At 73.9% G+C, this 54,007-nt stretch carries 44 protein-coding genes (1 of these 44 only partly in view); 23 read left to right on the top strand and 21 right to left on the bottom strand.

All coding sequences use genetic code 11. From position 1 onward, the window contains the following. From opcA to tkt, 5 genes are all read right to left on the bottom strand, one after another. Positions 1-233: the 5' portion of a glucose-6-phosphate dehydrogenase assembly protein OpcA gene (opcA, locus tag LWC35_RS08655; protein ID WP_232869509.1), read on the bottom strand. The gene continues 712 nt to the left of window position 1, outside the view; 233 of the gene's 945 nt are visible here — the first part of the coding sequence; its start codon is at positions 231-233; its stop codon lies off the left edge, out of view. 51 nt (positions 234-284) lie between these two features. Beyond that, positions 285-1,847 (bottom strand): glucose-6-phosphate dehydrogenase, encoded by a 1,563-nt coding sequence (zwf, locus tag LWC35_RS08660; protein ID WP_232869510.1) that lies wholly within the window; start codon positions 1,845-1,847, stop codon positions 285-287. Positions 1,848-1,910: 63 nt separating this feature from the next. Continuing rightward, positions 1,911-3,683, bottom strand: coding sequence for a hypothetical protein (locus LWC35_RS08665; RefSeq protein ID WP_232869511.1), 1,773 nt, complete (start codon positions 3,681-3,683; stop codon positions 1,911-1,913). A gap of 31 nt (positions 3,684-3,714) precedes the next feature. After that, on the bottom strand, positions 3,715-4,827 hold the full coding sequence (gene tal, locus LWC35_RS08670; protein ID WP_232869512.1) for a transaldolase: 1,113 nt from the start codon (positions 4,825-4,827) through the stop codon (positions 3,715-3,717). 29 nt (positions 4,828-4,856) lie between these two features. Beyond that, entirely contained in the window at positions 4,857-6,950 is a 2,094-nt protein-coding gene (tkt, locus tag LWC35_RS08675; protein ID WP_372463018.1) for a transketolase, read from the bottom strand. Between the two features lie 446 nt (positions 6,951-7,396). Between tkt and LWC35_RS08680 the strand changes: the two genes are divergently transcribed. Next, positions 7,397-8,266: a heme o synthase gene (locus LWC35_RS08680; RefSeq protein ID WP_232869557.1), complete on the top strand. Its 870-nt coding sequence runs from the start codon at positions 7,397-7,399 to the stop codon at positions 8,264-8,266. 91 nt (positions 8,267-8,357) lie between these two features. Here the strand turns inward: LWC35_RS08680 and LWC35_RS40185 are convergent, their stop codons facing one another. Further along, positions 8,358-10,373, bottom strand: a complete 2,016-nt coding sequence (locus LWC35_RS40185) for a S9 family peptidase (protein ID WP_232869513.1) — start codon at positions 10,371-10,373, stop codon at positions 8,358-8,360. Between the two features lie 186 nt (positions 10,374-10,559). Between LWC35_RS40185 and LWC35_RS08690 the strand changes: the two genes are divergently transcribed. Then, complete coding sequence (locus LWC35_RS08690; RefSeq protein WP_232869514.1) at positions 10,560-11,699, top strand: MFS transporter; 1,140 nt, start codon at positions 10,560-10,562, stop codon at positions 11,697-11,699. 114 nt (positions 11,700-11,813) lie between these two features. On the opposite strand, the gene LWC35_RS08695 is transcribed toward LWC35_RS08690, so the two are convergent. The 4 genes from LWC35_RS08695 to mptB form a co-directional block, all read right to left on the bottom strand. Next, complete coding sequence (locus tag LWC35_RS08695) at positions 11,814-12,770, bottom strand: COX15/CtaA family protein (RefSeq protein ID WP_308194493.1); 957 nt, start codon at positions 12,768-12,770, stop codon at positions 11,814-11,816. A 25-nt stretch (positions 12,771-12,795) separates the two neighbouring features. Next, entirely contained in the window at positions 12,796-13,512 is a 717-nt protein-coding gene (locus tag LWC35_RS08700; RefSeq protein WP_232869559.1) for an ABC transporter permease, read from the bottom strand. Between the two features lie 130 nt (positions 13,513-13,642). Beyond that, on the bottom strand, positions 13,643-14,551 hold the full coding sequence (locus LWC35_RS08705) for an ABC transporter ATP-binding protein (protein WP_232869560.1): 909 nt from the start codon (positions 14,549-14,551) through the stop codon (positions 13,643-13,645). Positions 14,552-14,646: 95 nt separating this feature from the next. Beyond that, on the bottom strand, positions 14,647-16,215 hold the full coding sequence (gene mptB, locus LWC35_RS08710) for a polyprenol phosphomannose-dependent alpha 1,6 mannosyltransferase MptB (RefSeq protein ID WP_232869515.1): 1,569 nt from the start codon (positions 16,213-16,215) through the stop codon (positions 14,647-14,649). Positions 16,216-16,445: 230 nt separating this feature from the next. Here mptB and LWC35_RS08715 point away from each other — a divergent pair, with 230 nt between their 5' ends. The 8 genes from LWC35_RS08715 (at position 16,446) to LWC35_RS08750 (ending at position 24,545) form a co-directional block, all read left to right on the top strand. Further along, positions 16,446-17,234, top strand: a complete 789-nt coding sequence (locus LWC35_RS08715; RefSeq protein WP_372463022.1) for a helix-turn-helix transcriptional regulator — start codon at positions 16,446-16,448, stop codon at positions 17,232-17,234. Next, the gene (gene sufB, locus LWC35_RS08720; protein WP_232869517.1) at positions 17,231-18,667 is read left to right on the top strand and encodes a Fe-S cluster assembly protein SufB; all 1,437 of its coding nucleotides are present in this window, start codon (positions 17,231-17,233) and stop codon (positions 18,665-18,667) included. The genes LWC35_RS08715 and sufB overlap by 4 nt, the downstream gene beginning before the upstream one ends. Next, positions 18,664-19,872 carry a SufB/SufD family protein gene (locus LWC35_RS08725; protein WP_232869518.1) on the top strand — a complete coding sequence of 403 codons (1,209 nt, stop codon included), beginning with the start codon at positions 18,664-18,666 and terminating at the stop codon, positions 19,870-19,872. The genes sufB and LWC35_RS08725 overlap by 4 nt, the downstream gene beginning before the upstream one ends. A gap of 30 nt (positions 19,873-19,902) precedes the next feature. Then, positions 19,903-20,667: a Fe-S cluster assembly ATPase SufC gene (sufC, locus tag LWC35_RS08730; protein ID WP_232869519.1), complete on the top strand. Its 765-nt coding sequence runs from the start codon at positions 19,903-19,905 to the stop codon at positions 20,665-20,667. Next, positions 20,664-21,953, top strand: a complete 1,290-nt coding sequence (locus tag LWC35_RS08735; protein ID WP_232869520.1) for a cysteine desulfurase — start codon at positions 20,664-20,666, stop codon at positions 21,951-21,953. The genes sufC and LWC35_RS08735 overlap by 4 nt, the downstream gene beginning before the upstream one ends. After that, the gene (gene sufU, locus LWC35_RS08740; RefSeq protein ID WP_232869521.1) at positions 21,953-22,393 is read left to right on the top strand and encodes a Fe-S cluster assembly sulfur transfer protein SufU; all 441 of its coding nucleotides are present in this window, start codon (positions 21,953-21,955) and stop codon (positions 22,391-22,393) included. The genes LWC35_RS08735 and sufU overlap by 1 nt, the downstream gene beginning before the upstream one ends. After that, entirely contained in the window at positions 22,390-22,803 is a 414-nt protein-coding gene (locus tag LWC35_RS08745) for a metal-sulfur cluster assembly factor (RefSeq protein ID WP_232869522.1), read from the top strand. The genes sufU and LWC35_RS08745 overlap by 4 nt, the downstream gene beginning before the upstream one ends. A 296-nt stretch (positions 22,804-23,099) precedes the next feature. Next, positions 23,100-24,545, top strand: coding sequence for an NF041680 family putative transposase (locus LWC35_RS08750; RefSeq protein WP_232869523.1), 1,446 nt, complete (start codon positions 23,100-23,102; stop codon positions 24,543-24,545). Between the two features lie 9 nt (positions 24,546-24,554). Here the strand turns inward: LWC35_RS08750 and LWC35_RS08755 are convergent, their stop codons facing one another. The 4 genes from LWC35_RS08755 to LWC35_RS08770 all read right to left on the bottom strand — a co-directional run bounded on the left by LWC35_RS08755 (position 24,555) and on the right by LWC35_RS08770 (position 28,161). Next, entirely contained in the window at positions 24,555-25,634 is a 1,080-nt protein-coding gene (locus tag LWC35_RS08755) for an adenylate/guanylate cyclase domain-containing protein (RefSeq protein WP_232869524.1), read from the bottom strand. Between the two features lie 7 nt (positions 25,635-25,641). Beyond that, positions 25,642-26,091, bottom strand: a complete 450-nt coding sequence (locus LWC35_RS08760; RefSeq protein WP_232869525.1) for a universal stress protein — start codon at positions 26,089-26,091, stop codon at positions 25,642-25,644. 82 nt (positions 26,092-26,173) lie between these two features. Further along, a complete protein-coding gene (locus tag LWC35_RS08765) occupies positions 26,174-27,382 on the bottom strand; it encodes a lycopene cyclase family protein (RefSeq protein WP_232869526.1) in 1,209 nt (402 codons plus the stop codon). Positions 27,383-27,384: 2 nt separating this feature from the next. Further along, complete coding sequence (locus tag LWC35_RS08770) at positions 27,385-28,161, bottom strand: SDR family oxidoreductase (protein WP_232869527.1); 777 nt, start codon at positions 28,159-28,161, stop codon at positions 27,385-27,387. 139 nt (positions 28,162-28,300) lie between these two features. On the opposite strand from LWC35_RS08770, the gene LWC35_RS08775 reads away from it, so the two are divergent. The 5 genes from LWC35_RS08775 to LWC35_RS08795 all read left to right on the top strand — a co-directional run bounded on the left by LWC35_RS08775 (position 28,301) and on the right by LWC35_RS08795 (position 34,468). Next, entirely contained in the window at positions 28,301-29,923 is a 1,623-nt protein-coding gene (locus LWC35_RS08775; RefSeq protein WP_232869528.1) for an ABC-F family ATP-binding cassette domain-containing protein, read from the top strand. A 221-nt stretch (positions 29,924-30,144) separates the two neighbouring features. Continuing rightward, positions 30,145-30,354 carry a helix-turn-helix domain-containing protein gene (locus LWC35_RS08780; RefSeq protein ID WP_028932228.1) on the top strand — a complete coding sequence of 70 codons (210 nt, stop codon included), beginning with the start codon at positions 30,145-30,147 and terminating at the stop codon, positions 30,352-30,354. 236 nt (positions 30,355-30,590) lie between these two features. Continuing rightward, entirely contained in the window at positions 30,591-32,525 is a 1,935-nt protein-coding gene (locus LWC35_RS08785) for an ABC transporter ATP-binding protein (protein ID WP_372463019.1), read from the top strand. A 66-nt stretch (positions 32,526-32,591) separates the two neighbouring features. Further along, the gene (locus LWC35_RS08790) at positions 32,592-34,037 is read left to right on the top strand and encodes an MFS transporter (RefSeq protein WP_232869529.1); all 1,446 of its coding nucleotides are present in this window, start codon (positions 32,592-32,594) and stop codon (positions 34,035-34,037) included. Next, positions 34,034-34,468, top strand: a complete 435-nt coding sequence (locus tag LWC35_RS08795; protein WP_232869530.1) for a MarR family winged helix-turn-helix transcriptional regulator — start codon at positions 34,034-34,036, stop codon at positions 34,466-34,468. The genes LWC35_RS08790 and LWC35_RS08795 overlap by 4 nt, the downstream gene beginning before the upstream one ends. A gap of 104 nt (positions 34,469-34,572) precedes the next feature. Here the strand turns inward: LWC35_RS08795 and LWC35_RS08800 are convergent, their stop codons facing one another. Then, positions 34,573-35,541: an AraC-like ligand-binding domain-containing protein gene (locus LWC35_RS08800; protein WP_232869531.1), complete on the bottom strand. Its 969-nt coding sequence runs from the start codon at positions 35,539-35,541 to the stop codon at positions 34,573-34,575. A 259-nt stretch (positions 35,542-35,800) separates the two neighbouring features. Between LWC35_RS08800 and LWC35_RS08805 the strand changes: the two genes are divergently transcribed. After that, positions 35,801-37,930: a molybdopterin-containing oxidoreductase family protein gene (locus tag LWC35_RS08805; RefSeq protein ID WP_232869532.1), complete on the top strand. Its 2,130-nt coding sequence runs from the start codon at positions 35,801-35,803 to the stop codon at positions 37,928-37,930. A 111-nt stretch (positions 37,931-38,041) separates the two neighbouring features. On the opposite strand, the gene LWC35_RS08810 is transcribed toward LWC35_RS08805, so the two are convergent. Further along, a complete protein-coding gene (locus tag LWC35_RS08810; protein ID WP_232869533.1) occupies positions 38,042-38,647 on the bottom strand; it encodes a TetR/AcrR family transcriptional regulator in 606 nt (201 codons plus the stop codon). A 110-nt stretch (positions 38,648-38,757) separates the two neighbouring features. Here LWC35_RS08810 and egtA point away from each other — a divergent pair, with 110 nt between their 5' ends. The 5 genes from egtA (at position 38,758) to ggh (ending at position 45,314) form a co-directional block, all read left to right on the top strand. Further along, complete coding sequence (gene egtA / locus LWC35_RS08815; protein ID WP_232869534.1) at positions 38,758-40,134, top strand: ergothioneine biosynthesis glutamate--cysteine ligase EgtA; 1,377 nt, start codon at positions 38,758-38,760, stop codon at positions 40,132-40,134. Next, a complete protein-coding gene (gene egtB, locus LWC35_RS08820) occupies positions 40,131-41,495 on the top strand; it encodes an ergothioneine biosynthesis protein EgtB (protein ID WP_232869535.1) in 1,365 nt (454 codons plus the stop codon). Before egtA ends, egtB begins: the two co-directional genes overlap by 4 nt. A 1-nt stretch (position 41,496) precedes the next feature. After that, the gene (gene egtC, locus LWC35_RS08825) at positions 41,497-42,459 is read left to right on the top strand and encodes an ergothioneine biosynthesis protein EgtC (protein ID WP_372463020.1); all 963 of its coding nucleotides are present in this window, start codon (positions 41,497-41,499) and stop codon (positions 42,457-42,459) included. A gap of 56 nt (positions 42,460-42,515) precedes the next feature. Then, entirely contained in the window at positions 42,516-43,499 is a 984-nt protein-coding gene (gene egtD / locus LWC35_RS08830; protein ID WP_232869536.1) for an L-histidine N(alpha)-methyltransferase, read from the top strand. Between the two features lie 396 nt (positions 43,500-43,895). Next, positions 43,896-45,314 (top strand): glucosylglycerate hydrolase, encoded by a 1,419-nt coding sequence (gene ggh / locus LWC35_RS08835; protein WP_232869537.1) that lies wholly within the window; start codon positions 43,896-43,898, stop codon positions 45,312-45,314. Positions 45,315-45,356: 42 nt separating this feature from the next. Here the strand turns inward: ggh and LWC35_RS08840 are convergent, their stop codons facing one another. Both LWC35_RS08840 and LWC35_RS08845 read right to left on the bottom strand, forming a co-directional pair. After that, positions 45,357-45,890: a TSUP family transporter gene (locus tag LWC35_RS08840; protein ID WP_308194495.1), complete on the bottom strand. Its 534-nt coding sequence runs from the start codon at positions 45,888-45,890 to the stop codon at positions 45,357-45,359. Between the two features lie 250 nt (positions 45,891-46,140). Beyond that, a complete protein-coding gene (locus LWC35_RS08845) occupies positions 46,141-46,575 on the bottom strand; it encodes a MarR family winged helix-turn-helix transcriptional regulator (protein WP_232869538.1) in 435 nt (144 codons plus the stop codon). A gap of 74 nt (positions 46,576-46,649) precedes the next feature. On the opposite strand from LWC35_RS08845, the gene LWC35_RS08850 reads away from it, so the two are divergent. Then, a complete protein-coding gene (locus tag LWC35_RS08850) occupies positions 46,650-47,291 on the top strand; it encodes a maleylpyruvate isomerase family mycothiol-dependent enzyme (protein WP_232869539.1) in 642 nt (213 codons plus the stop codon). A 45-nt stretch (positions 47,292-47,336) separates the two neighbouring features. Here the strand turns inward: LWC35_RS08850 and LWC35_RS08855 are convergent, their stop codons facing one another. Together LWC35_RS08855 and LWC35_RS08860 are read right to left on the bottom strand one after the other, a co-directional pair. Then, positions 47,337-48,665 (bottom strand): FAD-dependent oxidoreductase, encoded by a 1,329-nt coding sequence (locus LWC35_RS08855; RefSeq protein WP_232869540.1) that lies wholly within the window; start codon positions 48,663-48,665, stop codon positions 47,337-47,339. Positions 48,666-48,757: 92 nt separating this feature from the next. After that, positions 48,758-49,396 (bottom strand): TetR/AcrR family transcriptional regulator, encoded by a 639-nt coding sequence (locus LWC35_RS08860; RefSeq protein WP_232869541.1) that lies wholly within the window; start codon positions 49,394-49,396, stop codon positions 48,758-48,760. A 63-nt stretch (positions 49,397-49,459) separates the two neighbouring features. Between LWC35_RS08860 and LWC35_RS08865 the strand changes: the two genes are divergently transcribed. Continuing rightward, positions 49,460-50,785, top strand: a complete 1,326-nt coding sequence (locus LWC35_RS08865) for an FAD-dependent oxidoreductase (RefSeq protein WP_232869542.1) — start codon at positions 49,460-49,462, stop codon at positions 50,783-50,785. Between the two features lie 135 nt (positions 50,786-50,920). On the opposite strand, the gene LWC35_RS08870 is transcribed toward LWC35_RS08865, so the two are convergent. Next, entirely contained in the window at positions 50,921-53,752 is a 2,832-nt protein-coding gene (locus LWC35_RS08870; protein ID WP_232869543.1) for an aconitate hydratase, read from the bottom strand. Positions 53,753-54,007 lie beyond the last annotated feature (255 nt).

Consider the following 54,007-nt stretch of genomic DNA (forward strand, 5'->3'; position numbering starts at 1 on the left):
TCGAGCCGGGCCGCGGCCTTCCGCTGGCCCCGCGCCAGGACGATCACCCGGCACGGGTGCTCGCGGCTGGCGGTGTTGGCGGCCTCGATGGCGCTCTCGATCGAGGCGCCGTCGTCGGTGACGACGACGAGGGTGAGCACGCGGCCGAGGGCGAGCACGCCGCCGCGCTCGCGCAGCTCGACCAGCTTCTTGTTGACCGCCGAGGTGTTGCTCGACGGAAGGTCGACGATCATTCCCGTGGCTCCTCGGGGACTAGGGGCAGGTCGATGCGGCCGTGCGCACGCTCACGGTCGGCGCCAGGTGCGGCCGGTCCGGGCGAGCATCTCGTTGGCCTGCTCGGGGCCCCACGATCCCGCGGGGTAGGGCGGCGGCCCCTCCGGCAGTGCGTGCCAGTGCTCGATGACCGGGTCGAGGATCTCCCAGGACCGCTCGACCTCCTCGTTCACCGGGAACAGCGAGGGCTCGCCGAGCAGCACGTCGAGGATGAGCCGCTCGTAGGCCTCGGGGGAGGCCTCGGTGAACGCCGTGCCGTAGCCGAAGTCCATCGTGACGTCCCGGACCTCCATCTGGCTGCCCGGCACCTTCGACCCGAACCGCATGGTCACGCCCTCGTCCGGCTGCACCCGGATGACCAGCGCGTTCTGCCCCAGCTCCTCGGTCATCGTGGAGTCGAACGGCAGGTGCGGCGCCCGCTTGAAGATCACCGCGATCTCGGTGACCCGGCGGCCGAGACGCTTGCCCGTGCGCAGGTAGAACGGGACGCCCGCCCAGCGGCGGGTCTCGATCTCGCAGGTGATCGCGGCGTAGGTCTCGGTGGTGGAGTTCGGGTCGTAGCCCTCCTCCTCCTTGAGCCCGCGGACCAGCTCCCCGCCCTGCCAGCCGCCGCTGTACTGCCCGCGGGCGGTGGTCTCGTCGAGCGGCTGGACCAGCTTGGTGGCCCGCAGCACCTTGATCTTCTCGCCGCGCAGCTCGTCGGAGGAGAAGGAGGTCGGCTCCTCCATCGCCGTGAACGCCAGCAGCTGCAGCAGGTGGTTCTGGATGACGTCGCGCGCGGCGCCGATGCCGTCGTAGTAGCCCGCGCGCCCGCCCAGACCGATGTCCTCGGCCATGGTGATCTGCACGTGGTCGACGTAGTTGCTGTTCCAGATCGGCTCGAACAGCTGGTTGGCGAAGCGCAGCGCCAGGACGTTCTGCACCGTCTCCTTGCCGAGGTAGTGGTCGATCCGGAAGACCGAGTCCTCGGGGAAGACGTCGTTGACGATCGCGTTGAGCTCCTTGGCCGACTGCAGGTCGTGGCCGAAGGGCTTCTCGATGACGACCCGGCGCCACTGGTCGTCGTTCTGCGCGGACAGGCCCGACCGCGCCAGCTGCTTGCACACCACGGGGAAGGCCGAGGGCGGGATCGACAGGTAGAAGGCGTGGTTACCGCCGGTCCCGCGGACCCGGTCGAGGTCGCGCACGGTCTGCTCGAGCCGGTCGAAGGCGTCGTCGTCGTCGAACGAGCCCTGCACGAAGCGGAAGCCCTCGGCGAGCCGGTCCCACACCTCCTGGCGGAACGGCGTGCGCGCGTGCTGCTTCACGGCCTCGTGCACGACCTGGCCGAAGTCCTGCTCGTCCCAGTCCCGGCGGGCGAAGCCGGTGAGCGCGAAACCCGGCGGCAGCAGCCCCCGGTTCGCGAGGTCGTAGATGGCCGGCATGAGCTTCTTGCGCGACAGGTCACCGGTCACGCCGAAGATCACGAGCCCGCACGGGCCCGCGATGCGGGGGAGCCGCTTGTCGCGCGGATCGCGCAGCGGGTTCACCCACTTCGCGGTCGTGGCGGGGATGCCCTTGGTCCCGCTGGTCATGACACGCTCCGTCTCTCGGCTCGGTCGGTCGGCCCGGGTGGCTCGGTCGGCTCGGCCGCGCGGTCAGTGGCCCGGGCCGGCAGGGCCCGGGCGCAGTGCCTGGACCGCGCGGGCGAGCGAGACGAGCCCGGCCACCCGGTCCGTGAGGTGCAGCCGCAGCACGGGGACCCCCCGTGCCGCGACGTCGGCCGCGACGCCGCCTGCCTCGGTCAGCGCCAGACTAGTCAGGGCGGGCCCCGGATCGGGAACGAGATCGTCCGGCGGGTCGCCCGTGACCAGGCACAGAGCACCCGGTCGGGGGTCGTCGCGGCGGAACGGGGCGAGCAGCCCGCGATCCCGCGGGCCCCAGCCGACGGTGACGGGCACGCCCGCGCACCGGGCCAGCTCGCCGCGCAGCACGGCGACGGACGCGTCGTCGGCCGGGTCGAGCCACACCGACAGCGCGAGGTGCCCGCCCGGCGGGACGGCGTCGACCAGGGCCTGCAGCGCGGCGCCCGGGTCGTCTCCCGCGGCCGCGAACGACTCGGCGGCGTGGATGTCGACGAGACCGTCCGAGCCGCGCCGCGCGAGGGGCTGCGGCGCGGCCGCGCCTCCGGTCGCCGGGGCCTCGGGGCCGAACGCCTCGCCGTCGAGCAGCCGGGCGGCGGCCGCCGCGGCGTACTGCCACAGCAGCAGTTCGGCGCCCAGCGGCCCACCCGTGCGGACGACCTCGTCGCCGCCGACCGCCTCGGGCGCGTCCCCCTCGAGGTCCGGGTCGACCGCCGGGTCGAGGTCCGGGGCGCCCGCCCCGGTGACCTCGGCGAGCAGCGCGTCGACGGTCGGCTCGACGCCCGCCCCGCCCCGGCTGCCGCCGCTGCGCCCGTCGAGCAGCTCGGAGAGGTCGTCCGGCGCCGCGTCGGGATGCCGGGCGGTGGCGGGTGCGAGGGTCGGGCCCTCGGGCAGCCCGTCCGGGTCGGCCGCGTCGACGAGCACGGGCGAACCCCCGGCTGCCGCGACCAGGGCGGCGACCCACTCCGCCAGCGCGGGCGGCCCCTCGGCGGGGTCGAGCTGCACGGCCCCCGCCCCGACGGCGACCAGCACGCCGGCCAGCTCCAGGGCGGGGTTCTCCGGTTCGTCGGCGGTGAGCAGCTCGGCCACGGCCCGGGCGTCGTCGAGCACCTCGCCGACGGGTGCGCCGGCCAGCCCGGCAGGGACCAGCCCGGGGGCACCGAGGACGGACCACGCGCCCGGGACGTCCCGCTCGGTGGTGATCACCACCGACCCGGCGGCCCGCGCGCTCTCGTCGAGCGGCGAGCCGGCCTCGGTGAGCACCACCGTGCGCCCGGCCGCGCGGCGGGGGCCGACCTCTGCGGCGACGGCCTCGGCGAGCAGCTCGTGCACGGCCGCGATCCAGGTCGTGTCGCCCGGGGGGTCGGCGACGACCAGCACGGTGCCGCTCAGGTCGGTGGCCAGGGCGTGCGAGACGGCCCCGGGGTCGGGGGAGTCGAGCACCCGCAGCAGGCCGGACTCGCCGGCCAGGACCTGCGCGCCGAGGGTCCACCGCGCGTCGCCGACGAGCAGCACGCGCGCGGCACCCTCCACGCGGAAGGCCTCCCGCAGGGCGTCGACCTGCCCGATCAGCGGGCGCGAGGTGCGGGGCAGCGCCGCCCAGCCCAGGCCGTCGCCCGCCGCCGGGCCCCACGCGGACGGGTCCGCGTCGGTGATCCGGGACGCGACGACGTCCGTGGCGAGCTCGGCGGCGACCCGGCGGGCCTCGCGGGCCAGCGGACCGGGGCCGGGACGGGAACCGCCGCCGAGCTCCACGACGGGGAGCCCGACGGCGGGTCGCGAGGTCACGGGGGTGAGCCTCCTGGGATCGCCGGTCGTCCTACTTGGCGGCGTCGAGCTGCTGCTGCACCGACTCCTGCAGCTCGGACCACGACTTCTCGAACTTGTCCACGCCCTCGTTCTCGAGGGTGAGGAAGACGTCCGTGATGTCGATGCCGACGCGCTCGAGGTCGTCGAACACCTGCTGCGCCTCGGCGGCGGTGCCGGTGACCTTGTCGCCCTCGACCTCGCCGTGGTCGGCGAAGGCCCGCAGGGTCTTCTCCGGCATGGTGTTGACGACGTTCGGGACCACGAGCTCGGTGACGTAGAGCGTGTCCGGGTACTCCGGGTTCTTCACGCCCGTCGAGGCCCAGAGGGGCCGCTGCCGCCGGGCGCCCTTGGCCTCGAGCGCGGTCCACCGGTCGGAGCCGAAGACCTCCTCGTAGGCGGCGTAGGCCAGGCGCGAGTTGGCGACGCCGGCCTTGCCCTTGAGGGCCTTGGCCTCGTCCGTGCCGATCTTGTCCAGCCGGGCGTCGATCTCGGTGTCCACCCGGGACACGAAGAACGAGGCGACCGACGCGATCCGGGAGAGCTCCTGGCCGTTCTCGGCGGCCTGCTCGAGGCCGGCGAGGAACGCCTCCATGACGGCCTTGTACCGCTCGACCGAGAAGATCAGCGTGACGTTCACGCTCACGCCCTCGGCCAGCGCGCGGGTGATGGCCGGCAGGCCGGGCTCGGTGGCCGGGATCTTGACCAGCAGGTTCGGCCGGTCGACGGCCTTCCACAGGTCGAGCGCCTGGGCGACGGTGGCTTCGGTGTCGCGGGCCAGGGTGGGGTCGACCTCGAGCGACACGCGCCCGTCGATCCCGTTCGTGGCCTCCCAGGTGCCGCTGAAGACGTCGCAGGCCTGCTGGACGTCGGCCACGGTGATCTCGCGGATGGCGGCGGCGACATCGGCGCCGCGGCTCGCGAGCTCGTTGACCTGGGCGTTGTACGCCTCGCCGTTCTTCAGTGCGGCGGCGAAGATGGTCGGGTTGGTGGTGACCCCGACGACCGACCACTCGTTGATCAGCTCGACCAGGTTCCCCGAGGTGATCCGCTCGCGGGACAGGTCGTCGAGCCAGATGGAGACGCCCGCCTCGGACAGTGCGGCGAGCCGTTGGTTGGTGCTCATTGCCGGTACTCCTTCTTCAGGTGGCGGGTTCAGGACTTGCCGAGACTCGCCCGGGCCGCGTCCACGACTGCCTCCGGCGTGAAGCCGAACTTCTCGAACAGCGTGGCCGCGTCGGCGCTGGCGCCGTAGTGCTCGATGCTCACGATCCGCCCGGCGTCGCCGACGAACCGGTACCACGGCATCGCGATGCCCGCCTCGACCGCGACCCGCGCCTTCACCGACGGCGGGAGCACGGAGTCGCGGTACGCGGCGTCCTGCGCGTCGAACCACTCCACACAGGGCATGGACACCACACGGGTGGGAACGCCGTCCGCCTCGAGGGTCTTCCGGGCGGCGACCGCCAGCTGGACCTCGGAACCGGTGGCGATGATCACGACCTGCGGGTCGCCGTCCGAGGCGTCGGCCAGCACGTAGCCGCCCTTCTTGACGCCCTCGGCGGAGGTGCCCTCCAGGGTCGGGACGTTCTGCCGGGTCAGCGCCATCCCGACGGGGCCGTCCTGCCACTCGATCGTGGCCTTCCAGCCGGCGGCGGTCTCGTTCGCGTCGGCGGGCCGCAGCACGGAGAGGTTCGGGATGGCCCGCAGTGCGGCGAGGTGCTCGATCGGCTGGTGCGTGGGGCCGTCCTCGCCGAGGCCGATCGAGTCGTGCGTCCACACGAAGATGGCCGCGGTCTTCATCAGCGACCCGAGCCGCACCGCGGGCCGCATGTAGTCGCTGAACTGCAGGAACGTGCCGCCGTACGGGCGGGTCGGCCCGTGCAGCGCGATGCCGTTGAGGATCGCGCCCATCGCGTGCTCGCGGACGCCGAAGTGCAGCGTGCGGCCGTAGGGGTTGGCGTCCCACATCCTGGTGGCGGCGGTCTTGGGCCCGAACGAGTCGGCGCCCTCCATCGTGGTGTTGTTGCTCTCGGCCAGGTCGGCCGAGCCGCCCCACAGCTCCGGGAGCACCGGGGCCAGGGCCTTCAGCACCTCACCCGACGCCTTGCGCGTGGCGAGGCCCTTCGCGTCCGGCTCCCAGGTGGGCAGCGCGTCGGCCCAGCCCTCGGGCAGCGCGTTGGCCAGCAGCCGGTCGAACAGCTGCTTGCGCTCCGGCTCGCGCATGGCCCAGTCGTCGAAGGCGTTGCGCCAGTGGTCGATGGCGCCGCCCTGCCGCTCGCCGACCGAGCGGGTGTGCTCGAGCACCTCGGGGTCGATCTGGAAGCTCTTCTCCGGGTCGAAGCCCAGGATCCGCTTGACCTCGGCGACCTCGTCCGCCCCCAGCGCGGCGCCGTGCGCCTTGCCGGTGTTCATCTTGGTGGGCGCCGGGAAGCCGATGACCGTCCGGAGCAGGATGAACGACGGCCGGCCGGTCTCGGCCTTGGCGTTCTCGATCGCCTCGAGGATGCCGGAGACGTTCTCGCCGCCCTCGACGACCTGGACGTGCCAGCCGTAGGCCTCGTAGCGCTTCGCGGTGTCCTCGGACAGCGCGATGGTCGTGTCGTCCTCGATGGAGATCTTGTTGTCGTCGTAGAAGACGATGAGGTTGCCCAGCTCCTGGCGGCCCGCGAAGGACGACGCCTCGCTGGTCACGCCCTCCTCGATGTCGCCGTCGGAGGCGATGACGTAGATGAAGTGGTCGAACGGCGAGGCGCCCTCGGGGGTGTCCGGGTCGAACAGGCCGCGCTCGCGGCGCGAGGCGACGGCCATGCCGACGGCGGAGGACAGGCCCTGGCCGAGCGGCCCGGTCGTCATCTCGACGCCGTTGGGCGTGGCCTCCAGCTCCGGGTGCCCCGGGGTCTTGGAGCCCCAGGTCCGCAGCGCCTCCAGGTCCTCCATCTCCATGCCGTAGCCGGCCAGGAAGAGCTGGATGTAGAGGGTGAGGCTGGAGTGGCCGGCGGAGAGCACGAACCGGTCCCGCCCGACCCAGCCCGGGTCGTTCGGGTCGTGGCGCATGACGCGCTGGTAGAGCAGGTAGGCCAGCGGCGCGAGGCTCATGGCGGTGCCGGGGTGGCCGCTCCCGCACTTCTGCACGGCGTCGGCGGCGAGCACGCGGACGGTGTCGACGGCGCGTTTGTCCAGTTCGGTCCAGTCGTCGGGCACGTGCGCCTGGGTCAAGGCGGCGATATCGGGCTCCGTCACAGACACGCCTGAAGCTCCTGTCCTCGTGGGTGGGGGCGCCGACCTACCCGGCGGGGGCCGTCTTCATTCCTCTGGCCATGCCCCTCGAGTCCGCCACGTCCTCGGCGGCGTGGACCGGTCGGCGCGTCCGTCTCGACCCCGGACTCTAGCGGCCGACGGACGAACGCCGCCCGATCCTGCGTCGATCGGACACCGACCGGACTACCCCCGGACCCCGGCGCGCATTCCACCGGTTAGCATCGACGCGTTGTAGAAGTCGGTCCGTGGGCTGTGGGTTCGATACGGGCCGGTGGACGCGGCACTCCACCACAGTCCGTCGGCGAGCGAGGTAGCAACTGGTGAGCGCACCCGTCTCACACCGGGGAGCGGCCGAGAGGCCCGACCGGAAGGGACCTCCGGGGCAGGCGGCACCGGCGGCCGGCCACGGCCGGCTCGCGCGGTTCCGGGACACGGTGCGCGCCTATCTCGGGCTCACCAAGACCCGCATCATCGAGCAGCTGCTCGTGGTCACGGTGCCGGCGATGATCCTCGCCGAGCGGTCGATCCCCTCGGTCTGGCTGATCCTGGCCACCCTCGTCGGCGGCGCGATGGCCGCCGCGAGCGCGCACGCCCTCAACTGCGTGGCCGACGCCGACATCGACGCCAAGATGAAGCGCACCTCGCGCCGGCCCACCGCCCGCGGTGACGTGCCACGGCGCAACGCGCTGATCTTCGGCCTGGTGCTCGGCGCGCTGTCGGCGCTGTGGCTCTGGGCCACCACGAACCTGTTGTCCGCGCTGCTCTCCGTGGCCGCGATCGCGTTCTACGTGCTCGTCTACACGCTGGTGCTGAAGCGGCGGACGTCGCAGAACATCGTGTGGGGCGGGGCGGCGGGCTGCATGCCGGTGGTCATCGGCTGGTCGGCGGTCACCGGTACCGTCGGGTGGCCCGCCCTGGTGATGTTCGGCGTCATCTTCTTCTGGACGCCGCCGCACTTCTGGGCGCTGGCCATGAAGTACAAGGACGACTACGCCGCCGCCGAGGTGCCGATGCTCCCGGTCGTGGCCACGCCGCGGCAGGTGTCGGTGCGCATCGTCGCCTACTCGTGGGTGATGGCGCTCTGGACGTTCCTGCTGCTGCCGGTCACCTCGTGGGTCTACGCCGCGTTCGCGCTGGCCGGCGGCGCCTACTTCGTGATCACCGCCCACCGGCTGCACGCCGGGGTCAAGGCGGGCCGGGAGGTGGCGCCGATGCGGCTGTTCCACCTCTCGAACCTCTACCTCTGCGGCCTCTTCCTCACCATCGCCGTCGACGCCGCGATCGGGCTGCCCACCGTCTTCTGACACGCAAGTCGGCACTTTCCGCCCACCGAACCCCACATCCCCGTCCCCCGGGATGTGGGGTTCGGTGTTCCCGGAGCGCCGACCCGCGGGTTCAGCGCAGCAGGTCGGGCGTCCGCCAGGGCTCGCCGAGGACGTGGTGGGCCAGGAAGGCGTACACGGTCTCGTACCACAGCGCGGCGTGCTGGGGCGTGAGCACCCAGTGGTTCTCGTCCGGGAAGTACAGGAAGCGGTGCGGGTTCGCGGCCGGGTCCGCCACGCGGGACTGCAGGTCCCACCACAGCCGCAGGCCCTCGCCGACGGGGACGCGGTAGTCCTTGTCGCCGTGGATCACCAGCATGGGCGTGGTGATCGCGTCGACGTGGTGGTGCGGGCTGTTCGCCGCCGCCATCGCCGGCGTCATCTCGGTGAGCCAGTAGTCGGCGAGGTCCGTGGTCGGGCCGAACTGGTCGAGCGCCCACAGGCTCGCGTGCGTGACGATCGCGCGGAAGCGGTCGGTGTGACCGGCGATCCAGTTGGCCATGTAGCCGCCGAACGAGCCGCCCATGGCCGCCGTGCGGGAGGCGTCGATCTCCGGCAGTGCCTCGGCCGCGTCCGTGACCGCCATCAGGTCGGTGAAGGGCGGGCCACCCCACGCGCCCCAGCCGCGCTGCACGAAGTCCTGGCCGTAGCCGGTGGACAACGCCGGGTCCGGCAGCAGCACGGCGTAGCCGCGGGCCGCCATCAGCCACGGGTTCCACCGCCACTGCCAGGCGTTCCAGCTGTTCAGCGGGCCGCCGTGGACCCACAGCAGCAGCGGCGCGGGCTCGTCGACGTCCGGCAGGACGAGCCAGGCGCGCAGGGGCGAGCCGTCCTCGGCGGTGGCCGTGACCTCGGTGAGCGTGCCGGGCATCGCGGGCGCCTCGGCCGGGCCGGGCAGCGGCGTGGGCTCCTGGTCGGGCGTGTGCGCGTCGAGCCGGACCGGCGCGGGCGGGCTGTCGACGGCCGAGCGCAGCGCGTAGACGCTCGCGCCGTCGGGCGACACGACCGGGTCGGTGTAGGCGCCGTGGTCGCCGGTCAGCCGGGTGACGGCGCCCGTGCCGACCTCGACGCGGAACAGCGGGCCGCGGCCCTGCTCGTCGGCGGTGACGACCAGCGCGGCCGCGTCGGGCGTCCAGGTCAGGTCGCCCGGCCAGCGGTCCCAGTCGGCGGCGAGCCCGCGGGACGCGCCCCCGGCGAGCGGGACGAGGACGAGCGTCATCCGCGGGGCCCGTTCCGGGGTGGAGCGGCGGGTGCGGATCGCGGCCACGGTCCGGCCGTCGGGGCTGACGCGCGGGGTGCCGTAGTCGTGGTCGGGGTCGTCGAGCAGGGTGCGGCGCTCCCCGGTGGTGGTGTCGAACGCGACCACCACCGCACGGGACGCCCCGTAACCCTCGGAGACGTTCCAGCCGGTCACGGCGGTGCGGCCGTCGGGCGCGATGTCGGCGGTGGTGTCGACGAGGGCGCGGCCGGGCGCGGGGGTGAGGTCGGTCCACGGCTCGCCGGGGCGGGCCGCGAGCAGCCGGGCCTCGTCGGGGCCCAGGTCGTGGTCCCAGAACCGGACCGGGTAGCCGTCGTGCAGGATCGCCGCGATCCTCCGCTCGCTGCGGGCCTTGCGGCGGGCGGCGTCGTCGTCGCCGGTCACGGCCCCGGGAAGGGTCGCCGAGGTGGCCAGCACGGTGCCGGCCTCGCGGGCCACGCGCGGCGCGGAGATCCCGCCCGGGCGGGTCCGGACGACGTGCGCCTCGCCGCCGCCCGCCGGCAACGACCACAGCGCCGCCGTCTCCGGGGCGTCGGGCGCGACGTCGGGATCGACGCGCGCGGAGACGAACAGCAGGTCGCCCTCCGGGGTGAAGACGGGCGAGGACTCGCCCTTCGGGCCGCGGGTGAGCCGACGCGCCGGGACCTTGCCCGTCGGGTCGACCTCCCACAGCGCGGGCCGCCAGGCGGTCCGGTCGCGGTCGAGGCCGGCGACCGTGGTGACCAGACGCGACCCGTCGGGGGAGAGGGCGAGCCCGGCGAGGCGGGGGAGCGCGACGAACGACTGCGGGTCGGCGAACGGGGACACGGGTTCGGACGGAGCATCGGACACGCGCCATACCTACACCGTCCCGTCCGTGCCCTCCCCGTCCGGAGGGGAGGGCTCCGACGGCCCGGCGCGGTCCGGCCGACAATGGTCGCGGCACGACGGAAGGGGAGACGAGTGACGTCAGCACCGACGGCAGCGACGGCCGGGCGGCCGGTGATGAGCAGAAGCGCGGGGACCGCGGTGGTGGCCGTGACGTTCGTCGTCACGATGATCGGCACCACGCTGCCGACGCCGCTGTACCCGCTCTACGAGCAGCGGTACGGGTTCGGCGGGCTCGTGGTCACGGTCGTCTTCGCGACCTACGCCGTGGGCGTCGCCGCCGCGCTGGTGGTGCTCGGCAACCTCTCCGACCGGATCGGGCGGCGGCCCGTGCTGCTCGCCGGGCTCGCGTCGGCGCTGGTCAGCTCGCTGGTGTTCCTGATCCCGGCGGAACCGGCGCTGTTCGTGGGGCGCTTCCTGTCCGGCATCTCGGCGGGCGTCTTCACCGGCACCGCCACGGCCACGATCATCGACCTGGCCCGGGAGGACCGGAAGGCCCGGGCGGGACTCGTCGCCGCCGCCGTCAACATGCTGGGGCTGGGTCTCGGGCCGGTGCTGGCCGGGATCCTCGCCGAGTACGCGCCGCTGCCCCTCGACCTGTCGTACCTCGTGCACGCCGCGCTGGTGGTCGTCGCGGCGGTGGCGCTGTGGTTCGTCCCCGAGACCGTCGAGCAGCGGGGGTCGTTCCGGATCGAGCCGCTGAAGGTCGGCGGGGTGCCGCCGGAGGTGCGCGGGGTGTTCGTGCGCGCCGCCGTCGGCGGGTTCGCGGGGTTCGCGGTGCTGGGCCTGTTCACCGCGGTGTCGCCGTCCGTGCTGGTCCAGGTGCTGGGCCGGAGCAGCCACCTGGTCGTCGGGCTCGTGGTGTTCCTGATGCTGGGCGCGTCGGCGCTGGGCCAGGTGCTGTCGGGCTCCGTGCCCGAGCGGGTCGCCCTGCCGGCCGGCTGCGGCGGACTGGCCGTGGGCGCCGCGCTGATCGGCACGGGCATCGCGACGGCCTCGCTCGCCGTGTTCTGCACCGGCGCCGCGGTCGCCGGGCTGGGCCAGGGGATGAGCTTCCGGGCCGGGCTGGGCGCGGTCGGTTCGCGGGCCCCGCAGGCGGTGCGCGGCGCGGTGGTCGCGACCTTCTTCCTGGTGCTCTACGTGGCCATCTCGCTGCCGGTGATCGGCGTCGGGGCGGCCGCGCAGGTGTTCGGGCTGGTGCCGGCGGGCGTGGTGTTCTCGGGGATCGTCGCCCTGCTGGCGCTGGCCGCGGTCGTGCTCACGGTCCGGGCGAGCCGCCGGACGGCGTGAGAGGCCGCGCGGGGTGAGGTGTCGCGGGGTGAGGTGTCGACCGGGTGTGGAGCGCCGTCGGGGGTGTGCCGCGGGTGCAGGGGTGGACGGCCATGGCTGCCCCGCCGCGCCGCCTCAGCGGCTCGCCGCGAGGGTGGGCTCCGCCGTCGGGGCCTCGACGCTCGTCGGGGCGGGGGCGCGGTGGCTCGTGCCCGCCCAGACGGCCGCGGCGGCGGCGGTGGTGAGGGCCGCACCGAGCACGTGCAGGGCCACCAGCACCTCGGGGACGCCCAACGCGTACTGGACCCCGCCCAGCGCGCCCTGCGCCAGCACGACCACCACGAGCAGGCCGTAGCGGCGCTTGAGGCGGGCGTCGGCGCCCGCGGTCCACAGCGCGAAGCCGAGGCCGACGAGGAGCCCGAGGTAGGCGAAGAGCAGGTCCGCGTGCAGCTGGGCCAGCGCGGGCACGCCGATGCCGAGACGCGGGGTGGCGGCGTCGCCGGCGTGCGGGCCCGCGGCCGTGACGAGCGTGCCGGCGACCAGCAGCGCACCCAGCACCACGCTGCTGACCACGATCAGCAGGCGCACCGGGCGCGGGACGGTCCGGGTCACGGGACCGCCCGCCGTGGCCTCGTCGACGAGCTGGACAGCCAGCCAGACCAGGACCGTCGACGCCAGGAAGTGCGGCATCACGCTCCACCACACCAGGCCGGCGAGCACGGTCATCCCCCCGATGACCGCCTGCGCGACCACGCCGAGGGGCATCGCGAGCGCGAGCCAGGTGAGCCGGCGGCGGCGCGGCCGCACGTTGAGCGCGGCGAGGAAGGTCACGATGGACACGACCACGAGGAACGCCGACAGGAGCCGGTTGCCGAACTCGGTCCACTGGGTGAGCGGCGCGATCTCGGGGTGCGGCTCGGGGACCAGGGAACCGGGGAAGCAGTTGGGCCACGTCGGACAGCCCAGGCCGGAGCCGGTCACCCTGACCACGGCTCCGGTGACCATGATCCCGGCCTGACCGATCAGCGACAGGATCGCCAGCCGCCGCATCCACAGCGGGGACGTCGCCGGCACGCGCCGCAGGAGGTTCACGACTACAGATGGTAGAAGATGCGCCTCAGCGCAGGCGGACGGCCTTCACGGCGACCCCGCCCGCCACGACGGCCCACGCCACCAGCACCAGGACCGGCCCGATCCCCGGCGCCGAACCGGCCACCAGCGGCGCGCGCAGCCCCTCGGCCAACGCCCCCGACGGCAGCGCGCCGGCCACGGCGGCGACCCCCGCCGGCAGCTGGTCGAGCGGGATCACGATGCCGCCGCCGAGCAGGAGCACGAACCACACGAGGTTGGCGACGGCCAGCACGATCTCCGCGCGCAGCGTGCCGCCGAGCAGGATGCCCAGCGCACCGAAGGCGGCACAGCCGAGCAGGACCATCAGCAGGGCCCAGCCGAGCCCGGCGGCGTCGGGCCGCCAGCCCAGCAACGCCGCCACCACGCCCAGGATCACCAGCTGCACCACGACGACGGCGAGCACGGCCGCGAGCCGCCCCGCGACCAGGAGCCACCGGGGCAGGGCGGTGGCGGCGAGCCGCCGGATCACGCCGTAGCGGCGGTCGAAGCCCAGCGCGATGGCCTGGCTGGTGAACGCGGTCGACATCACCGCCAGCGCCAGCACCGACGGCACCACCGAGTTCACCCGCGGCTCCGGCAGCGGGACCACCCGCAGCACCGACAGCCCGACGAGCAGCACGACGGGGATCAGCAGGGTGAGCAGCACCTGCTCACCGTTGCGCAGCGCGAGGCGGGTCTCGGTGCCCGCCTGGGCGAGCAGCATCCGGCCCAGCCGGCCCCGCCCGGGCGCCGGGGTGAACGTCCCGGGAACGAACAGCTCGCTCACGCGCCCTCCGCGCTCGTCGGCCGCGTTCGCGGCGCTGCGGTGTCGAACGGTGAGCTCGCACGGTCGGTCACGACCGCAGCTCCCGTCCGGTCAGGTCCAGGAACACGTCCTCGAGGCTGCGCCGCGCGACCTGGACGTCGTCGGCGAGGGCGCCCTGGCCCGCGCACCAGCCGGTGATCGCGGACAGGACGTGCGGGTCGATGCGCCCGCGGACGACGTAGCGCCCCGCGACGGTCTCGGCCGCCCGGTAGCCGGCGGGCAGCGCGGCGCTGAGGGCCTCGACGTCCATGCCGGTGCGGGCCCGGAACCGCAGCTCCTGCTCGTCGCCCCCGGCGGTGAGCTCGGTCGGGCTGCCGGCCGCGACGACCCGTCCGTGGTCGACGATCACGACCTCGTCGGCCAGCGCCTCGGCCTCCTCCATGAGGTGCGTGGTCAGCAGGACCGCGACCCCGTCCCGGCGCAGCGCGGAGACCAGCTCCCAGACCACCCGGCGCGCCTGCGGGTCCATGCCGGCGGTCGGCTCGTCGAGCACCACGACCTCGGGCCGCCCGACGACCGCGCACGCCAGCGCGAGCCGCTGCTGCTGGCCGCCGGAGAGCCGCTTGTAGGGGGTGCGCGTGGCACCGGAGAGACCCAGGACGTCGATCAGCCAGGCCGGGTCGAGCGGGTTCGCGGCGCAGGCGGCGACGAGCCGCAGCATCTCGCCCGCCTTCACGCCGGGGTAGGCGCCGCCGCCCTGCGGCATGATCCCGATCCGTGCCCGCAGCGCGTCCGGCGCGCCGGCCGGGTCGAGCCCGAGGACGCGGACCTCGCCCTCGTCGGCGCGCTGGAAGCCGGTGCAGACCTCGATGGTCGTGGTCTTGCCGGCCCCGTTCGGTCCGAGCAGCGCGAGCACCGTGCCGCGGCGCAGCGTCAGGTCCAGCCCCGCGACCGCCGTGGTCGCGCCGAACCGCTTGACCAGGCCGCGCACGGACACCGCGGTGTCCGCGGCGCCGTCGCGGACGGGCGCGGCGGGGTCCGGAGCGGCCTCGCCCGACCGGGCCGACGGGGGGATCTGCACAGCCGTCGAGTCTAGGCAGGGGTCCGGGCGGCGGGCGCGGCACCCGGATCGCGGGCCGCCTCGCGGCGCAGGGCGCGCCGCACCAGCAGCAGTCCGACGAGCAGGATCACGACCCCGGCCACGATCCCGAACGGCAGCTGGTAGGCCCGGAAGTTGAAGTCCGCCCCGGTGGGCGGGACCATCACCGCGATCACCGCCGAGGCGGCCAGGGCGAAGCGCCGGTAGCGCGGCATCCCGCGGGTCGCGGCGAGCGGGATCGCGGCCCACAGCAGGTACCAGGGGTGCACCACCGGGCCCAGCAGGACCACGGCGCCCAGCCCGACGCCCACGCCCGTCACCGGATCGACGCGGCCCTTGAGGCACAGCCACAGCAGCCAGCCGCACGCCACGGCCGCGGCGAGACCGCCCAGCCCGCGGGTGAGGGTGAGCGTGGTGTCGGTGTGGTCGCCGAGGCCGGCGAGGATGCCGATCTGCCCGGAGAGCTGACCGAGGTCGGTGGACAACGACATCCAGCTGCGGATCGTGTTCGCGGTGCCCTGGGTGGAGATCCAGCCGAAGCCCAGGCCGGTGCCGAGGCCGATCGCGGCGTAGACCGCCACGGCCACCCCGGCGAGGGCGGCGGCGGCCGCCACGACGTCGCGCACCCGCCCGCCCCACCGCCGCGCCAGGTCCGTCCCGAGGAACCCGAGGGCGAGCAGCGCCGGCAGCTTCACCGAGGCGCCCAGGGTGATGAGCACCGCACCGGCGACCCAGCGCGGCCAGGGGACCGGGACGTCCCGCTCACCCAGGGCCAGGTGCAGGCCGGCGAGCAGCAGACCGAGCATCAGCGCCTCGTTGTGGATGCCGCTGACCAGGTGGAACAGCACCAGGGGGTTGGCGGCGCCGAGCCACAGCGCCAGGCCGGGCTCCACGCCGCAGCGGCGGGCGAGCTTCGGCAGCGCCCACAGGATCAGGGCCACGCCGCCGAGCGCCAGGGCGCGGTGGGCCAGGACGCCGAACACGACGTCGTTGCCGGTCAGCGCCGTGATCCCGCGCCCGACGACGAGGAACAGCGGTCCGTACGGGGCCGGGGTCTCCCGCCAGATCGTGGGGATCGTCCGGGTCAGCGGGTCGTCGACGCCGAGCGCCTGCGCCGGCCCGAGGACGTACGGGTCGAGGCCGCGGGCGACGATCGCCGACTGGGCGAGGTAGCTGTAGACGTCCTTGGAGAACAGCGGCGGCGCCAGCGCCAGCGGCAGCGCCCAGAGGATCCCGGCGCGGCCGATCGAGAGCCGGTCCGGGGCGGGCGGCACCGCGCCGCGTGCCGAGAGCATCCGCCCGATCCACAGCCAGGCGAGCACGAGCATGCCCATGCCGGCGTAGGTCAGGGCGAGGGCGAGGGTGGCGTTGCGGGCGGGAAGCCCGATCAGGCGCAGGCCGTTGAGCGGGTTGGGCACGGGCAGCGCCCCCGCACCGAGCGCCCCGACGGCCATGAGCAGCGCCCCGGTGAGCCCGAGCCGCCGGGCGAGCCGGGCCGGATCGGCCGCGACGCGCCGGTCCACCGGCGGTGAGCCGGTGGGGTCCAGGGCGGGGGCGGCCATGCCGGGAGCGTATCGACCGGCCCCGGGACGACGGTCCGGAGCCGGGTCACCGGCACTGCGGGCGGCCCGCCGCGGGCCGACGAGCGGCACCGGCGGCATGCCGGGGGTGAGTCCGCTCACCTGCCCGGGGGGCCGCCTTTGCCGGGTGGGCGCATATACGCAACACTGGTGTTGTGAAAACAGCCGGACCGAGCACCACGACCCGGGCGCCGCAGGCGTCCGCCGTCGCCGTGCCCGCACCGGCCGCGCACGCGGCGGACGTCCCCGGCCAGCCCGCGCACGTCCCCGCCCAGCCCGAGGGTCGCACGCGGGTCGCGGTCGCCCGGCTCCTGCTGGAGCAGGGGCCGATCACGGCCGCGGAGGTCGCCGCCGAGCTGGAGCTCTCGGCCGCCGCCGTGCGCCGGCACCTGGACGCCCTGATCGCCGACGGCGAGGCCGAGACCCGGGAGGCGCCGCGGCGCTCCCGGCGCTCGCGCGGCCGTCCGGCCAAGCACTTCCTGCTCACCGACGCCGGCCGGGTCCGCTTCGGGCACGGCTACGACGACCTGGCCACCTCGGCCCTGCGCTTCCTCGCGGCCCACGCGGGGGAGCAGGCCGTCGGCGAGTTCGCCCGCTCCCGCGTGCACGAGCTGCTCGGCGACGCGGAGGACGAGATCCACGCGGCGGGCACGCCGGAGGAACGGGCCGAGGCGCTCGCACGCGTGCTCACCTCGCGGGGCTACGCGGCGGCGGCCCGGGAGGCCGGGCACGGCGTGCAGCTGTGCCAGCACCACTGCCCGGTGGCCCACGTCGCGGCCGAGTTCCCGGAGCTCTGCGAGGCCGAGACCGCGGCCTTCGCCGAGATCCTCGGCACGCACGTGCAACGCTTGGCCACCATCGCGCGCGGGGACTCCGCGTGCACCACCCACGTCCCCACCGTGTTCCCGGAGGCTCCCGAACGCCTCCGTACCGGGCAGCGCCCGGGACCGGCGGGGCAGCAAGCGACCACCACGTCCCCGAGAGGGAGGCAGTCTTCATGACGACCACTCCTGAGGTGAAGCCAGGGCTCACGCAGGAGGAGACGCTCGCGACGCTCGGCCGGTACGACTTCGGCTGGTCGGACCCGGACGTCGCCGGCGCGTCCGCCCGTCGCGGCTTGTCCGCCGACGTGGTGGCCGACATCTCCCGCCTGAAGAACGAGCCGCAGTGGATGCTCGACTTCCGGCTCAAGGCGCTGGACCTGTTCGAGCGCAAGCCGATGCCGCGGTGGGGCTCCGACCTCTCGGGCATCGACTTCGACAACATCAAGTACTTCGTGCGGTCCACGGAGAAGCAGGCCTCCAGCTGGGAGGACCTGCCCGAGGACATCAAGAACACCTACGACAAGCTGGGCATCCCGGAGGCCGAGAAGGCCCGCCTGGTCGCCGGTGTCGCCGCGCAGTACGAGTCCGAGGTCGTCTACCACCAGATCCGCGAGGACCTGGAGGAGCAGGGCGTCGTCTTCCTGGACACCGACACCGGGCTGCGCGAGCACCCGGAGCTGTTCCAGGAGTACTTCGGCTCGGTGATCCCCAGCGGCGACAACAAGTTCTCCGCGCTGAACTCCGCGGTGTGGTCGGGCGGCTCGTTCATCTACGTGCCGCCGGGCGTGCACGTGGACATCCCGCTGCAGGCCTACTTCCGGATCAACACCGAGAACATGGGCCAGTTCGAGCGGACGCTGATCATCGCGGACGAGGGCTCGTACGTGCACTACGTCGAGGGCTGCACCGCGCCGATCTACAAGTCGGACTCGCTGCACTCCGCGGTCGTCGAGATCGTCGTCAAGAAGAACGCCCGGGTCCGGTACACGACCATCCAGAACTGGTCGAACAACGTGTACAACCTGGTCACCAAGCGCGCCAAGGCCGAAGAGGGCGCCACCATGGAGTGGGTCGACGGCAACCTCGGCTCCAAGGTGACCATGAAGTACCCGGCCGTGATGCTGATGGGCGAGCACGCCAAGGGCGAGGTCCTGTCCATCGCGTTCGCCGGCGAGGGCCAGCACCAGGACGCGGGCGCGAAGATGACGCACCTGGCGCCCAACACGTCGTCGACGATCATCTCGAAGTCGGTGGCGCGCGGCGGCGGGCGCACGTCGTACCGCGGCCTGATCCGGGTCAACCCGCGGGCCAAGAACTCGAAGAGCACGGTGAAGTGCGACGCGCTGCTGGTCGACACGATCAGCCGCAGCGACACCTACCCGTACGTCGACATCCGCACGGACGACGTGCAGATGGGCCACGAGGCCACCGTCTCGAAGGTGTCGGACGACCAGCTCTTCTACCTGATGAGCCGCGGCCTCACCGAGGACGAGGCCATGGCGATGGTCGTGCGCGGGTTCGTCGAGCCCATCGCGCGCGAGCTCCCCATGGAGTACGCCCTCGAGCTGAACCGCCTGATCGAGCTGCAGATGGAGGGTTCCGTCGGATGACGACCCCAGAGGTTGCGGGGCTGGCACCCGAGCTCGCCGGCGCGAAGGAGGGGCAGGGCGAGAAGCCGGTCCTCTCCGCCGGCGAGCGCTTCACCTCCTACGACGTCGAGGCCTTCGAGGTTCCGGGCGGGCGTGAGGAGAACTGGCGGTTCACGCCGCTCAAGCGGCTGCGCGGCCTGCACGACGGCAGCGCGGCGCTCGACGGCCGGGCGCCGGTCACGGTGACCGCCGCCGAGGGCGTGACCGTGGAGACCGTCGGGCGCGACGACGCACGGATCGGTGAGGGCGGCACCCCCGCCGACCGTGTCGCCGCCCAGGCGTGGTCCGCGTTCACCGAGGCCACCGTCGTCACCTTCGACGGGACCCCGGCGCCCCTCACCATCACGATCGAGGGCCCCGGGGCCGGGGCGACGGCCGCGGGTCACCTGCAGCTGCGCACCACCCCGTTCGCCGAGGCCACCGTGGTGCTGGAGCACCGCGGGTCCGGCGTGCTGGCGGACAACCTGGAGGTCGTGCTCGCCGACTCCTCGCGGCTGACGGTCGTCGTCACCGAGGAGTGGGCGGACGACGCGGTGCACGTGACCGCCCAGCATCTGTCCGTCGGCCGGGACGCCACCCTCAAGGTCGTGTCGGTCTCCCTCGGCGGCGATCTCGTGCGCGTCAGCCCGACGGTGACCTACCGCGCCCCGGGCGGCGACGTCGAGCTGGTCGGGCTGGGCTACGCCGACGCCGGGCAGCACCTCGAGCAGCGCCTGCTGGTCGACCACGCGGTGCCGCACTGCAAGTCGAACGTGCTCTACAAGAACGCCCTGCAGGGGCGCGCGGGCACCACGGACGCCCACACCGTGTGGATCGGCGACGTGCTGATCCAGGCCGCGGCGGAGAACACCGAGACCTTCGAGTTCAACCGCAACCTGGTGCTCACCGAGCACGCCCGCGCGGACTCGGTGCCGAACCTCGAGATCGAGACCGGCGAGATCGTGTCGGCGGGCCACGCCAGCGCGACCGGCCGGTTCGACGACGAGCAGCTGTTCTACCTGCAGAGCCGCGGCATCCCCCAGGACCAGGCCCGGCGCCTGGTCGTCCGCGCGTTCTTCGGCGAGATCCTGCAGCGCATCCCGACCCACGGCCCAGGCGGCCTCCCGGACCTGCGTGAGCGGCTCGAGGCGGCCATCGAGGCCGAGCTCGCCGTCACCGGCGTCTAGCCCTTCCCACCACAGGAGTTCCGAACAGCGATGTCCACCCTGGAGATCAAGGACCTGCACGCGTCGGTCAGCACCGACGACGGTCCGAAGCCGATCCTGCGCGGTGTCGACCTGACCGTGAAGGCCGGCGAGACCCACGCGATCATGGGGCCGAACGGCTCCGGCAAGTCCACGCTCGCCTACGCGATCGCGGGCCACCCGAAGTACGAGATCACCTCGGGCCAGGTCCTGCTCGACGGCGAGGACGTGCTCGGGATGACCGTCGACGAGCGGGCCCGCGCCGGCCTGTTCCTCGCCATGCAGTACCCGGTCGAGGTCCCCGGCGTGTCGATGGCGAACTTCCTGCGCTCGGCGGCCACCGCGATCCGCGGCGAGGCCCCGAAGCTGCGCACGTGGGTGAAGGAGGTCAAGGGCGCGATGTCCGACCTCGGGATCTCCGAGGAGTTCGCCGACCGCTCGGTGAACGAGGGCTTCTCCGGCGGTGAGAAGAAGCGCCACGAGGTGCTGCAGCTCGCCCTGCTCAACCCGAAGATCGCGATCCTCGACGAGACCGACTCCGGCCTGGACGTCGACGCGCTGCGGGTCGTGTCCGAGGGCGTGAACCGGTACCGCTCGCCCGAGAACGGCATCCTGCTGATCACGCACTACACGCGGATCCTGCAGCACATCACGCCGGACTTCGTGCACGTGTTCGCCGGCGGCCGGGTCGTCGAGTCCGGCGGCCCCGAGCTGGCCGACGACCTCGAGAAGAACGGCTACGAGCGGTTCGTCCGGGAAGCGGCGGCGGCGTCGTGACCACGCTCCAGACCCCCACGGCGGGTCTGGACGTCGCCTCGATCCGCGACGACTTCCCGATCCTGTCGCGCACCGTCCGCGAGGGGCGCCCGCTGGTCTACCTGGACTCGGGCGCCACCTCGCAGCGCCCGCGCCAGGTGCTCGACGCCGAGCGGGCCTTCCTCGAGACGCACAACGCGGCCGTGCACCGCGGCGCGCACCAGCTCGCCGAGGAGGCCACGGACGACTACGAGGCCGCGCGGTCGAAGATCGCGGTGTTCACCGGCGCCGAGCCCGAGGAGCTGGTGTTCACCAAGAACGCCACCGAGGCGATCAACCTCGTCGCCTACGCGATGAGCAACTCCTCGATCCGCACGGGCCTGGGCCCGGAGTCGGAGCGGTTCGCGGTCGGCCCCGGCGACGAGATCGTCGTGACCGAGCTGGAGCACCACGCCAACCTGGTGCCCTGGCAGGAGCTGTGCCGGCGGACCGGGGCGACCCTGCGCTGGTACTCGGTCACCGAGGACGGCCGGATCGACCTCGACTCGCTGGCGCTCACCGAGCGGGTCAAGGTCGTGGCCTTCGCCCACCAGTCCAACGTCCTGGGCTCGATCGCCCCGGTCGAGGAGCTGGTGCGGCGGGCGCAGGCCGTGGGCGCGCTCACCGTGCTCGACGCCTGCCAGTCGGTGCCGCACATGCCGGTCAACCTGACGGAGCTCGGCGTCGACTTCGCCGCGTTCTCGGGGCACAAGATGCTCGGCCCCTCGGGCGTGGGCGTGCTCTTCGGCCGCACCGAGCTGCTCGACGCGATGCCGCCCTTCATCACCGGCGGCTCGATGATCGAGATGGTGCGGATGGAGGGCTCGACCTACGCCCCGCCGCCGCAGCGGTTCGAGGCGGGCGTGCCCATGACGTCGCAGGCCGTGGGGCTCGGCGCCGCCGTGGACTACCTGTCCGCGATCGGCATGGACACGGTCTTCGCGCACGAGCGGGAGCTCACGAAGGTCGCGCTCGACACGCTGCGCGAGGTCGAGGGCGTGCGCATCATCGGGCCGGACTCGCTCGAGCAGCGGGGCGGCGCGGTGTCCTTCGTGGTCGACGGGGTGCACGCGCACGACGTCGGCCAGGTGCTCGACGACCGGGGCATCGCCGTGCGGGTCGGGCACCACTGCGCGTGGCCCCTGCACCGCCGCTTCGGAATCGCGGCGACCGTCCGGGCGTCCTTCCACGTGTACACCACGGCGGAGGAGGTGGCCCAGCTCGCCGACGGCGTGCGGGCCGCCCGCGAGTTCTTCGGGGTCGCGTGATGAAGTTGGAGCAGATGTACCAGGAGATCATCCTGGACCACTACCGGCAGCCGCACGGCGCCGGCCTGCGCGAGCCGTACGACGCGGAGACCCACCACGTCAACCCGACCTGCGGCGACGAGGTGACCCTGCGGGTCAAGCTCGACGGCCAGAGCGTGCAGGACGTCTCCTACGAGTCGCTCGGCTGCTCGATCAGCCAGGCGTCGACGTCGGTGCTCACCGACCTGGTGGTCGGCAAGAGCGTCGAGGAGGCGTTCCGGATCCTGGAGTCCTTCCAGGAGATGGCCCAGAGCCGCGGCAAGGTGCCCGGGGACGAGGAGATCATCGGCGACGGGATCGCGTTCGCCGGCGTCTCCAGGTACCCGGCGCGCGTCAAGTGTGCTCTGCTGGGCTGGATGGCGTTCAAGGACGCGGTCGCGCGGGTGAAGGAGGAGGCATGAGCGACAACACCACCGGGACGGCCGACGACGAGATCGTCCGGGGCGCCGCCGGGATGCCGGAGCCGCCGGCCGCGCAGGCCGCCGGCGAGGGTCCCTCGCTCGACGACATCGAGGAGGCCATGCGCGACGTCGTCGACCCCGAGCTGGGGATCAACGTCGTCGACCTGGGCCTCGTCTACGGCCTGAAGGTCGAGGACAACAAGGCGGTCATCGACATGACCCTGACGTCGGCGGCCTGCCCGCTGACGGACGTGATCGAGGAGCAGGCCCGCTCGGCCCTCACCGGCCCGAGCAACGGCGGGCTGGTCGAGGACATCACGATCAACTGGGTCTGGATGCCGCCGTGGGGCCCGGAGAAGATCACCGAGGACGGTCGCGAGCAGCTGCGCGCCCTCGGCTTCCGCGTCTGAGCAATCGCAGGAGGGAACCATGATGCGCGGAGACGGCCGTCGATCGCGCATCATGGTTCCCTGACGCGTTCTCACGCGCCGTGGCTTCGCATTATGGTTCCATAACGCGCTCGGAAGGGCCGAATTCGCGCGCTATGGTTCCCTGACGCGTTCTCAGCTTGATCCTTAACCTTGGGGGGCCGCTCTCGGCTACTTGATGTTGGTCGTGCGGCGTGTCGTCCGGACATGGATGCGGCCACCACTTGATCCTCTTCGGGTTCCTCTCACAGAGCTCGAAGACGAAAGCGGTGGCCGCGATGGTCAGTGTGGCGTGTGCCGGGCCGGTGGTGCTTGGCGACACTCCGGCTCGAGGGGACGATCTGGCCCGGTTCCGGCAGGAGTTCTACGACTCGTTGACCGCGCGGGCGGATGCGCTGTTCGAGCTGTGTGATGCGGTCTTGTGCGCGGATGGTCCGGTCCACTCGCTGGTCGAGCTGACCTTGGTGGCCGAGCACCGTCGCGGGCACGGCGCGATGTACGACGCACTGGCCTGTGGCCGGATCGAGCCGCAGCGGCTCCGCCGGGTACTGGCCGGTCTCCCGCTGCCCAGAGGGGTCGATGGGCGGATCGTGCTCGCCGTGGATGTCAGCCCGTGGCTGCGCTCGGACGCCCCGACCAGCGCAGATCGGCTGTTCTGCCACGTCTACGGCCGAGGAAAAGGCAACGCGCAGATGATCCCGGGCTGGCCGTACTCGTTCGTCGCCGCCCTGGAACCGGGCCGTAGCTCGTGGACCGCGATGCTCGATGTCGTTCGGATCGGGCCCGGACAGGACGCCACCGCGGTCACCGCCGCCCAGCTGCGCGAGGTCGTCACCCGGCTGCGGAACGCGGACCAGTGGCGGGCCGGGGACCTGCCGATCCTGATCGTCGCCGATGCCGGCTACGACATCACCCGCCTCGCCCACGTGCTCGCCGCCCTACCGATAGAGCTACTCGGGCGGCTGCGCTCGGACCGGGTCCTGCGCGGCCCCCGCACCCTGCGCACCGCCCGAGCGATCGGCCGCCCGCCGCGCCACGGTCCGGACTTCGCTCTGTCCGCACCGGGCACCTGGTGGGCACCAGCCCAGACCACCGTCACCGACACAACCCGCTACGGCCGGGCGGTCGCCACCGCCTGGGACGGGCTCTACCCGCGCCTGACCCACCGCGGCGTCTGGGCCGACCACCCGGGTGAGCTCCCGATCATCGCCGGCACCCTGCTCCGCCTGCAGGTCGAACGGCTGCCCGGCGATCACGACCCGAAACCGGTCTGGTTGTGGTCCTCGGTCACCGGCGCGAGTGCCGAGGATGTGGACCGGTGGTGGCGGGCGTTCCTGCGCCGGTTCGATCTTGAACACACCTTCCGGCTGTTCAAACAGACCCTCGGCTGGACCGTCCCGAAGGTCCGTACCCCGGCCGCGGCGGACCGCTGGACCTGGCTGATCATCACCGCGCACACCCAACTGCGCCTGGCCCGACCCCTCGCCGCGGACCTGCGCCGTCCTTGGGAGAAGCCCGCCCGCCCGGGCCGGCTCACCCCAGCGCGGGTCCGACGCGGGTTTCGCCACCTCCGCGCGAACACGACCCGACCCGCCGCGGCACCGAAACCTGGCCGACCCGGCCCCGGCCGTCCACCCGGATCCCGCAACCGCAACCCCGCCACCCGCCACGACGTGGGCAAACACGCCACCAGCACAACAACACCCCGCACTGACCGAGGTTAAAGATCAAGCTCAGGTGCCGTGGGTGCGCTCGCGGAGCAGGTAGGGCTGCAGGTGGCGGTAGCCCCGGACCTGCAGGGGCTTGAGCCGGCGGGTGCCGAAGCGCTCGTCGCCCTCGATGCCGTGCGCGACCGCGCGGTCGACCAGGACGGTGTCCGGACGGGCGTGCGTGGTGAGCCGGGCGGCGATGTTGACCGGCTCGCCGTAGACGTCGCCGAAGCGCAGCAGCACGTCGCCGGCGGCCAACCCGATCCGCAGCGGGGGGAGCGAGGGCTCCTGCCGCACCCGCTCGCGCAGCCGCAGGGCCAGCCACGCGGCCTCGGCCGGCTCGTCGGTCACGAAGAGCACCTCGTCGCCGACGGTCTTGACCAGCCGCCCGCCGCACTCGGTGATCACCTCCGTGGTGCCGGCCTCGAAGTGCTCGATCATCTCGGACAGCTCGGCGGGGGAGCGCCGCCGCGTGGTGCGGGTGAAACCGACCATGTCCGCGAACCCGACCGTGAGGGCGCGGGTCTCGGCCGACTCCGGGTCGTCGAGCGGGCCGACCACGAACCGGGACACGGCGGCCGCCATGTGCCGCCGCCAGATGTAGGCCTGCACCCGTTCGAGCGTCGGCAGCAGGTCGGCCGCGAAGTGCAGCGCGGCCTCGGGCTCCATCTCCCCGGACGCCGCCCCGACGGTCGGCGCGGCGCGGTCGGCGACCATGCGGGCCAACATGCCGACCTGCCAGTCGGCGAGCCGGGACACCGACTGCGCGATCGCGCGCAGGACCGTCTCGCGCACGTCCGTGGGCAGCGACCGGGCGACGGGATCGGTGGCGAGCAGCCCCGCGGCGTCGACGTCCCCGTCGGTGAAGTAGACCAGCTCGTCGGGCACCTCGGGGAAGCCGAGCGACCGCCACAGCCGCAGGCCCTCCTCCTCGGGGACCCCGGCCCGCTCCAGCACCTCGGCGCGGGTGTAGCGCCGCGGCCCGCCGAGGATCATCTCCTCCAGCGCCCCGACCAGCGGCGCGGACTCGGCCAGCCGGCGCCTCTCGCCCCGGGCGGCGGCGTCGAGGAACGACCCGAGGTCCTCCAGCCAGCCCTCGCTCACGGGCTGCTCAGGTGGTGTGCACGATCAGGACGTCGACGCCGGAGCGGCGGGCGACGTCCGACGGGACCGAGCCGAGGATGCGCCCGCTGAGGGTGTTGAGGCCCTTGTTGCCCACCACGAGCAGGTCGGCGTTGCGCTCCTGGACCGCCTTGCGCAGCACGTCGGCCGGGGCGCCGTCCTCCGCGACCTTGCTGATCTTGGTCGCGCCGATCGCGGCGGCCTTGTCCTCGGCGGTGCGCAGCACCTCTTCCGCGGGCGTCCAGCCGCGGACCTGGTAGGCCTCCGCGCCGAGGGCGTCCTCGGCCTCGAGGGTCTCGTCACGCGAGGCCGGCGTGTAGGCCGAGACCAGCACGAGCTCGGCGTCGGAGTCGCGGGCGACGGCCGCTGCGCGCTCCACGGCGACGTACGAGGTCGCCGATCCGTCCGTGCCGACGACGACGGTGGTGTAGGCGGACATGTGCCCTCCGGGGGATCGGTCACGCGATGGTCCCGGCAGATTACCGACCGGTAGTTCGCTGACCTGCCCCGACTCGCGAGCGTCACCCGGTGGTGGCGGGGCGGGCCCGGGGCAGCAGCGCGGGACCCACGAGCCGGGCGCGCAGCGACCAGTCCGCGCGGGCCCACAGCGCGCGCATGGCGGCCGCCGTGCCGGGCAGGTCGGCGCGGCCGGTCAGGTAGGCCCAGCGGTGGTGCGCGGGCAGCCCGAGGAACGCCTCGAAGAAGGCCGGCACCCGCGCGGGCGGCATCCGCAGCAGCGCCTCCAGGCCGCGGTGCCGCAGCACGTGCACGGCGCGGGCCTGGGCCGGCCACACGACCGACCGGGCCGCACGGCGGGGTGCGGGCCCGGCCAGCGCCTCCGCCAGCCGCGGTGCCAGCCGCAGCGCGGTCGCCACCGAGAAGCCGGTGGCGGGATGGACGAGGGCGCCCGCGGCGCCGAAGGCGGGCCCCGGCGCGAGCGTCGCACCGACGGGGCCCTCCACGGGGAACCGGACGCGTTCCTCCTCGGCCCCGGCGGGCGGGTGCACACCGTGGCGGGCCAGGCGGGCGTGCAGCCGCGCGCGCAGCTCGGGCAGCGGCAGGCCGGGGCGGCGGGCCAGGGAGGTCTCCTCGAGCAGCACCCGGCCGCCGCCGAGCGGGACCGCGTAGAGGAAGGTCGGCCAGGCCCCGCCCGGCCGGCCGTGCTCCTGCCGCCAGTCCATGAACAGCGCCTCGCCCGACGCGACGAGCGGAGCGGCCACGGTCTCCTCGACGACCAGCCCGTACGCCGTCTGCTCCGCGGGGGCCCGGCGCGCCCGGGCGGGCCGGTGCCCGGTGGCGTCGACGACGAGCCGCGCCGGCAGGCGCCCGGCGGCCAGCCGGGCGTACCCCGGCTCGCTGCCCACCACCTTCGCGCGGTGGACGGCGACGCCGGCCAGCCCCGCGTCGAGGTGGGCGCGCAGTGCGGGGGTGTCGAGGACCGTGTACTCCCAGCCGAGCCGGTGCTCGGTCAGCGCGACGGCCCGGCCCTGCGCCCGCGCGGCGACCACGCCCGCCGGCAGGTCCACCGGCAGCTCGTCCGCCCAGGCGGCGTAGGTCGCGCGCCAGGGGCGGTCCGGGGCTGGGTCGGCCAACGCGGTCCGCAGGCCGATCCGTGCGCAGGCGGCGGCGAGGGCGCGCCCGGCGGGGCCGCCCCCGGCCACCAGTACGTCCACCGCGCCGCCACCGCGGCCGGGCGTGGGCGGTGCCGCCGGCGCGGCGGGCTCCCGCACGTTCAGCCGTTCCTCCCGGAGGCCAGGGCGCCGCCGTCGAGCCGCACGGTCTCGCCGGTGATCCAGCCCGAGGCGTCGGACACGAGGAAGGCGACGGCCGCGGCGACGTCCTCCGGGGTGCCGAGCCGCTTCAGGGGGTAGCCGTTCGCCACGCCCTGCTCGTCGTGCTCGTAGAGCGCCGCCGCGAACCGCGTCTTGACGACGGCGGGGGCCACGGCGTTGACGCGGATGCCCGGGCCGAGCTGGCCGGCCAGCTCCTCGGTGAGCCGGATGAGCGCGCCCTTCGAGGCTCCGTAGGCGCCGATGACGCCGGTCGCCCGGATCCCGGCCATCGACGCGACGTTGACGACGGCCCCGCCGTGGTCGCGCATCCACGCCCGGTACGCGAGCTGCACGAACCCGAGCGGGGCGACGACGTTGACGTCGAAGATCTTCGACACGGCGTCCAGGTCCGCGTCGACCAGCGGACCGTACTGCGGGTTGATGCCGGCGTTGTTGACCAGGATCGCGAGGTTGCCGAAGGTCTCGACGGTGCGCGCCACGGCCTCCTCGCGGTGCGCCGGGTCGCCCGCGTTGCCGGCCACCGTCAGCACGCGCCCCGGCGCACCGAGCTCCGCCGCCGCCGACTCGAGATCGGGTTGCTTGCGGCCCGTGATGGCGACGGACGCACCCCGGGAGAGCAGCTCGGCGGCGACGGCGAGCCCGATCCCGCGGCTCGCGCCCGTGACGAGCGCGGCCCGACCGGCCAGATCCCCCGTCGCGTCGGTGACTTCGGTCATGACGGTGACCCTACGGGGGAAACGGGGATGCGCGGGCCGGTAGCCTGGAGGCGTGATCCTGATCGAGTAGGCGCCGCGCCCCGGTACCCGTGTGCCCCCAGGCCGCCCTCCTCGTTCCGACCCCTCCCGGAGTCCCTTCATGATCACCGCCACCGACCTCGAGCTGCGCGCCGGCTCCCGAATCCTGCTGTCCGGCGCCACCCTGCGCGTCCAGCCCGGCGACCGGATCGGCCTCGTCGGGCGCAACGGCGCCGGCAAGACCACCTCCATGCGCGTGCTGGCGGGGGAGGGCGAGCCCTACGGGGGTGCGGTCACCACCAACTCGCCCGTCGGCTACCTCCCGCAGGACCCACGCGAGGGCGATCTCTCCGTCACGGCGAAGGACCGGGTGCTCTCCGCCCGCGGCCTCGACGAGCTGTTGCGCAAGCTGGAGAAGGTCCAGACCGCGATGGCCGAGCTGGTCGACGGCCCCGAGAACGAGCGGGCCGTCCGCGAGTACGGGCGGCTGGAGGAGCGCTTCGCCGCGCTCGGCGGGTACGCCGCCGAGAGCGAGGCGGCCCGGATCTGCACGAACCTCGGCCTGCCCGAGCGGGTGCTGAACCAGCAGATCGCCACCCTGTCCGGCGGGCAGCGCCGGCGCGTGGAGCTGGCCCGGATCCTGTTCGCGGCGTCGGACGGCGGCTCGCAGAGCGCCACCACGCTGCTGCTCGACGAGCCGACCAACCACCTCGACGCCGACTCCATCACCTGGCTGCGCGGATTCCTGCAGGCCCACGAGGGCGGGCTCGTGGTGATCAGCCACGACACCGACCTGCTGGCCGCCGTGGTGAACAAGGTGTGGTTCCTCGACGCCACCCGCGGCGAGGTCGACCAGTACAACATGAACTGGAAGCGCTACCTCGAGGCGCGCGCCACGGACGAGAAGCGGCGCCGCCGGGAGCGGGCCAACGCCGAGAAGAAGGCGTCGGCGCTGCACGCCCAGGCCGCGAAGATGGGCGCCAAGGCCACCAAGGCCGTCGCCGCGAAGAACATGGCCCGGCGCGCCGACGAGCTGCTGGCCAACCTGGAACCGGAGCGCCAGGCGGACCGGGTGGCCAAGATCCGGTTCCCCACGCCGGCCCCGTGCGGACGCACCCCGCTCACCGCGGAGAACCTCTCCAAGGCGTACGGCTCGCTCGAGGTGTTCACCGGCGTGGACCTGGCCGTCGACCGCGGGACCAAGGTCGTGGTCCTGGGGCTCAACGGCGCGGGCAAGACCACGCTGCTGCGGCTGCTGGCCGGCACCGAGAGGTCCGACTCCGGCGCCGTCGTGCCGGGCCACGGACTGCGCACCGGCTACTTCGCGCAGGAGCACGACACGCTCGACATGGATGCGAGTGTCTGGGAGAACATCCGGCACGCCTCGCCCGACGCCCCGGAGCAGCAGCTGCGCACGGTGCTGGGCACGTTCATGTTCTCCGGCGAGCAGCTGGAGCAGCCCGCGGGCACGCTCTCCGGTGGTGAGCGGACCCGGCTGGCGATGGCCGGCCTGGTCTCCAGCGCGGCGAACGTGCTGCTGCTCGACGAGCCCACGAACAACCTCGACCCGGCCAGCCGCGAGCAGGTGCTCGACGCGCTGCGCCGCTTCGAGGGGGCGGTCGTGCTGGTCACCCACGACCCCGGTGCCGTCGAGGCACTCGAACCCGACAAGGTGATCGTGCTTCCGGACGGTACCGAGGACCACTGGTCCGCGGACTACCTGGAACTCGTCCAGCTGGCGTAGGCCACGCGCCCGTGACGGCGAGGTGACCTCCCGGTGACACCGGGACCGAATGCGATCACCCGTCCGCGTGATCCGAACGGAGGAACCGTTCACCGATCATGCGGGATGTTGCGCTGGCCACATCCCGACAGAAGGATCATCATGGCTCGCACCGACGAGCCGATCGGCGGCTCCGGTCCGCGGACGCGGGGTCCGCGGTGGGGCAGAGGAGGTCAACTGTCGTGGCCGACCTGAAGAAGGGAGCCCGGATCACGGGCACCCAGCGGGACAAACTCGCCACCGATCTGAAGAAGAAGTACGAGAAGGGCGCGAGCATCCGCGCCCTGGCCGAGCAGACCGGACGGTCCTACGGCTTCGTGCACCGCGTGCTGAGCGAGACCGGGGTGACGCTGCGCGGGCGCGGCGGGGCCACTCGCACCAAGAAGAAGTAGGGGCGGCCCGGAACCCTCCCGGAACCATCCACGTCGACACGCACCCGCCACCGTCCGCAGGCACGGCGGCGGGTCGACGTGTGTGCACCGCCCGGGCCGCTCGTGAGCGCGTGACCGCGCCCTGACCGCGCGCGTGACGCGCGCCGCCCCGACCCTCGCACTAGGGTCGACACCGAGACTCGGTTTCGGCCTCCGGCGACGCGCTCGTGGCCCATGACGCGGTTCGGGTGAGGTGTGTGGACAGGCCGCTCACGATCATGCGCGGGATGACGCGGGCGGCCGACGCCCCGCGCTCCGTCGCCAAGGGGACGATCCCGCGGATCTGGCGGTTCGCCAGGCCCTACCGGCTGTGGCTGCTGTCGTTCCTGCTGCTCACGACCGGGACCGCGGTCATCGGTGTCGTCACCCCGCTGCTCGCCGGCCGGGTGGTCGACGCGATCGTCGCGGGCGGCGCGGACGCGGCCCGCCGGGTGATCACGCTCGCCCTCTGCATCGCCGCGCTGGCCGTGGCCGAGGCACTGATCGGACTGGGCGCCCGCTGGTTCTCCTCGCGCATCGGCGAGGGTCTGATCGTCGACCTGCGCACCGCGGTGTTCACGCACGTCCAGCGCATGCCGGTCGCCTTCTTCATGCGCACCCGCACCGGCGCGCTGGTCAGCCGGCTCAACAACGACGTCATCGGCGCGCAGTCGGCCATCACCACCACGCTCGCCAGCGTCCTGTCGAACGTCATCCAGCTGACCCTCGCGCTCGCCGTGATGATCGGGCTGGCATGGCAGGTCACCGTGCTCGCCCTGCTGCTGCTGCCGATCTTCGTGCTGCCGGCGCGGCGGATGGGCCGGCGCATCGCCGACCTGCGGCGGGACTCGGCGAACCTGAACGCGTCGATGAGCACGCAGATGACCGAGCGGTTCTCGGCGGCGGGCGCCACGCTCGTCAAGCTGTTCGGGCGGCCGCGGGAGGAGGCGCGCGAGTTCGGCGAGCGCGCCGAGCGGGTCCGCGACATCGGGGTCCGGACGGCGATGGTGTCCCGGGTCTTCGTCACGTCCCTGTCGTTGGTCTCGGCGCTGGCCCAGGCGCTCGTCTACGGGCTCGGCGGCTGGCTCGCGGTGACCGGGCGGATCGAGCCGGGCACGGTCGTCACCCTCGCCCTGCTGCTCACCCGGCTCTACACGCCGATGACCGCGCTGGCCAACGCGCGCGTGGACGTCATGACCGCGCTGGTCGCGTTCGAGCGGGTCTTCGAGGTCCTCGACCTGGAGCCGATGATCACCGAACGGCCGGGGGCCCGAGCGCTGCCGCCCGGTCCGGTGTCGGTGCGCCTGCGCGGGGTCCACTTCTCGTACCCGACGGCCGAGCAGGTCTCGCTCGCGTCGTTGGAGGACGTCGCCGTGCTGGACCGGCGCGCCCCCGGCGAGGTGCTGCACGGCGTCGACCTGGAGGCGCCGGCGGGCTCGCTGCTGGCACTGGTCGGGCCGTCCGGGGCCGGGAAGTCGACCATCGCCTCGCTGCTCCCGCGGCTCTACGACGTCGACTCCGGCGCCGTCGAGCTCTCCGGCGTCGACGTCCGGGACCTGACCTTCGACGCGCTGCGCGGCGCCGTCGGCGTGGTGACCCAGGACGGGCACCTCTTCCACGACACCATCGCGGCCAACCTGCGCTACGCGCGCCCGGAGGCATCGGACGACGAGCTGCGCGAGGCCCTGCACCGCGCGCGGCTCGGCGAGCTGCTCGACCAGCTGCCCGACGGTCTCGGGACCGTGGTGGGGGAGCGCGGATACCGACTCTCCGGCGGTGAGCGGCAGCGGCTCACGATCGCCCGGCTGCTGCTGGCCCGCCCGCCCGTCGTGGTGCTCGACGAGGCGACCGCGCACCTCGACTCCGAGTCCGAGGCCGCGGTGCAGGAGGCGTTGGCCGAGGCACTGGTGGGGCGGACGGCGATCGTCATCGCCCACCGGCTGTCGACCGTCCGCGCGGCGGACCGGATCGCGGTCGTCGAGGCCGGGCGGGTGACGGAGCAGGGCACGCACGCCGAGTTGCTGGCCGCGGAGGGGCGCTACGCCGCGCTGCACCGCACGCAGTTCGCCGACCCGGGCGTCACGGACGCCGCCTGTCTGGTCCCGGGCTGCGACCACTCGCACGACGAGCGCGATCTGCCTCTCATGCGCTGACCCGGCGACCCGAGCGGTTGTAGCATGCTAACGATTGTGCTGCCGCAACCACCGTCCGGAGGGCCCGTGCCCGAGCTCGGCCGCAGGCACCGCCTGCTGGTGCTCGTGATCTGCTGTTCCAGCCTGTTCGTCGTCAGCATGGACTCGACCATCGTCAACCTGGCGCTGCCGTCGATCCAGGCCGACCTGTCGGCGTCGGTCACCTCGTTGCAGTGGACGATCGACGCCTACACCCTCACCCTGGCGAGCCTGCTGATGCTGGCCGGGTCGACCGCGGACCGGGTGGGGCGCAAGCGGATCTTCCGGATCGGGCTGGTGCTGTTCGGCGTCGGCTCGCTGCTGTGCAGCGTCGCGCCGTCGGCCGGGGCGCTCGTCGGCTTCCGGGTGGTGCAGGCGCTGGGCGGGGCGATGCTCAACCCCGTGGCCATGTCGATCATCGTCAACGTCTTCACCGACCCTCGCGAGCGCGCCCGCGCGATCGGGGCGTGGGGCAGCGTCGTCGGGCTCAGCATGGCGCTGGGGCCGCTGATCGGCGGCGCCCTCGTCGACGCCGTCGGCTGGCGGTCGGTGTTCTGGATCAACGTGCCGGTGGTCGTGGCGGCCGTCGTGGCGACGACCCGGTTCGTGCCGGAGTCCCGGGCCCCGCGGCCGCGGCGGCTCGATCCGGTGGGCCAGGTGCTGATGGCGGTGCTGCTGGGCGGCGCCACGTTCGCGATCATCGAGGGCCCGGCCCAGGGCTGGACCTCGCCGGCCGTGCTCGGCTGCGCGGTCGCGGCGGCCGCCGCGCTCGCGACGCTGCTGCCGTGGGAGCGGAACCGGCCGGAGCCGCTGCTCGACCCGCGCTTCTTCCGCAGCGTCCCGTTCGCCGGGGCCACGGTGATCGCGGTGTGCGCCTTCGCCAGCCTCGCCGGTTTCCTCTTCGTCAACGCGCTGTACCTGCAGTCCGCGCGCGGCTACTCCCCGCTGCACGCCGGGCTGCTCACGCTGCCGATGGCCGCGATGGCGGCGGTCCTGCCGACCGTCGCCGGGCGGCTGGTCGCCACCCGGGGGGCACGGATCCCGCTCGTCGTCGGCGGGGCCGGGCTCGTGCTCTCCGGTGCGGTGCTGCTGACCCTGCGCACCGACTCGCCGCTGTGGGTGCTGATCACCGCGTACGTGCTGTTCGGGATCGCGTTCGGCATGGTCAACCCGCCCATCACCAACACCGCCGTCTCCGGCATGCCGGCCGCGCAGGCCGGAGTGGCCTCGGCGGTGGCGTCCACGAGCCGGCAGGTCGGCACGGCCCTCGGCGTCGCGATCATCGGGTCGGCGGTCACGGCCTCGGTCGTCGGGCCGCTGCCGACGGGGCTCGCCGCGGCCACGCACGTCGGCTGGGCGGTGCAGATCGGCTGCGGGATCGTGGTCCTCGTGCTGGGCCTGGTCTCGACGACGGCGTGGGCGCGGCGCACCGCCACCCACACCGCCGAGCTGTTCGCCGCCTCCGACGTGCCGGCCCGGGCGGGTGTGTCGTGACGGTCGAGGGCGAGGTCCGCGAGCTCGACCCCGCCGACCCGGCCGTGCGGGCCTGGGGGCGGATGCGGGCCCTCGTCGTGGACCAGCACGACCGGCGGCGCGAGGCCTGCGAGGCCGTCGGGCTCAGCTTCGTGCGGGTCAAGGCGCTGCTCGAGGTGGCGCGCCGGCCCGGGACGCTCTCCGACCTCGCCGACCGGCTCTCGGTCGACCGGCCCTACGCCACGGTGGTGGTCGACGAGCTGCAGAAGCGCGGTCTGGTCCGCCGCGAGCACCATCCGGAGGACCGGCGCTGCAAGATCGTGAGCGCGACCCCGGACGGGGAGCGGGCCGCCGCCACCGCCCGGGCGATCCTGGGTGACCCGCCGCCGGTCCTGCGCGCCCTGCCGCCCGAGGACCTCGCCCACCTCGACCGGATCCTCGCCGCCCTCTGACCCCCGCGAGTCGGGAGTTCCGGCGGCGCGAGTCGGGGGTTCCGGCGGCGCGAGTCGGGGGTTCTGGCGGCGCGAGTCGGGAGTTCTGGCGCGGGGGTCGCGGGTCAGGGGGCGAGGTGGCGCGCCCGGTAGGTGGTGGGGGACACCCCGTACGCGGCCCGGAAGGCCCGGCTGAAGGTGGCGAGGTCGGGGAAGCCCCAGCGCCGCGCGACGTCCGTGACCGGCTCGCCGGCCCGCCGCCGGTCGGCCAGCTCGCGGCGGCAGTGCTCCAGGCGCAACCGGCGGATCCGCCGGTTCACCGTCTCGCCGGTCGTCGCGAAGAGCCGGTGCAGCTGGCGCACCGACACGAAGTGCGCCCGTGCGACGGCAGCCGGACCGAGGGCGGGATCGGCGAGGTGGGTGTCGAGGTAGGTGAGCATCTCCCGCAGCAGGGCCTGCTGCGGCCGGTCGACGGCGAGCGGCCCGGCCAGGTGCTCCACGGCCAGGGTGGTGACCAGGTCGCCGGTCTCGTCCGCCACGCGCGCGGCACCGGCCGGGGTCAGCCGCGGCGGTGCGGCGAGCAGCCCCCGCAGCATCCCGCCCACGATCCCGGACAGGCCCTCCCGACCGTCCATCCGCAGCGCGGTGGCGCGGGCGGACTCCCCGGCGTCGAGCCCGACGGCGGCGCGCGGCCACGTGAACACCTCGAGGCACCAGTCCCCGCCGAGCCGCCAGCGGAACGGCCTGCCGGTCTCGTAGATGGCGAAGTCGCCGCCCGCGAGCGCCGCGCGGCGGCCGTCCTGCTCCAGCACGCCCGTGCCCCGAGTGATCATCCCGATCTGCAGGAACTCCTGGTCGTCGGCCGCGGCCAGCGAGGGCGTCCGGCGGCAGACCTGGTCGACCGAGGAGACCTCCGAGACCTGCAGGTGGGCGACGGTCGCGTTGCGCACCGCGCCGGTGAACGTGCCGATCCGGCGGTCGGCGGCGATGTCGAGGGCCACGAAGTCGTGCCGGATGGTGTCCCGCCACTCGTCGAAACGGCGGGTGGCGTGTCGGTCCGTGCCGCCGGGCGCCGATCCGGGTGCGAGGACCATGGTCACCTCCTGCGCGGACGACGGCACTCCCGCCGGCTCGCTCCGGAGGGAACCAGTCGCAGGTTCGCAGCGTGTTGCGGGCGCGTCAACGCCTCCGTCCGCCCGTCCCCGCCGCCGGTGCCCGTCCCCCACCGCCCGGCTGTCGTCGCTCGTTGCCCACCACCGGTCACTCGCTGCCCACCTCCGGTCGCTCGGTGCCAAGCCCGGTCGCGCGGCGGCGCACCAGGATGGGTCACCCCCACCACGATCCGGAGCCGCGATGACCCTCGCCGACCTGCCCCTCCTCGCCGTCGGGGAGACGGGCACCCACCGGGCGATCTGCCCGCACGACTGCCCCGACGGGTGCTCGATGCTCGTCAGCGTCGAGGACGGGAAGGCCACGGGGGTGCGGGGCGACCCGGACCACCCGTTCACCCGCGGCGGGCTCTGCGTCAAGGTGAACAACTACGTCGACCGGGTCTACAGCCCGGAGCGGGTCACCACGCCGCTGCGCCGCACCGGGCCGAAGGGCTCGGGCCGGTTCGCGCCGATCACGTGGGACGAGGCGATCAGCGAGATCGCCGACCGGTTCCGCGGGGTGGTCGCGGAGCACGGGCCCGAGGCGGTCATGCCGGTCAGCTACCTGGGGACCCAGGGCACGCTCAACGGGCTCAACGTCGGCGACCCCTTCTTCAACAAGCTGGGCGCGACCGTCGCGGAGCGCACCTTCTGCGACTCGGGCGCGTCGACGGCGTACGTGATGAGCCTCGGCCCGACGGCGGGCGTCGACCCCGAGAGCCTGGTGCACTCGCGCTACATCGTGATCTGGGCCTGCAACATGGTGTCGACGAACCTGCACCTGTGGCCGTTCGTGGCCGAGGCGCAGAAGCGGGGCGCCAAGGTCGTGGTCATCGACCCGGTCCGGCACCGCACCGCGAAGCGCGCCGACTGGCACATCCCGATCCGCCCCGGCACGGACGGCGCGCTGGCCCTGGCGCTGATCCACGTCATCCTCGCCGAGGGTCTGACCGACGCCGAGTACGTCGCCGAGCACACCGTCGGGGTCGAGGAGCTCGCGGAGCGGGTCCGCGACTGCACCCCCGAGTGGGCGGCGGAGGAGACCGGCATCCCGGCCGACGACATCCGGACACTGGCCCGCGAGTACGCGGCAGGCCAGCCGTCGATGATCCGGATCGGCGTGGCGATCGAGCGGCACTCCGGCGGCGGGCAGACCGTGCGGGCGATCTCCTGCCTGCCCGGCCTGGTGGGCGCGTGGCGCAGGCCGGGTGGCGGGCTGCTCGCCCTGCCGCTCTGGGCCTTCCCGGTGAACTGGGACGCGCTGTCCCAGCCACAGCTGCGGCCCGAGGGCACCCGGGTGGTCAACCAGTACCTGCTGGGGAAGGCACTGACCGGGGGCCTCGGCCTCGACCCCGGCATCCACGCGCTGATGGTCTACAACGCCAACCCGCTGATCGTCTGCCCCGACCAGGAGCGGATGGTCGCGGGGCTGTCCCGCGAGGACCTCTTCACCGTGGTCAGCGAGCAGTTCCTCACCGACACCGCGCAGTACGCCGACATCGTGCTCCCGGCTACCACCCAGCTCGAGCAGCTCGACGTCATGTTCTCGTGGGGGCACTTCTACATCGGTCTGAACCGGCCGTCGATCGCGCCGGTGGGCGAGGCGATCCCCAACACCGAGCTCTTCCGACGGCTGGCCGCCGCCATGGGGTTCGACGACCCCTGCTTCCGGATGACGGACGAGGAGCTGCTCGCACAGGCGTACGACTGGTCCGCCCCGGCGCTGGCGGGCGTCACCCCGGAGTCCCTGGCACGGACGGGATGGGCCCGGCTGAACCTGCCCGACGCCGACCGCTACGCCCCGCACGTCGAGGGCGGCTTCCCGACGCCGTCGGGCAAGCAGGAGTTCGTCTCCGCCGCCGCGGCGGGCGGCAACTTCGTGCTCCCCCTCTTCCGGCAGGGCAGCAACGAGGCGCAGCCCGGCGGCGAGGTGGACCCGTTGCCGCACTACATCCCGCCCGCCCGCAGCGACTACCCGCTGCACCTGGTCTCGCCCAAGGCCCACGCCTTCCTCAACTCGTCCTACGGCAATCTCGGTGCCCAGCAGCGGGTGCAGGGCGAGCCGTCGGCCATCGTGCATCCCGCCGACGCGGAGGTCCGGGGCATCGTCGAGGGTTCCCTGATCCGGGTCTTCAACGAGCGCGGGGAGTTCCTCGTCAAGGTCAGGGTGTCCGACGAGGTGGCCCGCGGGGTCGTGCTCGCGTCGATGGGGCAGTGGCGCTCGCAGGCGAAGGGACTGGCCACGGTCAACGCGGTCAACCCCACCGAGTTCGCCGACCTCGGCAACGCGCCGACCTTCTCCGACACCCGCGTCGAGGTCGAGCCGGCCTAGTACCGGCCGTCCCGTACCGACCGTCTGGTACCGACCCGTCCGCTCCCGACCTGCCCGCCGGCCCCACACCCCCTCCGGGGCCGGCGGGCGTGCCTCGCCGGGAGCGTCGGGTCAGCGGCGCAGGGTCCGCACGCTCTGCTCGACGAGGTCGAGCACGCCGTCGAGGGCGTCGGCCGGCAGCCCCATGGCCAGGTGCGACACCAGGCCCTCCAGCACCAGCTCGAGGTACTGGGCCAGCACCGGGACGGGGACGTCGTCGCGCAGGGCCCCGGCGGCGGCCTGCCGCTCGAGCCGCTCCCGGGTGGCGGCGGTCAGCTCCGCGGAGTGCGCCTGCCAGCGCTCGCGGAAGTCCGGGTCGGTGCGCAGCCGCCGCGACACCTCCAACCGGGTGCCGAGCCAGCTGCGGTCGCCGTCGAGGTCCGGTGCGCCGTCGGCGGGGTCCACCCGGGTGCCGTCGAGCAGGTTGCGCATGACCTGGACCAGGCCCCGCTCGGCGACGACGTCGGCCATCCGGCGGGCGTCCTGCTCGGCGAGGGCGAGGAACAGGGCGTCCTTGTCGCGGAAGTAGTGGAAGATCGCGCCGCGGGACAGCCCCGTGCTCTGCTCGAGCCGCCGGACCGTCGCCCCCTCGTACCCGTGCGCGGCGAAGCACCGCCGGGCGCCGTCGAGGATGTGCTGGCGCCGGGCGGCGAGCTGGTCGGTACTCACACGGGGCACCGGTCCAGTATCCCGTACGTACGTCTTGTGGCGCAGGCCGCGCGGACGGCCCCGCGAAAGACGTGAAGAAGCGCCTGCAACTGTCGGACCCCGCGGGTAGCGTTCGCTCCGTGCTTCCAGACGCGGGGATCGTGCCCGCCGTCCCGGGGCCGGAGGGCGTTCGCGCGCCGTCCGGGATCCCGGTGCAGGCGGGCAAGGGGGCGGAGCGGCCCGCGGCCGGCACCGAGCTGCGCAGCCGGGCGGAGGCCGAGGCCTACGTCGCCTCGGTCTGTTTCAAGCACGGGCCCCCGCGGTACGTGGGCGTGGAGCTCGAGTGGCTCCTGCGCCCCGCCCGGCCCGCCGATCCCGCCGACCTCGCCGACCTGCTCGGCGCGCTCGGCCCGCACGCCCCCGCCCCGCTCGTCCCCGGTTCCCCCGCCGCCCCGCTGCCGCACGGTTCGGTCGTCACCGTCGAACCCGGCGGCCAGGTCGAGCTCGCCAGCCCCCCGACGGCCGGGCTGGCCGCCCTCGTCGCCACCGTCGAGGCCGACACCGCCGCCCTCCACGCCCGGCTCGCCGCCCGCGGCCTCACCCCGGAGCCCCGCGCCGCCGATCCCGTCCGGCCCGCGCGGCGCCTCCTGCAGCTCCCGCGCTACCGCGCCATGGAGCGCGCCTTCGACCGCTTCGGCCCGCACGGCCGCAGCGGCATGTGCTCCACGTCCGCGGTCCAGGTCGCGCTCGACGCCGGGGAGCACGCCGACCTGCCCGCGCGCTGGGCCGCCCTGCACGAGGTGGGGCCGGTCCTGGTGGCCGCGTTCGCCAACTCCCCGCTGCTGCACGGGCGGGGAACCGGCGGGTGCGCCGCCTGGCTGGCCCTCGACCCCGCCCGCACGGCACCACCGCCGTCGGTCGAGGGCGACCCGGCCGGGGCGTGGGCCGAGCGGGTCGTGGGCACGCCGCTGCTCTGTGTCCGGGGCGCGGGGGAGTGGTCCACCCCCGAGGGCGTGACCTTCGGCGACTGGGTCGAGGGCCGGCTGCCCGGCCGCCGGCCGACCGTCGCCGACCTCGAGTACCACGTGTCCACGCTGTTCCCGCCGGTCCGCCCGCGCGGGTTCCTCGAGGTCCGGTACGTCGACGGGCAGCAGGGCGAGGACTGGGCGCTCCCGGTCGCCGTGCTCGCCGCGCTGAGCGCGCGGCCCGCCGTCGTCGACCGGGTGCGGGAGATCTGTGCGCCCGCCCGGCTGCGCTGGACCTCGGCGGCCCGGCACGGGCTCGAGGACCGCGTCCTCGCCGCGGCCGCCGTCGAGGTGTTCTCGCTGGCCTGCGCCGAGCTGCCCGCGCTCGACCCGCCACCCGGCCTGCTGGACCGGCTGGTGGAGGTCACCGAGCGGCGCGTCGCCGCCGGCCGCTGCCCCGCCGACGACCCGTTGCCCGGGGAACCGCCCGCCGGCGGTGCCCTCGAGACCCTCGAGATCATCCCGTCCCCGACGGAGGGAGCACTCCCGTGACGATCACTCCCGAGACCGACCCCTTCCACACCCCCGAGCAGCTCCGCACCCACGTCGCGGGGCTGCTCGAGCGGTCCCGTGCGCGCAGCACGGGGCTCACCGACGCGGTCGACGAGGGCGACCTCGTCGCCCAGCACTCGCCGCTGATGTCCCCCCTGGTCTGGGACCTCGCCCACATCGGCAGCCAGGAGGAGCTCTGGCTGGTCCGCGACGTCGGCGGCCGCGAGCCGCTGCGCCCCGAGATCGACGGGCTGTACGACGCGTTCCAGCACAGCCGGGCCAGCCGCGTCGAGCTGCCCCTGCTGACCCCGCCGGAGGCCCGCCGCTACGTGGCCGAGGTGCGGGAGAAGGCGCTCGACGCACTGGAGCGCAGCCCGTTGCGCGGCCGCCGGCTGGAGCACGAGGGCTTCGCCTTCGGCATGATCGTCCAGCACGAGCAGCAGCACGACGAGACCATGCTCGCCACCCACCAGCTGCGCGCCGGGGCGCCGGTGCTGCAGGCACCCGAGCCACCCGCAGGGCGCCGCCTCGCCGCACGCGAGGTGCTGGTGCCCGCCGGGGCGTTCACCCGGGGCACCTCGACCGAGCCGTGGGCGCTGGACAACGAACGCCCCGCGCACCCGGTCCCGTTGCCCGCCTACTGGATCGACACCCACCCGGTGACCAACGGCGAGTACGCCGCGTTCGTCGAGGCCGGCGGGTACGCCGACCCGCGCTGGTGGAGCGAGGAGGGCTGGCGGCACCGCACGGCCGAGGGCCTGGTCGCGCCGCAGTTCTGGGAGCGGGACGCGGCGGGCGAGTGGTGGCGGCGCCGGTTCGGCGTGGTCGAGCGCGTGCCGGCCGACGAGCCGGTGGTGCACGTCTGCTTCCACGAGGCCGCGGCCTACGCCCGCTGGGCCGGCAAGCGGCTGCCCACCGAGGCGGAGTGGGAGAAGGCCGCCCGCTTCGACCCGGCCACCGGGCGCAGCCGGCGCTACCCCTGGGGCGACGGGCCACCCACCGAGCGACACGCCAACCTGGGGCAGCGTCACCTGCGGCCCGCGCCGGTCGGCGCCTACCCCGAGGGGGCGTCGCCGCTCGGTGTCGAGCAGCTGATCGGCGACGTCTGGGAGTGGTGCGACTCGGGCTGGCACCCCTACCCGGGGTTCGAGGCGTTCCCGTACCGCGAGTACTCCGAGGTCTTCTTCGGCGGCGACTACAAGGTCCTGCGCGGCGGCTCCTTCGGCACCGACCCGTCGGCGATCCGGGCCACCTTCCGCAACTGGGACCACCCCGTCCGCCGGCAGATCTTCTCCGGCTTCCGCTGCGCGCGGGACGCGTCGGCGGCCGACGCCGCCGAGCACGCGGACCCGCGCCCCTGACGTGTGCCGCCACCTGGCCCACCTGGGCCCGCCGACCACGCTGGCCGCGCTGCTGCTGGAGCCCCCGCACGGGCTGCTGCACCAGTCCTACGCCCCGGCCGACATGCGGGGCGGGGGCACGGTCAACGCCGACGGTTTCGGCGCGGGCTGGTACCCGCCCGCCGACCCGGGCGGGAACGGTCATGCGCCCGAGCCGGCCCGGTACCGCTCGGCCGAGCCGATCTGGTCGGACGGGTCGTTCGCGTCATTGGCGGCCGCCACCCGCAGCGCCGCGGTGCTGGCCGCCGTCCGCTCGGCGACCGTCGGGATGCCGGTCACCAGCACCGCGGCCGCCCCGTTCACCGAGGGGCGCTGGCTGTTCAGCCACAACGGGGTGGTCCGCGGCTGGCCGCGCTCGGTCGCGGACCTGGCCGGCCGCCTGCCCGTCGTCGACCTGCTGACCCTCGACGCCCCGACCGACGCGGCGCTGCTGTGGGCGCTCGTCCGGCACCGGCTGCGGGCGGGCGAGGACCCGGCGCGGGTGCTGTCCGCGACCGTCCTCGCGGTCGAGGCCGCCGCACCGCACTCCCGGCTCAACCTCCTGCTCACCGACGGCACCACCCTCTGGGGCACCGCCTGGGACCACGCGCTGTCGGTGCGGGTCACCGACGCGACCGCCACGGTGGCCTCGGAGCCGACCGACGCGGACCCGGGCTGGCAGCCGGTCCCGGACCGGCACCTCGTCGTCGCCGCACCGGGCCGGCTCGAGCGGCACCCGATCGGTCCCGTCGTCGTCCCGACCCCCGGTGCCCCGGGGAGCACCTCCGACAGCGCCTCCGACAGCACTGCCGGCAGGGCCTCCGACAGCACTGCCGGCAGGGCCTCCGACAGCACTGCCGGCAGGGCCTCCGACAGCACTGCCGGCAGGGCCACCGCCACCGACACCGGGATCCCGGACCGCGGGACCCGCGCGCCCCACCCCTGAGCAGCGATCCTGCTCGACCCGGGCCCCGGCCCGGACGCACCGCGAGGAGCACGATCATGACCCGGTCGAACCGCCCCACCGAGCTGGACGTCCATCTCACCGCGGCCGACGCCGAGGCGGCGCTGCGGGCCGACGCCCGCGCCGGGCTGACCGCCGACCCCAAGGAGCTCCCGCCCAAGTACTTCTACGACGCCCGCGGCAGCGCGCTCTTCGAGAAGATCACCGAGCTCCCGGAGTACTACCCGACGCGCACCGAGCGGGCCCTGCTCGAGGAGTCGGTCGGGGCGATCGCCGAGGCCTCCGGCGCCGACACGGTGGTCGAGCTGGGGTCTGGCTCGTCGACCAAGACCCGGCTGCTGCTCGACGCCTTCCGGGCGACCGGGACCTTGCGCCGGTACGTCCCGCAGGACGTCAGCGAGGCGGCGCTGCGCGGGGCGCTCGACACGCTCGAGACCGAGTACCCCGACCTGGAGCTGCACGGGGTGGTCGGGGACTTCACGAAGGACCTGACCGCGCTGCCGACCGGCGGTCGGCGCATGATCGCCTTCCTCGGCGGCACGATCGGCAACCTGCGGCCGGCGGAGCGCGGCGCGTTCCTCGCGCACGTGCGCTCGGTGCTCGAGCCGGGCGAGCAGCTGCTGCTCGGCACCGGCCTGGTGATCGACGAGCCGACCCTGGTCGCCGCCTACGACGACGCCGCGGGCGTCACCGCGGAGTTCAACCGCAACGTGCTGCACGTGCTCAACCGGGAGCTGGCCGCCGACTTCGTCCCGGAGGCGTTCGCGCACGTCGCGGTGTGGGACACCGAGCACGAGTGGATCGAGATGCGGCTGCGTGCGGAGAAGGACATGCGGGTCCGGGTGGCGGAGCTGGACCTCGCGGTCGACTTCGCGGAGGGCGAAGAGATGCGCACCGAGATCTCGGCGAAGTTCCGGCCCGCCGGGGTACGGGAGATGCTGGCCGAGGCAGGCTTCGACCTCGTCCGCTGGTGGACCGACGAGGACCGGCGCTTCGCCCTCTCCCTCGCCACGGCCGTCTGATCGCAGTATGGAACCTTGACGCGCTCTCGAGCCCGGATTGAGCCCGTTATGGTTCCATAACGCGCGCCTCCGTGAGCAGCGGCTGACCGCACTCCGGCGTCCGTCCACGCCGGATCGTGCGGCGGCGGGGCGTAACGCACCCTGATCGTGCCCCGAACACCGGGGAGACGATCGTCCCTGCGTGCGCGGACCGATCCCCGCCGCAGGTCGACGCACCGGGACGGCGCGCTGCGCGTTGACCCCGTACCGGTGACCCGGACCGGGTAACGCCGCGGCGGTGGCGCCGATGAATCGAACGGCGAGGTATTGAGCCGTGGGACACGCCTCGTTACTCTTGAGTTAAGTACTAGTGATACCGATCAGGCGCGCTGATACGCCGGAAGGAAGCACATCCCCGTGAGCACGGAGTCCGACACCGGCCCTCATCCGAACGCTCCCGCCACCGCTCCTCCGGCCCGCGGTGCGGTGACGCATGCGGCGTACGGCACCGTGCTCACCGAGACCGGGCTCGGTGTGCACGCGGCCGAGGTACTGCGGGCGAACGACATGGGCGGCTGGACCAAGGCCGCGCCGCTGCTCTACCCGCACCAGTGGAGCTGGGACAGCGCGTTCGTCTCGATCGGCTGGGCCCAGGTCGACGTACACCGGGCGATGACCGAGCAGCAGCGGCTGTTCGAGGCCCAGTGGCGCAACGGGATGGTCCCGCAGATCGTGTTCAACCCCCTCGCCGGGCCGGAGTCCTACTTCCCCGATCCCGCGCGCTGGGCCGTCGAAGTGTCGCCGGAGGCGCCGGTGGGCGTGGCCGAGACCAGCGGCATCTGCCAGCCGCCGGTGCACGCGATCGCGGTGGCACGGATCTGGGAGGTCGCCGTCGGGACCGCGGCCGAGCCGGAGATCCGGGCCCGGCTGCGCGCGCTCTTCCCGCGGCTCCTCGCCTGGCACCGGTACCTGGCCGAGCAGCGCGACCCGTCGGCGTCCGGCCTGGTCACGACCTACCACCCGTGGGAGGGCATCGACAACTCCCCGCGCTGGGACGGGGTGCTCGGCCGGCTCGAGGTCGGGGAGGTCCCGCCGTACACCCGCCGCGACGTCCAGCACGTCGCCGACGCCGGGCAACGCCCCACGAACGCACACTACGACCGCTTCCTCTGGCTGCTCGAGCTGCTCAAGCGGTACCGCTACGACGACGCCGTGATCCACGAGCGCTACCCGTTCCTGGTCAAGGACGTCTTCTTCACCTCGGTGCTGATCATGGCGAACCGGGCCCTGCTGGAGATCGCCGACGTCGTCGGGGCCACGCAGGCCGAGCGGACCACGATCCGGGGCTGGGTCGACCGGGCCCGCGCGGGCATCGCGGCCGCGACCGACGCCGCCAGCGGGATGGCCTACGACGTGGACCTGGGCACCGGCGCCCCGATCGAGGTCGCGACGTTCGCCGGGCTGTCCTCCCTGCTCGACGCCGGTGCCCCGACCGCCCGGCGCGCCCGCGCCCGGGCGGTGTTCGACTCCGAGGACTTCGCCGGGCACCCGGGCCTGCGCTGGGCGATGCTGCCGAGCACCAGCCCGCGCGCGGAGTGTTTCGACGCGCGCAACTACTGGCGGGGTCCGGTCTGGCCGATCGTCAACTGGCTGTACTGGAAGGGCCTGCGCGACGGCGGGGACACCGCCCGCGCGGTCGCCCTGCGGGAGGCGTCGTTGGACTCGCTGCGCCACGTCGGGTTCGCCGAGTACTTCGACCCGATGACCGGGGAGGCCCTCGGCTCGGCCATGCAGTCCTGGACCGCGGCGGTCGCCCTGGACTGGCTGGCCTCCTGAGCCACCGGGCGCCGCCGACCACGGAGCGCTCGCGACGGGCTGCTACGAGAGCTGTGCCTGGACCAGCAGCGCGACGGCGGTCGCCGCGGCCAGGCCGAGGACGGCCGGGCGGGTCCAGCCGCGGTCCAGGATCCGGCGCAGCGGGTTCGACAGCAGGAAGCCCGCGGCCATGAACGGGACCAGCACCACGCCCTGCAGCAGCCGCGCCCCGTCGACCTGACCGCCGGCGGCGAGCACGCCCAGCGACAGGAGCGTGCCCAGCGCGAAGTAGGCGCCGAGGGTCGCGCGGACGGTGGCGCCGTGCTCGTCCTGGTACAGCACCGCGACCGGCGGACCGCCGATCCCGGCCGCCGTGCCCGACACCCCGCTGACCGCCCCGGCGACCAGCAGCGCGGGCGGGGTCGGGCGCAGGCGCAGCCGCACCAGGGACGCCGCCACGCACAGCAGCACCGCGACGGCCACGAACGTCGCGAACTCGCGGTACGGCAGGAGGGCGACGACCGTCGCGCCGAGCACCGCGCCGGGGAGCCGCCCGCCAGGGCCCACCCGACGCCCCGCCAGTCGGCGTCGCGCCATTCCCGGACCAGGGCGAGCACGGCGTGCGCGCCCGCGACCACGATCAGCGGGACCGGCACGTACTGCGGGTCCAGCAGCGCCAGCAGCGGCGCGGCGACCAGTGCCATCCCGAACCCGACCGTTCCCTGGACCACCGCGCCCACCGCCACGACGAGCCCGGCCCACAGCACCACCACAGGGCCACCGTACGAGCCCCGTCCCACTCCCTGCGCACCACGGGGGGAGAAGGACCGGACATTCGGCGCGGGTGTCACCGCCAGGGATCGGTGATCTCCCGCAGGTCGGCGAGGAGCCGGCGGAGCTGCGCCATCCGGCGCGCACCGAGGTGCGCCTCCCACTCCGCCTCCACCTCCGCGACGATCCCGCGGGAGACCTCCACGCTGCGGGCGCCCCGCTCCGCGACCCGCACGAGGCGGGCCCGGCCGTCCGCGGGATCGGGTACGCGCTCCACGTACCCCGCTCGTTCCAGCTGGTCGACGAGGAATCCCGCGCTCTGCTTGGTGATCCCGGCCTGCTCGGCAAGCGCGGTGGTGCGGCTGCCGCCGGGGGCGACCCGCTGGAAGACACGGGCCTGCGCGGGGGTGAGGTCGTCGAACCCGGCCGCGGCCAGGCCGGCGAACACCCGGGCCTCGAGCGCCCGGTAGGGCAGGAAGAGCAGTAGTCCGGTGTTCAACGGCTCCGTCACGCTTGACGATCCTACGAGATGGTAAGAGACTCTGACGAGATTGGTCAGGCTCTCTGACCGAATCGAGGTGGCCGATGGAGCGCGACGAGAAGTGGGCGGTGATCGCCGCGCGGCGGCGGGAGCTGGCCGATCTGCTGGCCGGGCTGCCCGAGGCGGAGTGGGAACGCCCTTCGCTGTGCACGGAGTGGCGGGTCCGCGACGTCGCGGCGCACGTCGCGCTCACCCCGCAGTCGCCGGGCATGCTGCGCATCCTCGCCGCGGGAGCGCGCGCCGGCGGGGACCTGCAGGCGGTCAACCGGGACCTCGCCCGGACACATGCCCGGCGCCCCACCACCCGGCTCGTCGCCGAGCTGCGCGAGCTCGCCGACAGCCGCGCCCGCCCGGCGATCACCACCCTCGACAACCTGCTGTTCGACGTCCTGGTGCACGTCCAGGACGTGGCCCTGCCGCTCGGCCGCACCGCGCCGATGCCGCTCGCCGCGGCACGGGAGGGGTTGGACCGGGTGTGGCGGATGGGCTGGCCCTTCTGGGCGCGGCGGCGCTTCCGCGGCGCGCGGCTCGTGGCCACGGACATCGGCTGGATCGCGGGCGACGCCGGGGGCGCGGAGGTCCGCGGGCCCGCCGAAGCCTTGCTCCTGCTGCTCACCGGGCGCCGCGCCGCCGCCCTGCCCCGGCTCGCCGGGGACGGGCTCGCCCACCTCGCCGGGCCCGCCTGACCGGCCGCGGCCCGCTCCTGCCCTTCTCCCGGCTCTTCCGCTCCGCTACGAGGTCGCGTGCGCGGCCGCGAGTGCGGCGAGCTCGTCGCGGGTGGGGCCCGGTGGTGTCGGCGGGCGCCAGCCGCTCGCGTAGATCTCCGCGGCGCGTGCTCGCGCGGCGTCCAGGCTCGCCGGGAGGGCCCGCATGCCGAGGTAGGGCCCGACGAGGGGGAACAGGGCCGGATCGGCCTGCGCGGCCGCGACGACCAGGTCGGAGGGCAGCGGCCGGGTGAGGTCGACGTCGGCCCCGGCCCAGCGGCGGATCAGCTCGGCGTCCCAGTAGAGGTGGTCCTCGAACCACGGCGCGATCATGGTCGAGCACCAGGCGTCGAACGCGAGGGTGAGACCGGCGAGGTCGTGCGGGTCGTCGTCGAGCAGGCGCAGGAGCTCCCGGGCCTGCAGCAACGAGGTGGCGATTCCCCGTCCGACAGCGGGATTCGTGGTGCACACGGCGTCGCCGACGAAGACCAGCCCGGGCAGGGCCACCGCGCCGGCGTCGTCGAGCTGGCCCTGGTAGGTGTTGCGCAGGCGGCCACCCGGCAGGACGGGCGTGACCGGCTGCGCGCGGTCGGGGTCGGTCCAGGCGGCCAGCGCCGGGACGGCCGCTGCGGCGGCCTCGAACACCCCGGTGAGGCGTAGGTCGGCCAATGCCCGGTCGTCGCTGGAGCGGGCGATGACGGTGGAGAAGATCCCGTTGTCGTGCAGGAACACGATGGCCTGGTAGCCGGGGTAGACGTCGACCCGGCCGAGCGGGAAGTTCATCGGCCCCGGCGGCGCCCCCGGACGAAGCCGGTACTGGCGGGAGACGTAGGCGATGCCGCAGTCCCCGCCCCGCGCCGGGGCGCGTCGGTCCTGCCCGAGCCGGCCGGCGCGCCCGGTGGCCGCGATGACCACGTCGGCGTCCAGCGACGTGCCGTCGGTGCGGACACCGGTGGCCCGGCCGCGACGGGTGCGCACCTCGTCGGCGTGGCCGGTGTGGAGGACGAGTCCCGGCTGACGCAGGGCGGCCTCGCGCAGCACCCGCTCGAACGTCGACCGGCGACACCGCACCGCCATCAGCGCCCCGGACCCGCCCGCGGCCGCCGGGTCGGCCGCGACCGGCTCGGCCCCTGCGGCGAGCAGCTCGTCCCACACGTCGGGCAGTTCCGTCTGCAGCGCCTCGGCCACCTGCGCCCGCAGGGCGTGCGGGTGGTGGAACTGCATCACCCCGCGCCGGGGCCACGCGCCGTCCGGCCGGGGCCCGGTGTCGCGATCGACGACGGTGACCCGATGACCCCGCCGGGCGAGTGCCATGGCGGTGAACAGCCCCGTCGGCCCGGCTCCCACGACAGCCACATGCATGACGGTCTCCCACGACTCGGCGGTATCACGAGTGTCCCCCTGGGAAAAGAGCGGCCGCCACGCCCCGGTGATTCGGACCCGGGTCCTCATCCGCCCGTCAGGAGGCTCGCGACGAGCACGTCGCCGAGCCAGCGCTCGTACCGGGCGGGACTCCTGCCCAGACCGATCTGCTCGGTGTAGAGCTCGGGTCGGGTGAGCGACAGCAGCGTCACGGCAGTCTCCTGCGCATCGAAGCGGGCCCGCCCGCCCGCCTTCGCCAGCAGGGTGTCGGCCGTCCGGTGGCTCCGTCGCAGGCGCTGGGCGAAGACGTCGTCCCACGTGGTGGCGATGTCCGGGTCGAGCGGGGCCGACGCTCGCAGGACCTCCAGGACGGCCGCGGCCCGGCCGTAGATCTTGCGGGCGTTCCGGGCGATCAGTCGCAGCTGGCGGGCGGGATCCGGCTCACGGAGCTGCTCCTGCCACCAGTCCTGCTCGTCGACGTCGCCCGCGTAGTCGGCTCCGGTCATCGCACGCTCGACAACGCCTGCCAGCAGGGTCTTCTTGTTGGTGAAGGTCTTGTACACGGTCGGCACGGCCACCCCGGCGCCGACGGCGATGTCCTCGATGCGGGCGCCCCCGTAACCGCGCAGCTCGAAGACCTCGCGCGCCGCTTCGAGGATCCGGGCTCTCGTCAGCGCGGCCTGCTCGGCACGGAGGCCTGACGGGCGGTTGACAGCCTTCGGCATCTGCGTACAGTACCGCTCTACTCAGTAGAGCCGAGCTATACCGACGCGTTCCGGGGGTGGCTGGTGAGCGCGATGGTGGTGGCGGGCGGCAGCATCGGGGGCCTGGCGGTCGCCCTGTTCGCGGCCCGGGCCGGACACGACGTCGTGCTGGCCGAGGCCGACGGATTCCCGGTGCCCTCCGGGGTCGAGGAGACGTGGCGAGGGTGGAAGCGGCGCGGTGTTCCCCAGTTCCGCCAGCTGCACGGGACCCAGGCGCTCGGTCGGGCGAAGCTGGCGTCCCGGGCCCCCGACGTCCTGGACCGGCTGCGGACCGCGGGTGCCCATGACGTCGACCTGCTCGCGTCCCGGTCCGACGCCCGCCAGCGGACGGGCGCCGAGGGGCTCGTGCAGTTCCGCTGCCGGCGACCGGTCCTCGAGTGGGTGCTGCGGCAGGCCGTCGCTGCCGAGCCGAGGGTCGGTCTCCGGTCGGCTGTCGAGGTCACCGGTCTGGTCGTCGCCGCCGGGTGCAGACCGCGCGTCACGGGGGTGGCGACGACCCGGGGGAAGCTGCCTGCAGACGTGGTGGTCGACGCGACCGGCCGACGATCCCGCGTGGGGGAGTGGTGTGTCCGCTCCGGCACCGCTCCGCCGACGACCTGCACGGTCGACACCCGGCAGGTCTACTTCACGCAGTGGTTCCGGCGCGACGCCGCGTTCACGGGCGACGACCCGATGCTGCGGGTCGAGCTGCCGTGCGCGACCCTGCTCGTCCTCCCCGTGGACGCGGGCTGGTTCTCCGCCACCTTCTTCGCACCCGCCCACGACCGAGGACTGCGGGCCGCGCTGCACAGCACGGACGGGTTCCTCGGCGCCCTTCGGGCGGTTCCGTCCGCCTCGACATGGATCGAGGACGCGCGCCCGATCGGCACCGTCCAGTTCATGGGCAGGCTCGCCAACCAGCTGCGGCGTCCGTCCGCCCGGTCGCCCGCAGGGCTGCTGCCGGTCGCCGATGCGGCGGTCTGCACGAATCCCACATGGGGTCGTGGTGCCGCCCTGGCCCTGGCCCATGCCGATGCTCTCGTCGATCTCCTCGACGCCGGCGAGGAGCCCGCGACGCTGACCGCGGCCTTCACCGCCTGGACCGTCGAGAACCTCGAGCCGTGGTTCCACGACACCGTCCTGCTGGACGCCGAGACGAACGCGCGATGGGCCGGCGCCCGACCCGCGCCGTCGCCGGAGCGCCCGTTCAGCCACACCGACGCGGTCAGGACGACTCGAACCGACGCCGGCCTGCACGTGGCCTACCTGCGGTACCGGAACCTGCTCGACATGCCGGCAGCGTTCTGGAGCGATCCGGAGATCGTCGACGCCGTGCACGCGGGAAGCGGCGCTCTCGGTGGCGCCCCCTGATGTGCCGTCTCCCCCTGCCCGAGCGGGTGTCCCGGCCGGAGGCCGACGCGCGCTCGGACCGACCGGGGCGACGAACAGGAACGACGACGGGCCCCGCACTCCTCGGAGTGCGGGGCCCGTTCGGCGTGGCCCGGCTCAGGAGGCGAGCATGCCCCGGAGCACGTACTGCAGGATGCCGCCGTTGCGGTAGTAGTCCGCCTCGCCGGGGGTGTCGATGCGGACGACCGCGTCGAACTCGACCTTCCCGCCGTCCGCCTTGGTCGCGGTGACCTTGACGGTGCGCGGGGTGGTGCCGTTGTTCAGTTCGGTGATGCCGGCGATGTCGTAGGTCTCGGTGCCGTCGAGGCCCAGCGACGAGGCCGACTCGCCCTGCGGGAACTGCAGCGGGATCACACCCATGCCGATGAGGTTCGAGCGGTGGATGCGCTCGAAGGACTCGACGATCACGGCCTTGACGCCCAGCAGCGCGGTGCCCTTGGCCGCCCAGTCGCGCGACGACCCGGAGCCGTACTCCTTGCCGCCCAGCACGACCAGCGGGGTGCCCGCGGCCGCGTAGTTCTGCGCGGCGTCGTAGATGAACGCCTGCGGGGCGCCGTCCTGGGTGAAGTCCCGGGTGTAGCCGCCGGAGACGTCGTCGAGCAGCTGGTTGCGCAGCCGGATGTTCGCGAACGTGCCGCGGATCATCACCTCGTGGTTGCCGCGCCGCGAGCCGAAGGAGTTGTAGTCCTTCTTCTCCACGCCGTGCTCGTCGAGGTACTGCGCGGCCGGGGTGCCCGGCTTGATCGCGCCGGCGGGGGAGATGTGGTCGGTGGTGACCGAGTCCCCGAGCAGCGCGAGCACGCGGGCGCCGGTGATGTCCTCGACCGGGGCCGGCTCGCTCGCCATGCCCTCGAAGTACGGGGGCTTGCGGACGTAGGTGGACTCCTGGTCCCACTCGAAGGTCCGACCTTCGGGGGTGGGCAGCGAGCGCCACCGCTCGTCGCCGCGGAAGACGTCCGCGTAGTCCTTGGCGAACATCTCCTCGGTGATGGCGTTGTCGATCGTCGCCTGGACGTCCTGCGCGGACGGCCAGATGTCGGCGAGGAAGACGTCCGAGCCGTCCGTGTCCTTGCCCAGCGGCTGGGACTCGAAGTCGAAGTCCATCGTGCCGGCCAGCGCGTAGGCGATGACCAGCGGCGGGGACGCCAGGTAGTTCATCTTGACGTCCGGGTTGATCCGGCCCTCGAAGTTGCGGTTGCCGGACAGCACCGAGACGACGGCGAGGTCGGCCTCGTTGACCGCCGCCGAGACCTCCTCGGGCAGCGGGCCCGAGTTGCCGATGCAGGTGGTGCAGCCGTAGCCGACCAGGTGGTAGCCGAGCTTCTCGAGGTACGGCCAGAGGCCGGCCTTCTCGTAGTAGTCCGTGACGACCTGCGAGCCCGGCGCCATCGAGGTCTTGACCCACGGCTTGACCGCGAGGCCCTTGTCGACGGCGTTCTTGGCCAGCAGGGCCGCGCCCAGCATGACCGACGGGTTCGACGTGTTGGTGCAGGAGGTGATCGAGGCGATCACGACGGCGCCGTGGTCGATCTCGAACTCCGCGCCGCCCATGGTGACCTTGGTGGGCTTGCTGACCCGCCCGCCGGAGCCGGCCGCGGCGGAGATCGGCGCGTGCGGCTTGCCGGCGTCGCCGTTGCCGTCGTGCGCCGGGGAGGCGGGGTCGCTGGCCGGGAAGGACTCCTCGCCGGCCTCGTCGACCGTGGAGCCCGACGACGCGGCGTCGTCCGGGTCGGTCTGGTCCGGCGTCGACGCGTAGTCCGCCAGGGACGACCGGAAGGCCTCCTTGGCCTGCGCCAGCTCGATGCGGTCCTGCGGGCGCTTCGGGCCGGCGATCGACGGGACGACCGTCGACAGGTCCAGCTCGAGGGTCTCGGAGTACCGCGGCTCGGCCTTCGGGTCGTGCCAGAGGCCCTGCTCCTTGGCGTAGGCCTCGACCAGCGCGACCTGCTCGGCGGAGCGGCCGGTGAGCTTGAGGTACCGGACGGTCTCGTCGTCGATCGGGAAGATCGCGGCCGTGGAGCCGAACTCCGGGCTCATGTTGCCGATGGTGGCGCGGTTGGCCAGCGGCACCGCGCCGACGCCCTCGCCGTAGAACTCGACGAACTTGCCGACGACGCCCTGCTTGCGCAGCATCTCGGTGATCGTGAGCACGACGTCGGTGGCGGTGGCGCCGGCCGGGATCTCGCCGGTCAGCTTGAAGCCCAGCACCTTCGGGATGAGCATCGAGACCGGCTGGCCGAGCATGGCGGCCTCGGCCTCGATGCCGCCGACGCCCCAGCCCAGCACGCCCAGCCCGTTGACCATCGTGGTGTGCGAGTCGGTGCCGACCAGGGTGTCCGGGTAGGCCTGGCCGTTGCGGGCCATGACCGTGCGGGCCAGGTGCTCGATGTTGACCTGGTGCACGATGCCGGTGCCCGGCGGGACGACCTTGAACTCGTCGAACGCGCCCTGGCCCCAGCGCAGGAACTGGTAGCGCTCGCGGTTGCGCTCGTACTCGAACTCGACGTTGCGCTCGAAGGCGTCCGGCCGGCCGAAGACGTCGATGATCACCGAGTGGTCGATGACCAGCTCGGCGGGGGCGAGCGGGTTGACCTTCGACGGGTCCCCGCCCATCTCGGTCACGGCCTCGCGCATGGTCGCCAGGTCGACGACGCAGGGGACGCCGGTGAAGTCCTGCATGATCACGCGGGCGGGCGTGAACTGGATCTCGGTGTCGGGCTCGGCCGTCGGGTCCCAGTTCGCCAGCGCCCGGATGTGGTCGGCGGTGACGTTGGCGCCGTCCTCCGTGCGCAGCAGGTTCTCCAGCAGCACCTTGAGGCTGTAGGGCAGTTTCTCCGAGCCCTCGACGGCCGAAAGCCGGAAGATCTCGTACTCGCTGCCCCCGACCCCGAGGGTTCCCTTGGCTCCGAAGCTGTCGGTACTGGCCACTGTCGGCTCTCCTCCTGGCGGCGTGGTGGGCGCGTCTGCTTCTCGGGTGTCCCGCGGGAGTCTCGCGCACCGTGGGCTCCACGGCAGGGTGACCCCCGTCCCGGCTCAAACAGTACGCCTGTCCTATATACCGGGTCGAGCCAGGGGGTCGCAGGTCACGGGCATACCCCGAAACCGGCCGGGAACGCGCGGCGGCCGGCGGCGCGGGTGGGCCGCCGGCCGCCGGGGCATCCTGCACAGCGGTCATTTCATCCT

Source organism: Pseudonocardia kujensis, assembly GCF_021283305.1.
GTDB classification, from domain to species: Bacteria; Actinomycetota; Actinomycetes; order Mycobacteriales; family Pseudonocardiaceae; genus Pseudonocardia; species Pseudonocardia kujensis.

Coding starts and splice junctions, on each gene's coding strand:
- sufC (WP_232869519.1), top strand. CDS start 19,903: ATGTCCACCCTGGAGATCAAGGACCTGCACGCGTCGGTCAGCACCGAC.
- LWC35_RS08750 (WP_232869523.1), top strand. CDS start 23,100: ATGGTCAGTGTGGCGTGTGCCGGGCCGGTGGTGCTTGGCGACACTCCG.
- LWC35_RS08760 (WP_232869525.1), bottom strand. CDS start 26,091: ATGTCCGCCTACACCACCGTCGTCGTCGGCACGGACGGATCGGCGACC.
- LWC35_RS08775 (WP_232869528.1), top strand. CDS start 28,301: ATGATCACCGCCACCGACCTCGAGCTGCGCGCCGGCTCCCGAATCCTG.
- LWC35_RS08860 (WP_232869541.1), bottom strand. CDS start 49,396: ATGCCGAAGGCTGTCAACCGCCCGTCAGGCCTCCGTGCCGAGCAGGCC.
- LWC35_RS08805 (WP_232869532.1), top strand. CDS start 35,801: ATGACCCTCGCCGACCTGCCCCTCCTCGCCGTCGGGGAGACGGGCACC.
- LWC35_RS08840 (WP_308194495.1), bottom strand. CDS start 45,890: ATGGCGCGACGCCGACTGGCGGGGCGTCGGGTGGGCCCTGGCGGGCGG.
- egtD (WP_232869536.1), top strand. CDS start 42,516: ATGACCCGGTCGAACCGCCCCACCGAGCTGGACGTCCATCTCACCGCG.
- zwf (WP_232869510.1), bottom strand. CDS start 1,847: ATGACCAGCGGGACCAAGGGCATCCCCGCCACGACCGCGAAGTGGGTG.
- sufU (WP_232869521.1), top strand. CDS start 21,953: ATGAAGTTGGAGCAGATGTACCAGGAGATCATCCTGGACCACTACCGG.
- LWC35_RS08700 (WP_232869559.1), bottom strand. CDS start 13,512: ATGCTGCTCGCCCAGGCGGGCACCGAGACCCGCCTCGCGCTGCGCAAC.
- LWC35_RS08850 (WP_232869539.1), top strand. CDS start 46,650: ATGGAGCGCGACGAGAAGTGGGCGGTGATCGCCGCGCGGCGGCGGGAG.
- sufB (WP_232869517.1), top strand. CDS start 17,231: ATGACGACCACTCCTGAGGTGAAGCCAGGGCTCACGCAGGAGGAGACG.
- LWC35_RS08770 (WP_232869527.1), bottom strand. CDS start 28,161: ATGACCGAAGTCACCGACGCGACGGGGGATCTGGCCGGTCGGGCCGCG.
- mptB (WP_232869515.1), bottom strand. CDS start 16,215: ATGGCCGCCCCCGCCCTGGACCCCACCGGCTCACCGCCGGTGGACCGG.
- LWC35_RS08745 (WP_232869522.1), top strand. CDS start 22,390: ATGAGCGACAACACCACCGGGACGGCCGACGACGAGATCGTCCGGGGC.
- tal (WP_232869512.1), bottom strand. CDS start 4,827: ATGAGCACCAACCAACGGCTCGCCGCACTGTCCGAGGCGGGCGTCTCC.
- LWC35_RS08800 (WP_232869531.1), bottom strand. CDS start 35,541: ATGGTCCTCGCACCCGGATCGGCGCCCGGCGGCACGGACCGACACGCC.
- LWC35_RS08725 (WP_232869518.1), top strand. CDS start 18,664: ATGACGACCCCAGAGGTTGCGGGGCTGGCACCCGAGCTCGCCGGCGCG.